This is a genomic window from Spirulina subsalsa PCC 9445 (genome assembly GCF_000314005.1).
GTDB lineage: Bacteria > Cyanobacteriota > Cyanobacteriia > Cyanobacteriales > Spirulinaceae > Spirulina_A > Spirulina_A subsalsa.
The window spans coordinates 4,780,325-4,837,995 of record NZ_JH980292.1; the positions used below are offsets into that span (position 1 = coordinate 4,780,325).

Below are 57,671 nucleotides of genomic sequence, written 5' to 3' on the forward strand. Positions count from 1 at the left end.
TGTTCACAAAGAAATTAAATAGGAGCGACTCCCTAGGATTTTACTATGGCTTACTATCGTAAACGTCTTTCCCCCATTAAACCCGGTGATCCCATTGATTACAAGGATGTTGAACTGCTGCGGAGATTTGTCACCGAACGCGGCAAAATCCTGCCTCGTCGGATCACTAATTTAACGGCAAAACAGCAACGGGATTTAACCGCATCTATCAAACGGGCGCGCTATATGGCTTTAATGCCTTATATTAATACTGAAGGCTAATCCTTGCCATGAATTGGAGGAAAAAAATTCTCTAAGCGTTTCGCTTCAGAGAATTTTCCGCGTGTCTTCCCCCGAAATTTGTTGTTTACTTTTCACTCACTATGACTCTGTTTAATGCAATTCTCGGCGCGATTAATAATCCCCAAACCATCGCCAGTGCAGCGCAGTTGGGGAGCATTGCCAGCACGGTGCAGCAACTGAGCGCCACGACGAAAACCAACCCGCAAGCCTTACAAGGTGCGATCGCCATTGTGGGGAAATATGTACGCTCTAGTTTACAGTCCGAGTGTAACAGCAAAGGGGAAGACGCAGCCCAAGCCATTGTTAACCAATACAGTGGCACTAAAGCGAATAATCAAGTGGTGCAACTGCTTTTAAGTCAGCCACAAACCCAGCAATTACTGCAAGAGGTGGAGCAAAAAACAGGCTTAAATAGTGCAACTGTACAAGCTCTGTTACCCACCCTAGTTCCCCTTGTTTTACAATTTTTGCAAAGCGGGACTTCTAACCAAAACCCTCAAAGTAGTAACCCCGTGTTGAAAGATTTTCTCGATTCTAATGGAGATGGTACGGTGGATCTCAGTGATGCGTTACAGTTGGCTGCTCGGTATCTAAAATAAAGGGTGGTGCGTCAGGATTACCAGCGTAATTATGCAATCTCCCGACGTCCTATAGTTAGGAATTGGCGATTTTGCGACTGTGTTGTATTATTCCTGTCAACAACTGATTAGCAATTGTATAAATTCCCTTCCATTTATCTCGGCGGATTTTGCGTAAATAAAACCAAGTCCCTCGGTAAAAATCGACCCAACGGCGTCCCGGATAGTCCTTTTGAATGCCACCGGGATCGAGTCGGATGTTGTCAAGATTATAGTTATTGCGGTTTAAAGGGTTGAGTTTAGTCAACCCTTCTTTCTTGGCAAATTCTTGATAGGTTAAGCCTTCGCGATTACATAACTTCGATTCCTCATAATCAATCCACTCACTCACCACCCAACTCGTACCCGCAAATAAAAACTCAGCTATATCTTTTGTCACCCTACAGTATTTTAAGCGAATCCCTACCGGAATCTCGCCCCAAGGACCATGAACCCATATAAAATCGGGGTCAAAAAATGTTTTAAAGGCTACAGGATTCCCCCCATTTATCGTGATTTTTGCCACTCTACCTACCACCCCACAACCAATAATCTTTACAGTTATCTTCATTGGTTCTTTCAATTCTTTTTCAAGATAATTTATCGAAAAATTAACTGTAAAATCAGGGATATCAATTAGCCGAATATAAAATGCTAAATCATCTAAAAATCTCCTAATTTCTGACGCACCTAATCCTCTATTGTGATCTAAATAAGAGGAGATCGGTTCTCCAAAATACAACTGATTAATACCTGTTGTTAAACAAAATTCTTGGCAGAGCTTATAAAATGTATAGGGTGAGATTAAGTTAGTTTGCGCCTGAACGATGATCGACTCTAAGATTTCCTGATGACAGTCCAAAATCTTCACCCTCCCCCTTAATGATTCCTAATTAAACACAAGGTAAGCTGTATTTATCAGTGAACTTCTGTTGATAAAATTTCACTGAATTATTTTATCAGCGAACAGAGAGTTGCTCCTATATATCTCCAGATAGAAGCTTAGGTGGATGGGACAGCAAACCTCAATCAACTCTCATAAGATATACTATCTTTACCTATCAAATAGCCTTATGTATAGCCAATCTACTTAGGGTCTGCTAAAAAGCCTAATACTTGCCCAGCAAGTTCTCCATTACTGGTCACAAAAACATTCCGACACCCCAGAACTTGAGTCATTGCTTCCTTAGCATCCGCCAAAGTAGCATTAATACCCACCCTGGCAAACGGCACATAATTCTACAACTTTACGCTCTAATGTTTCTAAAGGATCTGCTCCTCGTTTTAAACTTAGTTCTAGGTCGAGGAAGAGGGGAAGGGCAGCTAAGAGTTTGTCAGAGGAGAGGGATTGCACTTCTTTACGCAGGAAATAAATACGTTTAGGGTTGCTAATATCGGCGGCTGAAGCGATCGCCTTTTCATCTCGTTCTCCACTTTCCATCATCAATTTTACAATTAACCAGGTGCGAAACTGCCCGATTAAGGTGGCGACAATGCGCAAAGCGGGTTCATTGCGGTTGAGTAAATCACTCACTAACCCTAACGCTTGGGGGGTTTTGCCATCTCGAATGGCGGCGGCGAGTTGTAGACTATTTTGGGTATTAGCCACCACTAAACGGGCGATCGCACTTTCATCAAGGGGGCGAGGATTTCCTTCACTGTACAGACGGAGTTTTTCCAATTCCCCATAGAGGAAACGGGTATCATTCCCCACAGACTCCGCTAAGACTTGAACTGCTTTTGGGGTGAGTCGCAGACCTTTTTCCTGTACCTGTTGGCGCACTTTTTTCAGGATAGCATCAGTATTCCAAGGGGGAATGAGGGAAAATTCCCGGATGTCAGCGTGTTTTTGTAGGAGTTTAGTGGCCTTGTTGCGACCGTCGGGTTTTTTGCGGCAGGAAAACAACAAAGTAGAAGTCGGGGGAAGATTAGGCAGAGTGCGCTGAAGTTCTTGCAGTAAGCTATCCGAACATTGTTGAAAGAGGGTCGTTTCCTCCAACCAAACCAAACGCCCCCCCATGCCGAAAGGTGGTGTCATGGCTTGATTTAGGGCTTGGATGACCGGATCGGGACTCTCCCCCGGAATTTGATCCAAGTTGAACTGAATCCAGTTTGGATCAAGGACAGCCTTTTTTAAGGCCGCGATCGCCTCATTCATGGCAAAATCATCCTCACCCCAAAACAAATACACGCTCATGATTATGAAAAAAATTTACAAAACTTTTTAATTGCAACCGAAAAACCTACAATCAATTAGAACAAGTCGGAGGCGATTCAGATTGGACGAAACTTATCAAGCATACCTTAACCGCGTAGCCAAGTTGACGTTACCTGCCAGTTATCAAAGTCAACTCCAAACCATCCAGAAGTCTCCCAAATTCCAGGGGGGGCAGGCTATTCCCTTTCCGGGTTATACCATCAATAGTCCAGCTTGCCCTGAAGATCCGGTCAATCACGGGTTTTATGCTCAACTGAGACAAGATCAGGCGGAATTGGTCGCCAAATTGGGGGATTTAGTCATTCCAGTGCCTCCCGATAGTTTCCATTTGACCTTAGCGGATTTGATTTGGGATGGGGCTTATGAGGATGCGGTGTCCCAAGATAGAGAGTATGAACAAAAACTGTGCGATCGCATTGACCACAGTTTCCAACAATATCAAGACCATCTCACCGATACCACCCCCCTCACCTTTCAACTGGTCGGGGTCATCATGCGACCTCGGGCCATTGCCGTGGGACTGATCCCCCAAAACGAAACCTCCCACGAAAAACTTAGGGCTCTGCGACGTTCCCTTTATCAAAATGCCGAACTGATTGGGTTAGGCATTGAACAGCAATATCGCTTTACCGCCCATATTACCCTCTGTTACTTTAACGAGATTCCCCCCAGCCTTGATCGCGATCGCCTGTGTGAGATCCTCGTCAACTTTAACGACCGTTGGATTGGCACAGATCCCCAAGTGTTCGCCTTAGAACAAGCGGAATTACAACACTTTGAGGATATGACCCGTTATTCCCGTAAACCCCACTTCCCCACAGTTAAGCTTTGAGTTTACACCGCCCTATCTTGTGAGAACGTTTCGCCAAGATCACCCTAGAAATTGGCGAACATTCTTTTTCCACAACCGAATAGGTCAACATTGGAATAAATACTGCCATGACGAGTCCATCTTCACCCTCTTATGTACCTTCAGGACGGATTTACTTATTACTCGCCATTCTCATCTTTGGCATCGCCAATGCTGTCACCCGGAAATTAACAGAATTAGGGGCAGCCCATTTGATCGATGGTCGTAATCCCATCTCCTTCTGTAACGTCCTCTTTGCCGGGAATTTATGCGCCCTGATCTTGTTAGGAACTATCTATCAAAGACAATGGCGACCTCACACCTTCCAGCAGTTGAACCCGAAACAATGGCTAGCAATGATCGCAGTTGCAATTTTAGGGGCTGCGATCGCACCCACCTTAATTTTCACCGCCCTTTCCTTGACCAGCGTCAATAATGTGATCTTAATTGGTCGCGTAGAACCGCCCTTAATCTTAGCTTTATCCGTCTGGCTATTACGAGAACGGGTTAATGCTTGGGTTCTTGGAGGGGCTTGTCTTTCCTTCCTTGGTGTTGCTCTAACTATTCTCCTGCCAACTCCAGAACCCGATCAAGCCATGATGAATATGGGGCTTAGGATTGGACGAGGGGAATTCTTGACAGCCATTGCCGCCATTACCCTGGCCATTTCCACCATCATCAGCAAAGTCAGCCTGAAACAAATTCCCCTCGGCTTCTTCAGTAGCTTTAGAATGCTCATCGGCACCCTGATCTTTTTTAGTACAACAGTCCTTCTATATGGTCCAATACATTTTAGGGATCTAACCGTCCCTGTCTTGTGGCAGTGGATGCTCCTCTATGGGGCTGTGATTGTCGTCGGGGGGCAGCTTTGTTGGTTTAATGGTCTCAAACGTAGTACCGCCAGCGAAGTTTCCTTAGCCAGTTCCTTTAACCCAATTGCCGGAGTTCTAGCCGCCTACTTTATCTTGGGAGAAACCCCGACAATCGCTCAATATATTGGCGGGAGTGTGATTCTAGTCGGTATCATTTTGAATCAAATCGGAGTTCAGAAGCTCAACATCATCATCCCCCAACAACAACCTAGTGACAAAGAGATAACAGAAACCATTGGTTTTAAAGGCTTGTAGTCCAAAATACTAATAGAATTGATTCCCTAAAAGCTAGTCTCTTGACCCCAAAGCAAGATATTATAGCTAGGCGGTATGTTAAATTTTGATGACAGTCCCTTCAGAACTTGACCTTTTCACGCTTCCAGATTGGGCAGGAGCATTCTTCTGCGTAAAGTGAATGAAGAATAACGAAACATACATTAATCATCCTACCTTTGGTTTGCTCTTTCAAGTGTGTCCCATTGAACAAAATCAAGAGTTGTTCACAACTCTTTACGCCCAGCGTTTATTCTTCCTCGTCACCCAAAGTCCAGAAGGGCTAATTTTTGACCCCATTGGGCGTTCCGATGCCCGTTTAATTGTTGAAAATCGTCTCCGTAAGCTGCGGCGCTTAAACGCCAGTGAAGATTACACCGCGCTAAATTTAATTTATCAGCGCACCTTCCATTAGCGTCCCCCTTATCCTCATGTCTAGTGCGATCGCCCAAAACCTCGCCCGCTTGCATCAAACCGTACCCCCCTCGGTGCGTCTGATTGCCGTCAGCAAAACCTTTCCCCCTGCCGCCATTCGGGAAGCTTACGCCACCGGAATCCGAGATTTTGGCGAAAGTCGCATTCAAGAAGCCATCCCCAAACAAGAAGCCCTACAAGACCTCACCGATATTCAATGGCACTTTATCGGCCACTTACAAACCAATAAAGCCCGTAAAGCCCTCCAACATTTCCACTGGATTCACACCTGCGACAGTCTCAAACTCGCCCAACGCCTCAACCAAATCGCCCCCGAATTGCCCCAGTCTCCCCAGATTCTGCTACAGGTGAAAATTCGCCCCGACCCCGATAAGTACGGCTGGACACCTGCCCAACTGCAAACCGACCTCGAAGCTTTAGATCATCTTAACGCCTTAAAGATTCAAGGTTTGATGACAATTTTGCCTCTAGGCTTAACTGAAGCCGAGACATTAAAAGCATTTGAGGATTTACAGGATTTGCGCGAGAATATTGGTCAGCAAACTTGGGTTAATCTCAAGATGGAGGAATTATCTATGGGGATGTCTGGGGATTATCCCTTAGCCATCCAAGGGGGAGCCACCATGATTCGTTTAGGACGGATTATTTTTGGGACCCGCGAAGCATCTCAGACCGAGAATCGCCTATCCTCCACCCACTAACCGAAACGGGACAATTCGACAAGTCCCTGTAGACAAGATGGGATAAAATACATCGAACAAGAGGAAAATTATACCTCCAGCCCCCGTTTCTTCGATGGAGATTGAATTCCCGTTGATATGCCGATTTTCCCCATCCGGGGCATTGAGCGGTCAGCCAGTAAAACGGGGCTTGTCTCGTACCCGTACCGGGTAAATTGATGAAGCCTACCCCGAGTCTTGGCAGTGCGACAGATGCGGAACAGATTAACGAACTCAATCCAGTATTAGGGAGTCAATAGTGAATAACATCTTTACCAAGCTAAGAGATTTTGTTGGTCTCAACGAATCCGAGGAATACGAGTATTATGAAGAAGATATGGACGGGAATGATTACCAGAATCTCTATCAACAGGAAAACCCCCCTGCGGTAGTAGAAGAAGAACGTCAACGCCCTAGACGGACGACGAGAGAACGTCCAACCGTAACTACACCTGAAACCAGTATGGGACCCACAACAACAGCGAGGAGCAACGTGATTGGAATGCCGGGAGCGAATGGGATATCTGAAGTGGTGGTCATTGAGCCCCGCTCGTTTGAAGAAATGCCCCAAGTGATTCAAGCCTTACGGGAACGGAAATCCGTCGTTTTAAATCTAACCGTCATTGACCCCGACGAAGCACAACGGGCTGTAGACTTCGTAGCAGGCGGCACCTACGCCATCGACGGCCATCAAGAACGCATCGGCGAGAGTATTTTCCTCTTCACCCCCAGTTGTGTCCAAGTTAGCACCCAATCCGGTGGAGTCCATGAAGTCCCCAACTCTCCCCTAAGTTCTGTTCGTCCCACCTCTCCCGGAGCCTCCGCTTGGGGCATGGATCCCGGTCGTATGGTGCAATAGTTGAGAGCCTAAAAAGCAGAAAAAGGAGAGAGCTAAAATTCTCTCCTTTTTTATTTGAGTTTTTATTTTAGTCGAAATTTTCATCAAGTGATACAATAGTATTTGGGGTCTGCTGAATAACACCAGATGCTAGGCTCAACAAGGGAACAGGGAACTCTTAACAGGGAACAGATCATCTAAAACTGGCACGATTGCCTATTCCCGACTCCCGACTCCCGATTCCCCGACTCTCGGACTTATTCAGCAAGCCCTATTTGTCAAACGCTATGCCTTAAACTCATGGTAGCTACCCCCGTTTCCTATCAAATCACTTGGGAGAAACTGCCCGACGACTACGTTTTACCGGATGATCCCGTGGATAATATTCAACAGCCCGCCTTAGCCTTTGCCCTCACTGAGAGTTTAGCCCGAGCAGGTCGTCTTTGGGCCCAAACCCTCGCCACAACTAATTACGGGATCTGTGCCACAGTCAACGGCAAAATCGTAGTTAAGGCTCCAGATTGGTGTTATGTTGCTCATATTTCCGTCCCGGTGGAGGACGTTCTACGCAGTTATACGCCCCAGTTACAAGGAGAGCGCCCTACTGTGGTGATGGAGTTCCTCTCTGATAACGATGGTCATGAATATTCTAATAAACCCACCTATCCTCCCGGAAAGTGGTTCTTTTATGAGCAAATTCTCCAAGTCCCCTACTATGTGATTTTTAACCCCTACAGCGGACAAATCGAAGTCTATCGCCTTGAATCAGAACGCTACACCCTACAAACGGCGAATAGTGAGGGACGTTATTGGATTGAACCGATGGGCTTGTTTATCGGGGTTTGGCAAGGTACAAGGGAAAACTTTAATGCTTATTGGTTGCGCTGGTGGGATGAAAGGGGAGAGTTGCTGTTATGGGGTGCAGAACAAATTGAACAAGAACGAGAACGGGCCCAACAGGAACGAGAACGGGCTGAACGTTTAGCGGCACGCTTGAGGGCGTTGGGGGTGGATTTGGAGGAGGATTGAACGGGGGCAGGGGAGGCGGTAAAATTTTGATTCTGCCTGGGTTGGGTGGTGATTAACGGCTGGTTAACTGTCTCCCCACTCTCAGGTTTTGATAATTTATTCTTAATTATTATGGCGATTCGGTTTGGTTTAATTGGTGGGGGTGTGATGGGGGAGGCGCTGCTCTCTCGTTTGTTGGTGCAAAAGGTCTATGCTCCCCATGAGGTGCTTGTGAGTGAACCTTCTGGGGAACGGCGGGATTTTTTGGCGACGACTTATCAAGTGGCTGTGACGGGGAATAATTTAGAGACTTTGGGGGCGACTGAGGGGTTGTTATTGGCGGTGAAGCCCCAAGTTTTAGAGCAGGTGGTGGAGGATTTACCCGAACAGGCGCGTTGTGGGTGTTCGGCGCTGGTTTTGTCAATTTTGGCCGGGGTGCCGTTGGCAAGGTTGGAAGGGGCTTTTCCCCAGCAGGCGGTGATTCGGGTGATGCCGAATACTCCGGCTATGGTGGGGGCTGGGATGACGGCGATCGCACCCGGAAGCAAAACCCATCCAGAACACCTTGCCCTCGCCGAGCAAATCTTCTCCGTCGTTGGGCAAGTGGTACAAGTGCCAGAAACTCAAATGGATGCCGTAACCGGATTATCCGGTTCTGGCCCCGCTTTTGTCGCCCTGATGATTGAGGCTCTGAGCGATGGCGGGGTAGCGGCCGGACTGTCTAGAGCTATTGCCCAAAAACTGGCCTTACAGACCGTTCTAGGCACCGCTCAGTTAATGCAGGAGAAGGGGCTACACCCGGCGGTATTAAAAGATCAAGTCACCAGTCCAGCCGGAACCACGATTGCTGGGGTGGCTCTGTTAGAATCCAAAGGCTTTCGTTCCGCCGTCATCGAAGCCGTTAAAGCCGCCTATACTCGTTCCCAAGAACTAGGGGGTTCGTAGTTGCGCTTCAGCGCGAATTTTGAGGGCTAAAACCCAACAACGAGCCAATCTGAAGCCCATCCGTTCGTAGTTGCGCTTCAGCGCGAATTTTGAGGGCTAAAGCCCAACAACGAGCCAGTAATAAAACTACAATTCTACAAAAGAACGAACGCTGAAAATTTCACTGGCTCGTAAAGAAGAAACAGCAGATTTTGGGACAATAATTGTATTAATTGATTCCCCCAAAGCGTTGAATATTTCCAGAACATAACCCTCCTCTCCACCTTGAGGATGAGGAATAATATCAATAAAAATGGCGATGTCCCCCTTTTTTAAATGATGTTCTGGTATATCTTGATTCAGGGCAACTCTTTGATACAGTTCAATCATGTTTCTTTTCCTTTTTTGGCTTTAATGTGATAAATTGAAATTGACTATCTTTAGCTCGTTGTAGCCAAATCGTTGTAACATTAATTGTTCCAGTTTCTCCTTCTAATTTACCTTCGATTCGGTAGAATGTGCCATATTCATTTTGGGTATCCTCAATCGCTTCTTGTGTTTTTACCAATTGGAGAAGGGCATTTTTCAACGCTTCCGAGTTCTCTTGAGTAAATCCTGCTTTTTGGAGGAATTTTGATTTGTCATCCTGTTCTCGAAAAACTAGGAGATATTGGGTTAATTTAGCATCAGGAATAATAACATTTTCTGGAAGCTGCATTTCAAGGATTAAAGATTTAATGTGAGTAGATAGTGAATCAGGTTCGTAGTTGCGCTTCAGCGCGAATTTTGAGGGCTAAAGCCCAACAACCAACCCTTCTTAGGACGGGTCAAATTGACTCCGAATTAAACGCTGAACAGCACTCACCGTCCGGTTTAACTCAAAATTACGCTGCTCAGGATTTTTCAAATAGGCCGCCTGTTCCTGCTCAATCATTTCTACATCTTGCACCACTAAACCATCTAGTAGCTTTTGGGCTGACCCAAATAAACTATCTTTAACAAACTTCCTAAATTTAATGGGTAATTTATGCAGTCGCCAGAACGCATTTAACGAGGTGAAATGGATTAAATAAGCACGGGTGCGGGTTTCATTCACCGGACAGAATAAACAGTAAATCTTGAAATCTTGCCCTAGGGTAGAATACCAGTGAGGATATTGATACGTCACCGTTAAAGGTTCAGGATGAAGACGACGTAAAGCGGGAAAAAACAGTTGAGAAATTGACCAAATTTTATCAATTTTGTAGTAACTTTGGGCTTCATAAAGTGCGGTGACGGTGCCAGGTTCTTCCGTTAAATTTTCCAATTTTGCCGATGCCCAAGCTTGATAATTATCATGTAAATGTCCATGATACATATCCATCAAGTTTTCAATTAAAAAGGAAAAGTGACCCGGACAGTCAATGACTGAAACTGTGGCAATGTAGTTAAGATGATCCCATTCAGGAACGCCCATTAATTCAACTTGGGTGGCATCTTGATCACCGGGAAACAGCCAGATAAAACCATCTTGTTCTTGGACAGGATAGGTTTTAATTTTGCACTGGGGGAGTTTTTGATTAGCGGCTAAATAGGGAACTTCGACACAATGGCCTTGCCCGTCAAATTGCCAGCCATGATAGACACACTCTAGATGATCTCCGGCTACTTTTCCGGTGCTTAATTGAACTTGACGGTGAGGACATCGGTCTTCGAGGGCTTGTACTTGCCCTTGGGTATCCCGATAAAGAACGATTTTTTGTTTCCACAAGGTAACACCTAGGGGCCCGGTGGTGACTTCTGGGCTGCGGGCGACAACATACCAATGGTTAGGATTAATCGGACAAGTCCGAAGGTGTGGAGTGGTTGCACTCGCGGGGGAGACTGAAATCATATCGGGATAAAATCAGGGTACTCCGTCATTGTGCCATAGTCGTTGGGGGAAATGATTCACCCTTCGGTGGTGACTAGACCCAATTTGAGGGCTTTAACGATGGCTTGGGTGCGACTTTTTACGCCCAGTTTCTCGAAAATGCGGGTGAGATGAGCTTTTACGGTGGCGACGGTGATGTAAAGTTGTTGAGCGATTTTATCGTTGGAAACCCCTTCCACAAGTAGGTTTAGCACTTCTTGTTCTCGCTCGGAAAGGTGAATGCTGGGGGTTTGGGGTAAGGAGCGCCCTCCGTAAAAATGGAAGAGTCGGAAAAAGGAGGTGGCGACTTCGGGGCCGAGATAAATTTGTTGGTTGAGGATGGTTAAGAGGGCGGGTAAAAGTTGATCAGCGACTCGATCTTTTAGGACATATCCGGCGGCCCCGGTTTGCATGGCACGAAAGATGATCTGTTCTTCTCGATGACCGGATAAGACTAGCACTTTGCCTGTGTAGTGGTGATTGGCTAGGTCGCGTAAGGTGTTGATGCCGTCTTCTTGTCCGGGGGATAATTCCATGTCGAGGATGGTGATGGTGGGGTTTTGTTCAAGGGCGACATGAATGGCTTGTTGGGAGGTTCCGGCTTCTCCGACGACTAAAAACTGGGTTTTTCCAGAGTTATTATAAAAGTCTAAAAGGGTGCGTAGTCCTTGGCGAAAGGGCTGATTGTCGTCTACTAAGAGGAGGGAAATGGTTGGGGGTAGAGTGGGAGAATAATCGGCATGGGTTGGGGGAGGATTGAGTGTGGAAACCATCGATTTTAAAATCCTGAAATGTTAATTTTTTTGACTTAAGTTTAAAAAACTTAAGTTTTCTTAAAGTTAAGTTTCTTGACTTAGTGGGTTGAGCGATGGTGTAGGGGTAAAACAAAGGAAAATTGCGCCCCTCCGTCGGCTAAATTGCTTGCCCACAGTCGCCCTTGGTGATCGAGAATGATTTTCTGTGCGATCGCCAATCCTAAACCTTGTCCTCCAGCACGACGAGAATAAAAGGGCTGAAACACACGGTTGACCTCATCTGGACTAAGACCACAACCGCGATCTCGAATTTCAATTAAGACCTCATTTTGAAAAACCTGCCAGTTGCACGTGATAATTTCTTCAACGGGACTAAAATGAAGGGCATTGCTCAAGATATTATCAAAAACTTGTTTGATTTGCCACTGGTCAACGGGAATGATTACAGGTTGATCGGGGTAGTCTACCTCAATTTTTTTTTCTTCTAAAAGAAGATATAAACCTTGTAAACTATTGAGTAAAATGGTGCGTATATTATAAGGGGCAATTTGTAAATTAGCTTGTTGTCCACAATAGAGTAAATCGGTTAAGTGTTGGGTCAAATCTTGGACGGTATCCCGAATAACCATCGCTTGTTGACTCAAGCGAGACTCTTCAGTTAGTCCTAAGCGTAGGGTTTCGGCAGAAAGGGCAATTAATCCTAAAGGATTACGCAGTTGATGTTCTAGGCGCTGAATGACTTGTTCTAAAAGGTTAATTTTTGCTTTTTGTCTGGCTTCGGCTTGATAAAGGGCTAAGTAATAACTAATCAGTTTGCCCTGTTGTTGGAAGAGGGTAATTTGAGGAGGAGTTAAGGGGTTTTCTAATAACAACAGCAAGTATTCTAAATAGGGTTCTAAAGAGTTGAGGGGATAGACATAACCCCAGACTTCCTCACCGACTCCCTCAGTGGTGGGAATGGGGATAATATTCTCTGCAATTTGTCGCTTGGGCCAAGGATTTTCGGGACTATCGGGCAAGTCTAGGAATTCCTGAGTGAGGAGTTGCCGGGTGATGAATTCGCTTAACTCAGGATTGGGGGGGGTGGGATGGGTGACGGAAAGGCGATCGCCTGTTTGTGGGTCATGATAGACAAACAGACTACTAATAATGGGCAAGGAACGGGCTAATTGCTGCACCAAGAGGCAATAAACCCCTTGTAAATCAAAACTCGATGGGATAGACGTGAACTCATCTGGAGAAGCTGGACAATGGGGCGCAAAAGATGGCGATCGCCTCCCGGAACCTTGATTTGCATCAGAGGGATCCATGAATTCAAAGAGATTTTGTGTCATGTGCTACCAAGCTAAGTAATCATCCTAGAAGCATTTAGCTGAGAATGAATCGGCTTTCAGTATTTTTTTAGATTTTTGGCCAAATCATTTTTAGGCTACGGGCAGCATCATGACGTAAGTTAAAGATTCCGGATGTTTTTGACCAATGTTTCCACCCACCACAGCCCAGCAATAGAATGCCCCTGTTCATTCAAGGGGGGGCTATAACAAGCCATAACTCCTGTTTGGGGAATCACCCCTAAAACAAGGCCACTCACCCCAGATTTCAGGGGAATGCCCACTCGTTGAGCAAAATGGGGGGAGTCTTCATAAAGTCCACAGGTGAGCATAATCTCTAACACCTGCTCACAATCTTGAGGGGTTACAGTGGGGGGGGGTTGAAGTAACATCATCCCCAATTGACTGATATCTGCGATCGCACCAGAAAGACAACATACTTGTTGATAAGTGTCAAGAGCTAATTCTGGCTCTTGGAGATGCCCCGCTTGGGTTAGGATTTTGACTAACTTTAAATTGCGGAGATTGGGATGCGATCGCACCGAATCTAACACCCCCTCATCTAACCTTAACCCACAACCGGCCCCCTCATTTAACCACAAGCGAAAACGCTCGGTTCGTTCTGTGGCAGTATTTCCGGGCATCAAATCACATAAGGCGATCGCCCCACTATTCAACATCGGATTACGCGGAAACCCCCCATCCACCGCCAACTGTTCCCATGAATAGTAAGGTAGAGCCGATGGACTCATCCCCACCCGTCGCCCTAGAATTTCTTCCCCCACCTCCTGCAAAACATACAACAACACAAAAGGTTTAATGACACTCATCAACGGGAAACATAACGTTACATTACCAACCCGATAAACTTCCCCCCCCATTCCTTGAACACAGACAGCCCCCCCACCAGGATCTACCGCCGCCAACTGAGGAATATAAGTCGGTAAATTTCCATTCTGACTTAGTTTTAAGCCTTCATTGAGCCATTTTTGTAGTTGTTCAGTCGAGAGAAATAGAAAAGACAAGGGCTTTGAAAATTACAATCTTTGCAAAACGTTACTTATTATTCAGTTTACATTTCCCCATTCAGAAAAAATTGTTTTTTATAATACATAAATCCGTTTCTGTATATTTAACAACAAAACTTTAAACTAATTGAAAAACAGACTATGGACATCCCTCCTTTCGCATCTTGCCCTCTTATCCAAAGCTTTTGGCAGCGTCTCAAACCCGGAACATGGATTATATTAGAAGACCTAGCAAGTCCTTTTGCAGGAAATGAAGCCCTACTGCTCTGTCAAATATCTGAGCAAGAATGGTTAACTTGGGTACCCAATCATGGCGAATATCATTTAGTCTTTTGATGGAGATGTCTCCCAATGACATCGCCGGAATTCTGGAACTTGACCCTGCTGTTGTGCAACAAATCCTCAAATCTCCAGAGAATTAAGTCTAATCAACGATTCCTCTTGGGAAACAGTCTCTCCCCTTCTCATTATTCTCTCCCCCTCATGAAAACAGACACCATCTTCTACCGTATCTTCAAAGAACTGCCCAGCACCCTCTTTGACCTTCTAGGAGAATCCCCCACCCCCAATAATCCCTAACGTTTCGAGTCCATCGAAATCAAACAAACCGCCTTTCGCATTGATGGAGTCTTTCTCCCCCAAACCATCACCCCTCAAAGCCCCCTGTACTTCACCGAAGTCCAATTTCAAAAAGACCCCAACCTTTACGCCCGTTTATTTTCTGAACTCTTCCTTTATCTGCGCACCAATTACCCTCAAGCCCCGTGGCGTGCCGTTATCCTGTTTAGAAGTCCCAGCATAGAACCCACTCCAACAGAAAGATTGCCCTATGAACCTCTGCTCAATAGTCCTTGGGTGACTCGTCTTTACCTGAATAACTTGGGAGACGAGGAAACCCCACGGCTGAGTGTCAGAATTCTCCAGTTGCTGGTAGCCCAGAAAAAGCAAATCCGCCAACAAGTACAAAACTTAGTTAAACAAGTAGAACAGGAGATTACCAGTCAAGGGAATCGAGAACAAGTGTTAGATTTAATAGAAACGATTGTTTTATATAAATTGCCCCAGATTAGCCGTCAGGAGTTAGGAGAAATGTTTAGTGTAGAGAATTTGAAAAAGACTCGTTTTGCTCAGGAGATGAAACAAGAAGGTCGGGAAGAAGGTCGGGAAGAGATGAAACGACAACTCATTAACCGTTTAGCTGCCCGAGCCATGTCTCCCGATGACATCGCCGAAATTCTGGAACTTGACCCTGCTGTTGTGCAACAAATCCTCAAATCTCCAGAGAATTAAGTCTAATCAACGATTCCTCTCGGGAAACAGTCCCTCCCCTTCTCATTCTCTCCCCTGCCCCCCGTTCCCTGTTCCCTAGCCCAGTTATTCAGCAAGCCCGAACTAGCGGTTAAATTAAGCTCTCTTGTGAGATAAAACCCATTTCTCTGATAATGAAAACCTGTTCCCTATCTGAAAAATGCTGTGTCTGCTATTCCTTTCCTGAAGTGCCGGATTCTAGCCTATAGTTTCCTGAGTCTCACAACAGTCCTTTTAACCCGTTTACCCCTCAAGGCACAATCTAACGCTTCTGGGCTTAATCCTAGTTGGCAACGGATAGATTGTCCGTTTGTTGTCCCTCAAGGGGAAGCCGTTGATTGTGGGTGGTTAACGGTGCCGGAAAATCGACAAGTCCCTTCTAGTGCAGAGATTCAGGTTTTTTTTGCCCGGGTCTATAGCTATTCTAGCCGTCCGGCTCCGGATCCGGTGGTGATTTTAGGGGGAGGGCCCGGTCAGGGGATGAGTGATGGGATGAGTGCGGTCTGGCAGGGAATGCTAAGTTTAAGACGCGATCGCGATTTAATTATTATCGACCCGCGAGGTACAGGACAATCCCACCCTCCGTTAACGTGTGAGGAATTTAAACAGGATTATCCCCCAGAAGTGGAAGGGGGGAATGCCGCAGAATATCAATGGTTGGTGCAGCAAACCGTTGCTTGTCGCGATCGCCTTTTGCAGCAAAACATCGACTTGCAAGGATACACCACCACCCAAACCGCCTTAGATTTGCGGGATTTACGCCAAGCTCTAAATATTCCCCAATGGAATCTAATCGGAACCTCCTACGGAACCAAATTAGCCTTAGAAACCCTGCGTCAAGACCCCACAGGCATTAGAACCATTGTTTTTAACTCCATGATGACCCTTGGGGATGCTTGGAGTGTAGACACCCTGAGCTATACCCTACAGGCTTTTGAACAACTGCTGCGAGATTGTGAACGCCAACCCACTTGTCAAACGGCCTACCCCAATTTACGCCAAGCCTTCAGGGAATTACAAAAACGTTTGAACGAAACCCCCTTAACTCTCTCTTGGTATGACACCACCACCGGACAACTCCATCAAGAAAGCTTTACGTTTCAGGACATTGTTGATACCTTCATCTTTCACCTCAGCTTTATTGATACCTTAGAAAATCTTCCCTACTATATTCATCGCTTACATCAATTAATTAACGGCAAACGCAACCTGCGGGATGATGAAATTATGAGCATTTTTTCCTTCCCAGATTTTGGCATTAACGACGGGGTTTATTTCTCCGTCATGTGTCATGAAGTATATCCTTTATCAGCCTTTGATCAAACCCAAGCGTTCAGTCGTCAACATTCCCAATGGTTTAGACCGGAAGGGTTTTATATTCGCGAAAAACGTCAATGTCAAGCTTGGAATGTTCCTCCGGTTTCTCCTCAATTTACAGACCCGATCACTTCAGACATTCCCGTTCTCTTTCTTTCGGGCAATTATGATGTTTTAACCCCTCCGTTATGGACAGAAGAAATACGGCAAAATTTTCCTAATGCCAGCGTTATTCAAATTCCCTTTATGGGTCATGATGTCTTAAATAGTTCCCTTTGTGTCCAGTCTTTTGTTGCCGACTATATCAAAGATCCTCGCCACCGTTTAGAAACCCACTGTATTGTTCAACACGCTCCCCGTTTTGTCACGGAATAATCAACCCCCACTCACGGGAGGAATTAAAACCACCTCATCCCCATCTTGTAACACCGTTTCCGGGTCAACAAATTTGTAGTTAATGCCAAAACGGGTAACATTGCGCCATTGTTCTAACTCAGGATGTTCTGCCAACATCTGAGTTAAAATCCCATAAACAGGGGTATTTTCTGGGAAATCTTGCTCAATTTCTGATTGATTATTATAGGCTTCTTGATAGGCAGCAAATAGTTTAATTTTAACCCGAATCATGATTCACTATTTCCTAAATGTATTTCACTTTTCTATTCCCCACCCCAACGGATTTAATTTCCGGCTAAACGTTTGCCTTCCTCAGAAGTGCTGTAGCCTAAAAAGGCTTTGACCGCTTCACTGGGAGGGTTTTTATAGACATAAAACAGCGTCCGTTTATAGGGATAAGTGGCTGATTGGGGAGTAGTGCCGTCAATGGGTAAAACTTGGGCGGTTTGTTGGGTGGCAACTTGAGCATAGGTGGCATAACCAATGCCATTGTCACCGAGTTGACGAATTAATCCGGTGGTTTCGTCATTAATCAGGGTGGTAATATTGGGGGTTTTACCGAAAGATTGACCCTGCAAAACCATCTCTTTAAAGGCCTGATGGGTGCCGCTATGCTCGGGACGGTTAATGACTCGAATTTCGCTGTTTTGTCCCCCCACTTGGGACCAATTGGTGAGTTGTCCGGTGAAAATTTGCTGCACTTGTTGGGAGCTTAATCCAGTGCGCAGAGGGTTATTCACTCCAATAATAATGGCGATCGCATCTTCAGCCACCGGAACCGCCACCAAGTTCTGGGCTTGTTCTTGGGGGGTTAAAGGGCGGGACATGGCGGCGATGTCGATACTCCCCGCGAGAAGAGACGCTAGCCCCCGTTCGCTGCCCTTGGCCTGAACAGTGACAGACGTTCCCGCAAATTTTTCCTCAAAACCCTGTTTCAGGGCGACATTCACTTGAGCTAAACTGGTAGCCCCATCAAGGCGTAAAATGGTGCCACTGGGGACGGTGGTAGGTGCAGCAAAGGCCGGGGCTAGACTGGGGGATTGAGTGGGGTTAGAATCCCCCGCGAAGGGAGTATCTGAGGAACGGGTAAACCACCAGTACCCGCCCCCCACAATACCTGCGGTAATGACGAAAGAGAGAATCAGGGGGAGGGTTTCATTTTTGGTACTCATAAAACCTCATGGTAGGGGAACAAAATCATAACCAAATCCAGACCGAGAACCTGCCTCTACTTTAACCAATTGTACGGCTTGATTGCGATCGCCCGACGGTAAAAACCGAATATCCGCCGCCGCCCCAGAGGCTTGGAAATTGGCATTGCCCAGCGTTTGTTGTACCCCTTGGGGGGTGGGATTTTGTCGCAAGGCTCCAATCAAGGCAACCGTCGCATCGTAGGCCATCGCCGTGCGCCAGTTCACATCCGCCCGCCACAGTTGACGGGAACGAGTCACAAACCCCGCGTTCGGATCTGCGTCAATATGCCACGGCACAGCCAACACCATCCCCAGAGCATTATTTCCCCCTAACTGCAACAAACGGGGCGCATAGAGGCTATCTCCCGCCAATACAGGCAGATTGCGGCCATTTTCTTGGATCAGTTGCACCGCTTGATCCAACGTATTAAAGTTCGTGGCTAAAACCAACACCTGCGCCCCTTTACTGCGGGCATCTTGCAGGGCATTACGAGCATTAAAATTACTTGATACATCATATTCCCCGACTACATTTCCCCCACTGGAAAATAATTCTTTCGTGAACTCATTTTTGAGGGACTGACTGTAATCACTTTGACTATTAAAAAACACCGCCGCCTGTTGTTGGTTTAACTCACTGAGTTGATAACGCACCATTGCCTTAGCGGTAAAAGCATCACTGGGAACTGTGCGAAAAATATACTCACCCTTTTGGGCAAGAGTAACCGATGTGCTAGTGGGAGAGATCATCACCAGACCCGACTCCTGATAAATCCCCGCCGCCGCCTCGCTATTTTCGCTGCTGAAGTGACCCACCACCCCTAAAAGGCGTTCACGAGTAAAAGCTTGGGCGAGGTTACTTGCTCCTTGGGGGGTATTTTGATCATCACCAATGACCACCTTTAAGGGGGTGCCATTAATGCCGCCTTGGTCGTTGATTTCCTTTTGGGCTTGAGCGACTCCCCGGAGAATTTCCTGGGCGGCATCGAGGTTTCCGGTGATGGGAACCGCCACCCCAATGGTGGGAACATTTTGGTTGCCGATGCGGGCATTATTCAAATAAATCAGGGCTTCCGGGTCGTTAGGATTGTTTTGGAGATAGGCTTCCAAGCGACTCACAGCCGTTGAAAAATCATTTTGAGCGATCGCCTCCACCGCCGCCCGTTTCTCCGGTGCATCACGGGTCAAGAGTTTCCCCCCAGCACTGAGAGTCCCATCAGACCCCCGACCTCCCGTGAGGCTTGTATTTCCTCCCAAAAACCCCGCTTGATAGACCCACCATCCACCCCCTGCTAACAGCGCTCCGGTCACAACGAGGGAGATTAATAAGATTTTAGTTTCGTTTTTTTGAGTCATAATGGTTGCTCTTTATAAAATTAACTAGGGAATGGGGTTGAAATCTTGACCAAAGCCAGAACGAGTTCCGGGGACGACTTCCACCAATTGAACGGCTTGATTGCGATCGCCCGACGGCAAAAACCGAATCACCTCCGAAGCCCCCTCTGTCGTGAACCCCGAACGGCCTAAAGCTTCTTGTACCCCCGAGCGAGTAGGCGTTTCCCCTAATGCCGCCATCAAGGCAACAGTCGCATCATAGGCCATCGCCGTCCGCCAGTTCACCTCCGCCCGCCAGAGTTGCGCCGAAGTCCGAGTAAAAGGAGCATCGGGATGGGCTAAAATATGCCACGGCACCGCCACCACCATCCCCTGAGCATCCTGCGCCCCCACTTGTAGCAGTCGGGGATTATAGAGACTATCCCCCCCCAACAAAGGCAACTCTTGACGATTAAGTTGAACCACCCGTAACGCTTGGTCGAGCGTTGGGGTATTAGTCAGTAAAACCAGCACCTCGGCGCCCTGTTCTTTCGCCCCTCTCACCGCCTGACTGGGGTTAAAATCAGGGCGAGACACATCAAACTCCTGTAGAACACTGCCCCCACTGGTGAACAATTCCGTTGTAAACTGCCCCTTCAACGACAAACTATAATCACTCTGGCCGTTATAAAAAATCGCCGCCTGATTGAGATTTAAGGTCGTCAGTTGGTACTGAGCCAAGGCCTTAGCCGTAAACGCATCACTCGGGGCCGTGCGGAAGATATAATTCCCCGCTTGAGATAACGTAACAGAGGTGCTAGAGGGGGAAATCATCACTAAACCCTCCTGTTGATAAATCGCCGCCGCCGCTTGGCTCACATCACTACTAAAATGACCCACTACTCCTAAAATTTCCGGCCTTCTCACCAACGCATCAGCCACCCGTTGCGCCATCTCCGGGTTATTTTGATCATCGGCAATAATTACCTTGAGCGGTACCCCATTAATACCCCCCCGTTGGTTAATTTCCTGTTGCGCTTGAGCCACCCCCCGTAAAATTTCCTTCGCGGAATTCTCACTGCCTGTAATCGGCACAGCAACGGCGATAGGATAGGAACGACCTTGAGCAATGCGGGCATTATTGAGATAAATCAAGGCTTCCGGCTCATTGGGATTTTGTTGTAGAAAGGCTTCTAGAACTTGAACCGCTTGGCTATATTGACGATTAGCGATCAGTTCCACGGCCGACTGAAGCTCTACACTCCCGCCGAGTAATAATTGCTCCCCCCCACTCAACGCAACCATAGAACCAGAAGACCCAAGGGGTAACGTTCCGATGCCGTTGGGAGAAGCAAAGAAACCGCTCAAAACCCCCGACTCTCGCACCCACCAAACCCCCCCCACTAATACGGCACTGGTGAGCAGGAAGGCAATTAAAAGGGTTTTGGTTTCATTTTGTTTAGACATGATGCGCCGTGTTAGGGGTTCAGCCTCATTCTAAAAGATGTCTATTCCTTTTTGGTTTCTCCCGTTACAACACATTGGATAATAACTGATAAATCAGCCTAAAAATGGTGGTGATTAACACAATAACCGCCGCCATTAAAATCCCAAGCATCAACAGGGCAATCGGTACAGGCATCACGGCAAAAATTTCCGGGAAGCCAAAACCCTGCCAAGCAACCATCCCCCAAGTGATTAAGAAACTCAGCCCCCCTAAAATGGCCAGATCCCATTTTTCAATCAAGCGACGAATTTGGGCATAAATCAGCCCCCCCAAGGTGGCTCCCCATAGCCCCATACTAATGGCCGGATTGCCGAAAAACGTTAGCAGGGTGATATAAAGCAAGACCCCACTAAATCCGGTAAAGGCAGCACTGCCGAGAATTTCCAGAAGGGAAAAGGAGGACTTGGCAGGGGAGGGGGTGGGAGGGGGTGGGGGGGCAGGGGAAGGGGCCGGAGAACGGGTGGTAGGCGGCTGTACAACGTTGGGGGGAGGTGGGACAGGTTTGGGCGGGGGAGGGGCGGCTACAGGCTCTTGTAGGGCGTTTAGGACTTCTTGGGCGGATTGAAAGCGGGACTTAGGGCTAGCGAGTAACATCCGGTCGAGAACGTCGGCGAGGCGATCGCTCACTTGGGGGGCATGGGGTCGCCAATTCCAATCATTACTATAGGAATCATACAAGTCTTCGGGGGGTTTGCCTGTTAATAAGGTTAACGCCGTACAGGCCAGGGCATATAAATCCGTTGAGGGATAAACTTGCGCCCCCTGCATCTGTTCTGGGGGGGCAAAGCCCATAGAATAAATGCCTGTTGAGCGGCCTTGGGGTGTTGCTGCGCTGGCCGTCACCTGTTTCACCGCTCCAAAATCCAGTAAATAGAACTTACCCGCTTTACTGCGCATGATATTGGAGGGTTTAATATCCCGATGGATGGAATGGTGTTCATGGACAAACTTGAGAATGTGCAGAATGGCTTGCAGGATCTCGATGACTTCCGCTTCTGAATAGATGCTTTTCTGGGCTTGTTCTCGTTCTAGGTCTTCCCCGTCGATGTATTCTTGCACCAAATAGAAAAACTGTTCTTCCTTGTTTTGTCCTATACTCGGCACCATTAAGGGGAAAAAGGCGTAGGAGTCGGGAATTTGGGGATGAACGCCCAATTCTTCCAACACTTCGGCCTCCCGCTGAAATAAACCGAGGGCAATTTCTAATTGTTTGGGACTAGGATCTCCGGCGGGTTGGAATAACTTGACTACACATAACCGTAAACTGGTAGTGTAGCGATCGCGGGCGAGAAAGGCCGCCCCAAATCCCCCGCGCCCCAACAGACGGAAAGGAAGATAGCGCCCCCCTAAAATCAAGGGCATCCCACAGGTCATACAAAACTTTTGCTGGGTGGTTTTTAATGTGTTCTGATCATCAAGGTCTGGGAAAACATTGTTAGGTTTCGGGCAGCCGGGACGAGTACAGAGGATTTCCATAATATCTATGCAGAAGTGCCAGAGTGGGGACTTTTCAGCAAAATCACTACTGTCCCTCATCTTAGTCTATGGCAAGACTGGAAAGATGTTGTATTACCCAATCTTGACAAGTTAAGGGAACGGGGAACGGGGAATAGGGAGTCAGGAATCGGTGTAGGGGCGCAATGCTTGCGCCCTAGGGAGTCGGGAATCGGGAGTCCGGGAACTCTCCCCCCCTGTTCCCTGTTTCCTGTTCCCTGTTCCCTAAAATAAAAGAGTTTTGGCTATTCACTACCCACTATTCCCCTGCTCCCCTGCTCCCCTGCTCCCCGTTCCCTAGCCCAGTTAAAGGATTGTGCTACTGCAAACCCGGTTGTTCAACAAAAGACGAGTTGGGACTCTCAGGTTCTGCGACGGGACGAGAAGGGGTTAACTCCTCAATCGGTTCGGGGGAGATAAAGGTTGGGGTTGTGACCTCGGAGGGAGTAGGTTTAGGAGGATTCAGAATCCAGCCTCCGTTTTCTTCCTCGGGCTTTTGGGGTTTTTCCACCACGGGGGAGGTTAGAGAATCTTCTGTGATGATGGGGGGAGAGGGACGAGTGCTGGGGGTGCTTTGGCGTTCTTGTTCCACTTTGCGATCGCGGGCTTCCTTGGCAATCTGGAGAAAACGGGTTTTCCAATACTCATACTCACTGGGGTTAGTATTGGCGTGGGCGATCGCATCATCCCAACGACGTTCCGCTAAAGCCCGTCGTGCTGCCTCATAACGCCGTTCTAAAACCTGCCATTCCTGTTGCCATTGAGCCATCGTATTCTGGGCTTGACGGTAGGCCTCACTGCGACGAGAAATAGAACGCGCCAACTCAATCGCCCCCGATAAATCCCCATTTTGAAACCGTTCCTGCGCCCGACTTAAAATATCCCCTCCTGAGTCTGAAGCAGGTCTTTCTGGGGTAGGAGAAGCCACAGGAGGACTGGATGGCTCAGGAGAGGATTCCCGCGCCACAGGGGACGTAAAATCCTGATCACAGGTCACATATTGAGGCTGACTGGAAACCCACCCCTCCACCGGGTCATTAATTTGTACCCAATCATCCGCCTTGCGACCCGTGAGACTCAAGACCGTTCCCCGTTCCACCCCGCCGACGATTTGGCCATTGGGGCGATCGCGCACATTTAACCCATTCTCCACCAACACCGTACAAGTCGGCCGTCGTTCAAAAGACACCTCACGCCCCCCAAACCAATCCAACACCGGATTAGAACGCCGGGGTGCATTATTCGCCGTCCCCGATTGGGGCTGTAACCGATTGAGCGCAAAGGTTGCCCCAAACGCCACCGAAAACATCACCGCAAACACCGAACAAAACAGCAACAACAGAGGATTCGGCCCCTTTTTCCCCTTGGGAGTTGGAGTATATCCCCCTCGCGCCGTCTTAGGAGGAGACACCCGATGAACCGACATCTCCAACGGAGCCACAGCCAGCGTCGCCTGTTCCGACAACGGCGGCACCGTGGGAGGTGGAAGGGGAGCAAGAGCAGGCAATTGGGCGGTGGGAGCCGCCGTCACATGAAGATTAGAAACCACCGTCAGCACCTCAGCCGCCGACTGATAACGCTCCCGAAAATGATAGGCCACCAAACGCTCTAAAATCGCCCCCAAACCCGGACTACAACAATCCCGTTGCCAGACAATCTCCCCAGTTTGAGAATCATAATCAAACTGTTGAGGACTCACCCCCGTTAACGCCTGAATGGCAATCACCCCCACCGAATACAAATCACTGGCAAAACAAGGCTGGCCCCTGGCCTGTTCACTGGCCATATAGCCCGGCGTTCCTACAGAAACCGTATTCGCTGCCCCGTAAGGATTAAAAGCCACTTGAGAGCGAATCTGCTTCACCGCCCCAAAATCCACCAACACCAAACGCCTATCCCCATCCCGGCGCAAAATATTATCCGGTTTAACATCCCGGTGAATCACATTTTGACCATGAACAAAAGTCAACACCTCCAACAGTTCGCGCAACAGTTGGATCACTTTTCCCTCTTCCCAGCGTTGACCTTTCACCAACTCCTGAGTTAAAGGATGTCCTTCCACATAATCCTGAACTAAATAAAATTCTGCTTCTTGTTCAAAATAAGCCAATAATCGGGGAATTTGACTGTGCATCCCCAAACGTTCTAAAGTTTCTGCCTCTGTTGTGAAGAGTCGGCGCGCTGTGGTCAAAAATTGGGGATCTTGACTCACAGGATGTAACTGTTTCACCACACAAATGGGATGCCCGGGACGACGGGTATCGTGAGCGAGATAAGTTTGACCAAATCCACCCGCCGCTAGTGTTTGAATAATTTTATAACGCCCATCTAGTAGTTTTCCAATCATAAACCGATTGATTTAAGCTATTTTGACTTTATCTTGACATATCACCATCCGATTTTAAGGGGTATCGGTTAGGCAATTTACCCCTATTGCTTAATAAGTCCGAGAGTCGGGAGTCGGGAATCGGTGTAGGGGCGCAATGCTTGCGCCCTAGGGAATCGGGGGGAGGGGGAGAGAGGGAGACAAGGAATTAAGACTTATTAACTATTACCTCCCCCTTCCCGTTCCCTGTTCCCTAAAATAAAAGAGTTTTGGCTATTCACTAGCTACTATTCCCCTGCCCCCCTGCTCCCCTGCCCCCCTACTCCCAGCGACTAGCTCAAATTGTGGTCTTGTTCTTTTGCCCATTCCCTTCTACCCTAGACATTTCCCCTGAGTTTTAACCTTCACACCATGAAACCCAAATTCCGCACAACTCAAGACTGGGAACAAGCTCAACTGCTCATGCAGCCCATCTTAATCCGCGTGGTGGACAACCTCCGCAAGCAACTGGACAGCTTTCCGGGCAAAAGTCATTATGAAGAGGTCGAAACCCCCTATCCCGGCCATCAACTCTGTCTGACCCATGAGAATAAAATAGTACGAGTAAACCTATGGGAACTCTGCTTTCAGGTTTGTTTTATTCAGTACGAGGTTACTGATTCAACAGAAGAAAAGCTAGTGGAAATTGATACCCGTTTATTAGACGAAAACGGAGAGGTAGATTGGGAGATTTTGGATGATAAAGTGCAGCAGGTGATCGGCAATTTTTTTAGAAATTTGCTATGGTGATCTGCTGATGTAGCGATTTAACTACGCCGCCTGTGAGTTCTAAGCATTTGCCTGAAACCATTGCTCATGTCCGGATTACGGGGCAGTCTTGGCAACAAGGAAAAATTGAGGGGGAAGTGAGCGCCGCTTCCTATGAGTGGGAGTTTCAATGGCATTTTCGTCAGGGTATCTTAATCATTCAACCTTCTCTCGGACGGGCTTTAATTCTAGAACCCCTCAGTCGTTTTCTGGAGCGTTCAGATTATCAATTGGAGCCAGGGAGTGATTATGAGTTTACGGTGCGAGCCTTGTTTTGATAGCTGGGAATTCCCCATGCCCCAACCTTAACAAGTTGGGCTTGTGTGCATTTTGTCAAGTCCCAAGGGATAGGAGGTTGTAAAGAAGGGGGAACTCAGAGCAAGCCCTGAGTTAAACTAAAGGGAGAACCTTCCGGGGTCGTAACCCTACGGTTTGGTTGTTCTTGGCAGTCTATCCTTCCTTAGCGATTCACTGGGAATTCCCTATGTTTTTGTCCACAAATTTATTGATTGATCATCTTGTTACGCAACTGAACCGGGGTTATCATCGGACTTACGGGGGCTGGAAGTCGGAGTATTCTGAGATTATTTCTTGGGCGGCGGGAATGGCTTTAGAAAATATTGCCAATAGTGACGCGCTGTATCATAACGTGGAACATACTATTTTTGTCACGTTGGTGGGTCAAGAAATCTTACGGGGAAAGCATATTAAGGAGGGGGGGGCGACTCCGGAGGATTGGCTGCATTTTCATATTTCCCTGTTGTGCCATGATATTGGGTATGTGAAGGGAGTTTGTCGGCGCGATCGCCCTAAGTCCAATCTCTACGCGACTGGGGTAGACGAACAAATGATTGAACTGCCCCCGGGGGCGAGTGATGCGGCGTTAGCCCCCTATCATGTAGATCGGGGCAAATCTTTTGTCATGGAGCGTTTTCGCGGTCATAAGTTAATTGATGCGGAAATTCTCAAGGAAAATATTGAGTTAACTCGGTTTCCGGTGCCGGCGGATGAAGATCATAAAAATACGGAGAATTACCCCGGTTTAGTGCGGGCGGCGGATTTAATCGGCCAGTTAAGTGATCCTCGGTATTTACAAAAAATTCCGGCTTTGTTTTATGAGTTCGAGGAAATTGGGACAAACAAGTTTTTAGGCTATCAGTCGCCGGGGGATTTGCGGGCGAATTATCCTAGTTTTTATTGGAAAGCGGTTTATCCTTATATTCAAACGGGGTTAAAGTATCTGAATTTAACCCAAGCCGGAAAACAGGTGATTGCCAATCTATACGCGACGGTGTTCCAAGTTGAACATGAGGAAGATCCGAGAGTGGAGAGGGTTTTAGCCTCCTAAAAGTGTTTCGTTTTCTCGTTTTTATCCAGGTTGATCATGAGTTCTTCATCCCCCTTCTCGTTTGACTATTCCCGGTTGTTGGCTGAACTCCAAGAGGGGGTTTGGTCAATGAGTTATAAGGCTCGTCGATTTTTGTATTTTAATCCGGCACTAGAGAACATTTTTGGGGGGGCGATTTGCGATGAAAACCACTGTCCAACGGGCTGGTGGGAGGCTATATATCCTCCAGAGCGCGATCGCCTAATCCAAGCCCTCAATACCCTCAAACTGGGGGAAGTTAAGGAACTCCACTATCCCATTATTCGCCCCGATGGAGCCATGCGCTTCTTGCGGAATAAATTCTGGCGAGTCCGAGGAACCCCAGCCCGTTTTGAAGGGGTGATTACAGACGTAACCCCACAAACCCTAAACCAGCCATCAGACCCCCCAAATAGCCCACTAGAAGCCTTTTTTCTCACCATCCCGACCGGAATAGCTTTCCTAGATTTTGACCTGCGATTTCGCTTTATTAATGAATATTTAGCCCAATTAAACGGTAAGAGGTTAGCAGACCATTTAAACCGTACCCTAGCAGAAGTTTTACCCGAGCAGGTGGCCTTTTTAGCCCCTCTATGTGAACAGGTTATCAACACAGGAGAGGCGATTTTAGAACAAGAAGTGACGACGGTAGATCCCCATGATCCCACCCGAGAATCTACTTGGTCAGTGTCTCTATTTTTGGCGCAGGTGGAGAAGGGCGAAGCGTTGGGGGTGGGGGTGTTGGTCAATGATATTAGCCAACAAAAAGCCGCCTTTCGGGAACGGCAAGCGGCCACCCAAGCCCTATTATTAAGTGAGCAACAATTGCAAAAAGCGCAACGGATTGCCCATATTGGTAACTGGGAATTTGATGTCTTGACGGGGAAAATAAGTTGGTCTGAGGAGATGTTTCGCATCTATGGCTGGGATCCGGAGGGAGAAACACCGACTCTGGAACAGTTTACCCAGAACATTCATCCTGATGATCAACCCATTCATAATGAAATTGTCAGTCAAACGTTGGCCACTGGCGCTCCTTTTTGTATGGATTACCGAATTTATCAGGTCAATAGTGGAGAATTGCGCCATTTAGATGTACGAGGGGAAGCGATTAGGAATGAGCAAGGGGAGGTGATTCAACTTTTTGGCACTGTTTTAGATATTACTGAACGTCGTCAAGCGGAATTAGCATTACAACAACGGGAGGAGTTTTTACGCAGCATTTATGAAGGAATTTCTCAAGCTATTTTCATGCTTGATGTTCAACCGGATGGAGAGTTTTATTATGTGGGGTGGAATCCTTTTGCAGATCAGTTAATGAAGATTCCCTCTAGTTATGTTTTTGGCAAAAAACCTCGGGACTTGTTTGGTGAAGAGGTTGGCGCAATACTGACGGCTCATTACACAAGTTGTGTAAAAAGAGGGGAATCTATCACCTATGAAGAGTCTTTGACGGTGGAGGGAGAAAACATCTGGTTTTTGACAACCTTAAATCCTTTGCGCAATGAACAGGGGAAAATTTATCGTATTGTCGGAACGGCTCAAACTATTAATGAGCAGAAACTTACAGAAATGGCACTGAAAGAGTCTCAGGAACAACTGCAAGCTAGCGCAAAAACTCGGGATGCTCTACAACAGTTATTAGCCAGTCAAATTCGCCAATCTTTGGATTTACAAACGGTATTAGAAGCCACCGTAGCGGAAATTTATAATTTGTTACCTGTCAGTGCTTGTACGTTTGCTTGGTATCATCCCCCGGATGAAACAATGCCCGATGATCCAATCTTTGCTTTAGGGTATTGGGAGGTTATTACTGAGGCAAAAGTTCCGGAATCTTTATCCTATTTGGGACAATTTCCCTCGGCAGCAAATCCTATGATGTTGGAACAACTCAAACAGGGAAAAAGCTTCCAAATTGAGGATACCCAAACTGTAACAGATCCTACGATGAGGGCATTTTTTATAGAGAGGTCTGTTACTTCAGCTTTGTTTTTACCCATCCCAACTAATAACGGTTTAGGGGTGTTAAACTGTATGCGAAGTGTGGAGATAGAACCTTGGGATGAGGTGGCTTTACAGCTTTTGCAGATGGCAACGGATCAAATTGCTATTGCTATTAATCAATCGGAACTTTATCAAAAAGCCCAAAGTAAAACGCGGGAGTTAGAACAAACTCTGGAAGAATTACAAAAGGCACAAACAAATCTGGTGCAAGCAGAAAAAATGTCCTCGTTGGGTCAATTGGTGGCTGGAATTGCCCATGAGATTAATAATCCGATTAATTTTATCTATGGCAATTTAGAACCCGCCAGAACCTATGCTGAATCTTTACTGGGTTTAATTAAGCTTTATCAGGAAACCTATCCTGAGCCAACGCCAGAGATTGCGGAAGCTATCGAAGAGATGGATTTAGAGTTCATCACGGAAGATATTACAAAGTTGTTGGATTCTATGTGGCTGGGTTCAATTCGTATCCGGGATATTGTGCAGTCTTTGCGGACGTTTGCCCGATTAGATGAATCGGGCTTTAAGAGTGTCAATATACACGAAAATCTGGATAGTACCTTAATGGTGTTACGCAATGAACTGAAAACGGAACGCCATGAGATGCCCAACATTATGATCTCTCGTAACTATGAAGAACTGCCGTCTATTTATTGTGATATCGGTCAACTTAATCAGGTTTTCTTTAATTTAATTACCAATGGAATTGATGCCATTAAACAGAGGAATAGGCAGTGGGACAATGCCGCTATTTTAGAAGATCCGGGCTGTATTTTAATTAATACAACATTATTGAATAAGCACTGGATTAAAATTACAATCTCTGATAATGGTGTAGGAATTGATCCCAATAAAATATCTCAAATTTTTGATCCTTTCTATACAACGAAAGGAGTAGGGAATGGGACTGGATTGGGTCTTTCTGTGAGTTATCAGATTATCGTGAATAATCATCAAGGCCGATTATATTGTGAGTCTGAATTAGGTAAGGGAACAAAATTTATAATTGAGTTACCAATTCAAGGCAAGGGGTGAGTTTTGAAAGACTGTTAATTTTTAATCTATAAGACTATGAATAATGCTGCTGAACCTATTCACATTCTGATTATTGAGAAAAATCCTAGGGATCTTTGCTTATTGTTGGAGCAATTAAAGCCCTATGATTATCGAATTACAGTGACTAAAACTTCAGACAATAGTATAAATTTGGTAAAATCTTTACAGCCAGATTTAATTTTATTAGGGGTTCAGTTGGCTATCTGTGAAGATTATAAGATTTGTAAGAATATTCTTAAAGAGCTACAAAAATGTGATAAGCCGATTATTTTATTAGGGGCTTTATTCACGGAGGAACAAAGACGAAAGGTCTATGAAATGGGAGGATGTGATTATATTTTAAAGCCATTTTGTGGGGAAGAAGTCCGGCGACGGATTGATAGTCAAGTGGCGCAAAAACGCTTTAGCCAACAGATTAACCGACAACAGAAACAGTTAAAACAGGAAACGGCGACTCGGAAAGCGAGTGAGGAGCGATTGCGTTTGTTGGAGCGTGCGATCGCCAACTCAACCAATGGGATTACAATTGTGGATGCTCAAGACCGAGACTATCCCTTAGTGTATGTGAATTCCGGCTTTGAGCGGATTACGGGCTATAAGTCTGAGGAAGTGTTAGGCAAAAACTGCCGCTTTCTTCAGGGGGGAGATTGGCAACAAGCGGAACGAAAAAAACTGCGGGAGGCGATCGCCCAAGGAACATCCACCCAAGTCCTACTACGCAATTATCGCAAAGATGGGACATTATTTTGGAATGAATTAAGTATCTCCCCCATCCATGACGAAACGGGAAAAGTGACCCACTTTATTGGGGTACAAACCGATATTAGCGAACATATCGAGATGGAAGAGTGCCTCAAAACCTTACTTCAGACTCAGCGCGCTATGTTGAAAGCCATTCCTGATCTTTTAATCCGGATTAGACGGGATGGTACCCGTTTAAGCCTTTTCAATGAGGAGCAAGTGCATTTAATCCCCTCCCATCTTGATGATCCCATTGGTGGAAATATTGCCGATGCACTCCCTGCCGATTTAACCCAGACTCGCTTGCAGTACATTAACCAAGCTTTGGATACCGGAGAATTACAACTCTATCAACAAACGGTAGAACTCAACGGCAAAATCTACTATGAGGAATGTCGGGTGATGCCCTGTGGGGAGAATGAAACGTTAGTCATGGTGCGAGATATCACAGAACAGTTCAATACAGAACAGCGTCTGAAAGACCTCCTCCAGACCCATGAAGCCACCTTAGCCGCCATTCCTGACCTTTTACTCCATTTGAGGAGAGATGGCACCCGTTTAGCCGTATATAACCCCGATCATATTCGTTTAATCGATCCCGACTGCTACAAAACATTGGGGAACAGTGTCTGGGATATCCTGCCTCCGGATTTGGCAGAAAAACGTTTAGCAGCTACGGAGCAGGCGTTAATGACTGGGAAGTTACAAATTTATGAGCAAGAGTTAATCATTGACGGGGAAATAGTCTATGAAGAATGTCGGGTGGTGCCTTGTCGGGAGGACGATGTGTTAATTATTGTGCGGGATATCACGAAACAAAAGATGGCCTTACAGGAACGGGAACGAATCGCATTGGCTCTCCAAGAAAGTGAACGGAAAAAACAGGCGATTTTGAGTGCTATTCCTGACTTAATGTTTTGTCTTAATGATCAGGGCATCTATACCGATTTTGTCAATTCTCCTTACACCCAAAGTTTAAACCCCACAGAACAATGGGTGGGTAAATGCTTAGATGATTTGCCGGATCCTCCCGTTGCTCAACGTCAGTGGGAGGCTCTCCAAAAGGTATTACCTACGGGGAAGCGAGAGGTGTATGAGCAGCGTGTCTGGGTGCAGGGGAAATGGCAGGATGAAGAAGTGCAAATGGTCAAGTTAAATGACCATGAAGTTCTCTTAACGATTCGGGATATCACGGAACGGAAACGGGTGGCGGCTCGTTTACAGGAGAGTGAGGCGCGTTTTCGCAGTGCCTTTGATGATGCGGCTATTGGGATGGCTTTAGTGTCTACGGAGGGGCGTTTTATTCGAGTCAATCAAAGTTTTTGCCAGTTATTTGGCTACAGTAAAACTGAGCTTTTGCAAATGCACTGTAAGGATTTAACTCACCCGGATGATTTACCTAAAACTCAAGAAGCGTTAGAGCGTTTGTTGCAGAACCAGATGAGGGTTTATCAGGAAGAAAAGCGTTATCTCCATAAACAGGGACAGATTATTTGGGCGGTGTCTAATATTTCTTTAGTGCGGAATGATCGGGGAGAAGCACTCTATTTTACGGCTCAAATTCAAGATATTAGCGATCTCAAACAGGCTGAGTTAGAAGCGCAAGAACGAGAAACTCAATTGAGGATTTTGGGGGATAATCTGCCCAAAGGTTGTATTTATCGCATGGTTCGAGATCCTGACGGGAGATATTACTTTTCTTACATCACGGCGGGGATTGAACAATTGGTGGGAGTTACCCCGGAACAGGTGGTGGCGGATGGGTCGGTTTTATATAACTTAATTGTGGAAGAAGATCGCCCTCTGCATCAGCGACTGACTCAAGAATCTTTGGATAATTTGTCGGTTTTTGGGATGCAAATGCGCAAGTATGCCCCCGATGGGAGTATTCAGTGGTCGCAAATTCGCTCTACTCCTCGCCGTTTGGAGGATGGTCGGGTGGTTTGGGATGGCATTGAGGTAGATATTACAGATTTAAAACAAACGGAAGAACAACTCAGGGAAAGTGAGGAGCGTTTTCGTCGTGCTTTTGATGATGCGGGAACGGGAATGGCTTTAGTTTCTCCCGATGGTAGATGGTTGAAGGTGAATCGGACGTTGTGCGCAATGTTGGGTTACAGTGAGGCGGAGTTACTGGCGTTTACTGTGGAGGAGATCACCCATCCCGATGATTGGCTGGTGGACTGGAACTTGGCGACACAGGTATTAAATGGCGTGCTGCGCACCTATAACCTAGAAAAACGCTATTTGAGCAAGACAGGGGAGGTGATTTGGATTCTGTTAACGGTTTCTTTGGTGCGAGATCCAGAAGGGAATCCCCTGTATTTTGTCTCCCAAATTCAGGATATCCGGGATCGGAAACAAGCGGAGGACAAACTGCGGGAAAATGAGGAACGCTTACGTTCGATTGCCAGTAATATCCCCGGAATGCTCTATACCATCGTGGATTATGGCAATACCGCGAGGTTTGAATATGTCAGTGAGGGGGTGGAGGAACTCTGTCAAGTGCCTTTAGAGGCGGTCTATGAGGATGCTAATTTGTTGCTGAACCAAATGCACCCGGAGGATCAAGAGGGGTATCGTTGTGTGTCGGAACGCAGTATTCAGGAATTCTCCAGTTTTTCCCATGAATGGCGGCATATTTTGCCTTCTGGGGAAACGATTTGGTTAATGGGGAAATCCCGTCCGGTGCGACGGTCTGATGGGGCGATTGCTTGGAATGGGATTCTGTTAAATATTACGACCCTTAAGGAGATTCAGGGGGAATTGGAGAAGGCGAAGGAAGCGGCAGAGGCGGCAAACCGGGCGAAAAGTACGTTTTTGGCGAATATGAGTCATGAGTTGCGATCGCCCTTAAACGCCATTTTAGGCTTTGCTCAAGTCCTCGACGGGGCAGAAAACCTCACCCCACCCCAACAGGAAAACCTACACATTATCCGCCAAAGTGGGGAACACTTACTGAGTTTAATTAATGATATTCTCGACATTTCCAAAATTGAAGCGGGGCAAATAACCGTTCATGCCGAAGATTGTCACTTGTCCCGGATTGTGGATGAACTCTATAATCTGTTCCGGTTAAAAGCCCAACAAAAACAACTGCAATTCACCATCAGCCAAGGGGAAGGGGTGCCGGAGTGGATTTATGGCGATCGCATCAAACTTCGCCAAATCCTGATCAATCTTCTCAGTAACGCCCTCAAATTCACCCAAAAAGGCACCGTTCACCTCCACATTGAACAAACCCCCCTCCCCGCCGAAACCTTGCCCCCCCACAGCCCCGAATCCGGTCAATCTTTAATACAACTGGCCTTTACCATCCAAGATACAGGCATTGGCATCCGGTCGGAAGAAATCCCCCAACTCTTTAATCCCTTCGTGCAATCAGAATCCGGCCTTCAATCCCAACAAGGCACAGGTTTAGGATTAGCCATCAGTCAACGCTACGCCAAACTAATGGGCGGAGAAATCACCCTAGAATCCCAATGGAAACAAGGCTCTAAATTCACCTTAACTCTCCCCATTCTCACCTCCTTTACTCAAACCCCCGCCCCCGCATCCTCCCTCAAACAGATTATTGGTTTAGCCCCCAACCAACCCGAATATCGAATTTTAATCGTCGATGATCACCTCCCAAATCGTCAACTGATGCAGCAAATTTTAACCCCATTAGGCTTTATTGTCCGAGAAGCCCATAATGGACAAGAAGCTATTGAACAATGGCAACAATTTAACCCCCATTTGATTTGGATGGATTTACGAATGCCTATTTTAGATGGATACGAAGCAACCAAAAAAATTCGACAAATCGAAGCCGAAAATAAGATTAAAAATCCGGTTTATATTATTGCCTTAACCGCCAATGCTTTTGATGAACAGAAACAACAAGCCTTAGACCTAGGCTGCAATGATTTTATTCACAAACCCCTAGAAATTTCTAGTATATTAGAAACAACAGCCGAGTATTTAGGGCTTAATTATACTTATGCTGAAGAAGACACCGTAACCTCTATAAATCAAGACACAGAATTTTATATTAAACAATGCTCACATCTACCGGAAGATTGGAAAAATCGAATACTGGAGGCTATTTTCAGCTTAGACCTAAGCCAAATTCAGGAATTAACTCAGGAAATTAGTGAGCAAGAACCCGAACTTACTGCATTACTAAAAACCTACATTAATAACTACGATTACAATAGTATTTTAACCTTATTGGGAAATAGTGATGATTGACACACTCACCGAGCCGAACGGGAATTAGAACAACTGCGCAATCTCCTAAGAGAACGAGGCATTAACCCCGATAATGAACCCACCTAGCCAATTCACTTTTCCCCAGCTACATTAAAATAAATGTACTGTTGTTGGACTCGCCTATGAACCCTTCCTCCCTCAAAAGTCCCCTCATCTACCCCGAACCAGACGGAGCGCCTATGGCTGAAAGTGATCCCGCTCGTGATTATCTCATCTATGGGGTAGAAGCCCTGAAACACTACTTTAATCCCCGTTCCGATGTCTATATCTCCGGCAATCTGTGGTTATCCTATGAGCAAGGTGTCCCTGATGCCGTAGTTTGCCCAGATGTCTTTGTCGTGTTTGGAGTAGAAAATCGCCCCCGTCGTAGTTATCGAGTGTGGGAAGAAAACAACCGGATACCCGATTGGATCTTAGAAGTCACCTCTCGCAGCACCCACCGCACCGATGAACGAGACAAACCCCTGTTGTATGCTCAGATGGGAGTGAGGGAGTATTTCCAATATGACCCCAGTGGGGATTATTTAAACCCACCCCTACGAGGACGGCGTTTAGTCGAGGCAGAGTATGAGATTCTGACCCCAGAGGAGTTAGAAGGAGGAATGTTGAGTATTCCCTCACAGGTGTTAGGTTTAGAGTTGCGGGTATTAACCGATGGTCGTTTGCGGTTTTTCGACTCGGTATCAGGGGAGTATTTGCGGAGTCCAGAGGAGTCGGAACAGGAACGGATACAAGAACGAATCCGGGCTGAACAAGAACGAATCCGGGCTGAACGGGAACGAATCCGGGCTGAACGGGCCGAACGCGAATTAGAACAACTGCGCAATCTCCTCAGAGAACGAGGCATTAACCCCGATAACGAACCCACCTAGCCAATTCACTTTTCCCCAGCTACATTAAAATAAATGTACTGTTGTTGTCATCGCCTATGAACCCTTCCTCCCTCAAAAGTCCCCTCATCTACCCCGAACCAGACGGAGCGCCTATGGCTGAAAGTGATCCCGCTCGCGATTATCTCATCTATGGGGTAGAAGCCCTGAAACACTACTTTAATCCCCGTTCCGATGTCTATATCTCCGGCAATCTGTGGTTATCCTATGAGCAAGGTGTCCCTGATGCCGTAGTTTGCCCAGATGTCTTTGTCGTGTTTGGAGTAGAAAATCGCCCCCGTCGTAGTTATCGAGTGTGGGAAGAAAACAACCGGATACCCGATTGGATCTTAGAAGTCACCTCTCGCAGCACCCACCGCACCGATGAACGAGACAAACCCCTGTTGTATGCTCAGATGGGAGTGAGGGAGTATTTCCAATATGACCCCAGTGGGGATTATTTAAACCCACCCCTACGAGGACGGCGTTTAGTCGAGACAGAATATGAGATTCTAACCCCAGAGGAGTTAGAAGGAGGAATGTTGAGTATTCCCTCACAGGTGTTAGGTTTAGAGTTGCGGGTATTAACCGATGGTCGTTTGCGGTTTTTCGACTCGGTATCAGGGGAGTATTTGCGGAGTCCAGAGGAGTCGGAACAGGAACGGATACAAGAACGAATCCGGGCTGAACAAGAACGAATCCGGGCTGAACAGGAACGAATCCGGGCTGAACAGGAACGAATCCGGGCTGAACAGGAACGAATCCGGGCTGAACGGGAGCAGTTACGGGCTGAAGACGCCGAACGGGAATTAGAGCAACTCCGTAATCTCTTGCGAGAACGGGGAATTAACCCCGATGATTGACGAAAATAACAACGGGATGCCCGTAAGCCCTCGTCTTTCAAGCGAGGGTTAGACTGTACAAAAACAATCCCGTAATTGTCGCCAAGCTAGACGACGATATACCAAAAAGCATTGAAGAGTAAGCAGACAGCGACAAGGCTTCTTCTTGAAGTGATTTGTGAACTCACGAGTGTCAGGGATTAGCAGAAGATGCCCCCACCTCGCCCTAGGCAGGTGGGGAGAGCTTGATTAAGAATTGATAGTTGATAATTCGTTTCCCTACGGATCACGATAAAAGCGTTAAACCTCAGTTGGCTTAACCTCCGGTAAACTGGTTTCCAACTTCAAACAATTGCGACCATTCACTTGTAGGCGGTATTCCACCTTATCCATTAAACGGTTCATAATGAGCCAGCCATACCCCCCCTCCTGCTTATCATCAGGATTCGGTGGTAAATAAGTGGACAGGTCAAAACCATTGCCATGATCCCAAATTTCCAGGGCCACATCTCGCTCATCTAGCTCTAAGCGTAGTAATACCGGGAGATCCGGCTTGTCTCGATGGGCATGACGCACGACGTTGGAATAAGCCTCCACCAAGGCTAATCGTAAACGATTAGACTGGCGTGGCCACTCCACGGAGTCGCCGAGTTCAATTTGTAGACAGTCAAGCAACCAACGCTCAACTACGGCTAAAAACTTGAGATCACTTGGTACATTTAGCTCTGTTTTCATGCAGCTACAGAACCTCCAGAAATAGAATCGTTTGGTCGTCTTCTTGAACTTGATTGGTACATTCGCGAAAACGATTAAGTAAACTATCGAGATTAAATGTCTGAGGTTCTTGGAGAATTAACTGCCAAAGTCCCTCCTGACCCAGCATTGGATTGTGTGAACTATTCGAGTTCCCAGAATCAGTCCCCTGACTTGAGGGGGGAATTATAGTCGCTTCTGTAATTCCATCACTGGTGAGCAGAAAAATATCGCCTGAATTTAATGTCATTTCTCCCGCTTTTGCTTTCCAAATCGGTAAGATGCCCACTGGAACCCCCCGCACGGTCAGATACTCCGGTTGGACGGTTTCGTTGACCGTTACCTGATCTATCGTACTCTGGTGATGCCACAACATGGGGTAAATATGACCCGCGTTGGCGTAAACCAGATGGCGAGTTTCTGGGTTATAGCGGGCGAGAACCATGGTAATGAAGCAATTCGTACTGAATAAGTCCTCATTCATGGTCTGATTGAGATTCCGCATCACCACATCGGGTTCTGGTGAACCTTCTTGGGAGAGTTCCCGTCGCAAAATCGAGATGGCACTAGCCATAAAGAGGGCGGCGGGAACTCCTTTCCCGGATACATCTCCCACGGCAAGCCATACATCTCCTTGGGGGTGAACATAGACTTCAAAGAAATCCCCCCCAACTTCCCGGGCCGGATAGCAACTGGCCTGTACTTTGACATTTTTGGTTTCGCCCCAACTCTGACGGAGCAGGTTATGCTGAATTTGCCGGGCGACGGCCAGTTCAGCGCGCATTTTTTCGGCTTGTTCTTGCGTCCGTTGATAGAGTTTGGCTTGGGAGATGGCTAAGGCGGCTTGTTCGGCTACGGATTGGATGAGGCTAATATCTTCCTCGCTCCAAGGAATCAAGGCGTTTTGTTGGTTGAGATATAAAACGGCTAGAATCTGCTGTTGTACGGTGAGGGGAATGGCTAGGTGCAAGCCTCCCTCTCGATTAGCTCGCCCTTCAGTTTGGGTTTCTTGGGTGGCTAGAACGGTCTTGAGCAGGGTTTCTACTTCCGGGGAGAGGGGAGGAGGAGCAGCTTCTTCTGTGTCGTTTTCAGGAGGTGGGAGGGCTGGATAGAGAAAGCATTCACTCCCGAGTTGATTGTCTTCAACGGGTTTGAGAATGCCCTGATCGGCTTGAAATTTTTCCCCGATGGTCTTGACGATGGTTTTAAGCATATTCTGGTAGTCGAGGGACTCCCGAATGGTGCTGGTCACCACGTTGAGGATTTCTTCCCGCCGCAGAGCGCGACTGAGTTCGTTGGTTCGTTGTTTGAGAACTAAGTAGGTTTCTGAGGCTTGTTGAACGGTTTCTTTTAGTTTTTCGGGATTCCAGGGCTTGGTAATGTATTTGAAGACTTTCCCTGAGTTGATGGCATCTACTAGGTCTTCTACATCGGTGTATCCGGTTAACAGAATCCGAATGGTGTCTGGAAAGCGATCAACGGTTTTACTGAGGAATTCGGTTCCGTTCATGACGGGCATCCGTTGATCGGAGATGATCACGGCCATTTCGCCTTCTTGTTCTAGGGTGTCGAGGGCGCTTAAAGCTCCGTCAGCCCGAAATACATTAAAGTCCCGCCGAAAGGTACGGTAAAGCAGATCTAAGTTATCAGGTTCATCATCCACCACCATTAATTTTAGTTTTTTGGGGCTTACCTGACTCATTCACTCACTCCGGTTTGTGGTTTTAGACTCAACTGTTTGAGGACTCAACAAGAATCAAGGGGTGAACAAGAGAACATCCCGAATCGATGAATCCGGATTCATTTGATTGTTGTCTAAGCCAAGCCCCTGACAGACTATCTCGGAATCGGATACAACGGTTTCAAGTTGGATCAATGTTCGGTTCGAGTTTTAACGGGATTTTTAGGGGTTTTTATTGTCCGTTATGTCTATCAGTGGCTCTAGAGCAATGGGTTCAGTGGACTGACTGAGGATCTAGAGCGGTTGCTGAGACTCTCTTATTTTACCAAAAAGCTGGCGAGAGTTACGCTGGAATCGGAAAAGGTGGACTCTGAGAAGGTTTGAGGGGGGTATTAGCAAACTAGACCGGAACGAAGGGCGCGGACGGCGGCTTGGGTTCGGTCGTCGGCGCAGAGTTTGTTTAAGATGTTGCGCACATGGGTTTTTACGGTGCCAACGGTGATGTAAAGGTCTTGGGCGATGTCGGCGTTGCTGTAGCCGTTGACGATGAGTTGTAGAACTTCGAGTTCTCGTTCTGTTAGGCCGTAGTTGGGGGGATCGTTACTGGGGGGGGTGGTGCTGGCTTTGGCTTGACTGAGGACTATTTGCGCGATCGCCGGATCAATCCAAGCGTTCCCTTGATGAGTTGCCCGAATCGCCTCCATCAGCAGGTCAAATTTAATGTCTTTCATACAGTAAGAATCTGCCCCAGCCCCAAAAGCCGCCATGACGGCCTCTTCTTGGTCTTGTAGGGTCAAAATGAGGATTTTGGTGGCGGTTTTATCCACCGCTAAAGACTTGAAGCGACGAGTCAATTCAATCCCATCAATACCCGGCAGACCAATATCTACAATACCCACATCCGGCCGTTGAGTTTGCAGCAACTTCAAGCCATCTGTCCCGTTGGTTGCTTCTCCGACATATTCAATCCCACTCTCACGGAGAAAGGCGGTTTTCAGTCCGACCCGAGTTAAATCATGGTCTTCGACAAGGGCAACCCGAATACGACTCATTGGCAATTTTCTAAATTTCGCTTGGTGAACTGTTCCTCATTCTAACAGATTGGCGGAGTATCTCTGGGGAGAAGATTGATTTTTCCGGTTGTGGTAGGGGAATCCCACAAGCGGAAAGGAATAGTCGATTTGTTGAACCTCCCATCGCTGAAAGCGAGGGATTCCCATATAGACTCTTATCTAGACCGAAGTCCCCGACAGAACGCCATTACTGGGCTGTTTGACCACGGGCGCACCGACCGCAGTTAATCCACGCTGTTTTACTACTGACTCCATCACAGAGTTGATGGGCTAACTTGAAATAGTAATCCTTTCTTCTGTTGGCTACGGCTTCATGTAATAGAGCGATCCGATGCTGTAGTTTCTGCCATTTATTAGACCCTTTGTCTTTATTTTTAAGCCTTCTTTGTAGTAATTTAATCTTACGCCGTGCTTTATCTAAAAACTTCATGTTCCTCTTGAAGCGAGGAAAACCTAGTCCCTTGCTTTTCATGTCGTTAAACGCCCGCTCCAATTTCCGCAATGTTTGCTGCATCGCTTGGGCATTACCAGACTTCAGGAAATCGTTAGTCTTTTTAGCTTGGGTTAGATTGGCAGATTGAGTAGGGTAGTTAGGATATTCAAAGGGAGCAACAATATATTCAGAACGAATAGAGCAAGCGTTAACCTGACAACTACGACTGTTATACCAAAGCTTTCTTTGGGCCAAAGCATAGTTCCAAACAGATTGGCAGACAGTTAAATTTAATTCGATCTTCTCTGTCTGCTCTTTGGTTGGAATTATCTTATAGTTGTAAGTAAGGTTAAGCATTCAATTCTTGCTCATTGTTAGTAAGATTATAGCACAATTTTACAATTTGGGGTATGCTGTTGTAATATGTCGTAATTCATCCCGTCGATAAAATCGAGGGTCTTCTTCCGACGATCAAGATAATTGATAATTAAACGTTGAGCTTAGGCCTTCAATTTCTCGCTATGTTCGACTAAACTCTGGGCAAATTGATCAAAACGTTGAGCCAATTTCTCGTCTAATAGTTTGCCTTCGGGACTGAAGACTTGCCAAGCTTGACCGATGGCAATTTGTTCAGGAATCACCCAAGCATGAACCCAGCGCATGATCACCCGCACATCGTTTAAGGCGTTACTGTTCGCTTGTCCGCCTAAAACACTAATCACTCCGGTTACTTTCCCGGCTAAATGCTCAAAACTCATCAAATCTAAGACGTTTTTGAGGACACCACTCACGCTGCCATGATATTCCGGGGTGGCTAAAATTATCCCATCGGCTTCCTCAAAGGCTTGTCTTAAGCGGGTGACATCGGGATAGTCGGGATAGTCTTCTCCGCCATTACAAAAGGGGAGATTTAACTGGCGGATGTCTAAAAGGTTCATCTCGGCACCGAGTGCCTCAATTCGCTGTGCAGCTTGCTTTAAGGCTAAGGCACTATAGGAGTCTGGGCGTAAACTGCCACTAATACCAACAATTTTGACCATGTTTGTGTTTTCAGTGTTTGCTTATATAAAGTCGTAATGAGTACGCTTAAGTTAACACAAAAAGGGGGAAGGGGTCAAATCAAGGGCAGAACTCATTTTTTGCTGTTTGTATGACTGTTTACTTGTTAAATGATTAAGTTTTGTCACAACGCTCTAAAAATTGGGAATCGGGCGTTGTAGTTAATCTAAAAACGACAAGGGGAGGGTAGAGGTGATGAATAGGAATTGGAAAACCCGCTTTCTCGGTCAGTGTGCGCACCAAGGACAAGGTTCAGCCGGATTTACGCTGATTGAATTATTGGTGGTGGTGATTATTATTGGTATTTTGGCATCGATTGCTTATCCTTCGATGTTGGGACAGGCGAATAAGGCGAAACAGGCTGAGGCGAAAATGAATATTGGGGCGATTAATCGGGGGCAACAGATGTATTTTGTGGCGTCTGGGATTTATGCGAGTCGCTTAAGTGAATTGGGGATGGGGATTCAAGCGCAGACGGAGAATTATCGTTATGCGATCGCCTCTAAAGATGGGGGCGAAAGTGTCGCCAACTGGGCAGCCCCTAGAAAGCCCACATTACGGGCTTATATTGGTCTAGCAGGCACGGGTTTAATTGATGCGGACTGGGGGGAAGTTCTCACCATTACGACGGTTTGTGAGTCCAATAAACCTATCATTCCCACAGATGCGGAATTGCAAAATACAGCCCCTAATGGCGGTGGGGTCAATATTGGCTGCAATCAACCCCCGTTTAATAATTATCGTGGAGGGTTTAGTTCTTTGTAGGGAGTCGGGAACGGGGAATAGGGAATAGGGAGTAGGGAATAAGTCTGAATTCCTCGTCTCCCCTGCTCCTCTGCTCCCCTGCTCCCCTGCCCCCCTGCTCCCCCTCTCCCCTTCCCCCCGTTCCCCACTCGTTGATTCAGTGTGGGAGGATGTCATGGATGACTGTTTACGTTGACAATATGAACGAGCAACAAAGACTAACTCTTCCCGTAATGGGGTGTGGAACTTGGGCTTGGGGGAATCGTCTCCTCTGGGACTATGATCCGAGTATGGATGAAGAACTGCAACGGGTGTTTAACTTGTGTGTGAGTCGGGGTGTCACCTTGTTTGACACGGGGGACTCTTACGGCACAGGGAAACTCAAGGGACAGAGTGAGAAACTCCTCGGACGCTTTGCCCAAGCCTATCAAGGGGTGAATCAGGAGAAAATCCGTATTGCGACCAAATTGGCGGCCTATCCTTGGCGTTGGACACGGGGGGCAATGGTGGGCGCTGGGAAGGCTTCGGCGCAACGTTTGGGTCGTCCGGTGGATTTGGTGCAGATGCACTGGTCTACGGCCAATTATGCCCCGTGGCAGGAGTGGGCGTTATTGGACGGTTTGGGGGACTTGTACGAACAGGGAGTCGTGCAGGGGGTGGGATTGTCTAATTATGGTCCCAAACGCCTGGGCAAGGTGCATAAACGCTTTCAGGAGCGGGGTATTCCCATCACGAGTTTACAGGTGCAGTATTCTCTACTCTCAACTTATCCGGTGACGACGTTGGATTTAAAGGCGGTGTGTGATGAGTTGGGGATTCAATTGATTGCCTATAGTCCTTTGGGGTTGGGTTTGTTGACGGGGAAATATAAACTGGGGGGACAGTTGCCGTCGGGTTTACGGGGGTTTCTCTGTCGGCAATTATTACCGGGGATTCAACCCTTGTTAGATACATTAGGAGCGATCGCACAACAGCGAGAGAAAACGATGGCACAAGTCGCCCTCAATTGGTGCATCTGCCAAGGGACTATCCCCATTCCGGGGGCTAAAACCGTCCAACAAGCGGAGGAAAATTTAGGGGCGCTAGGATGGTTTTTAGATGGGGGGGAACAGGAGGAATTAAATCGCACGGTAGCCCGTTTAGATAAACAAATGGTGCAGAATATTTTCCAGACTCGGTGAACTCCCCCACTCTACTTAGGGGAGGGGGAGTTCCCGGCAATTTCATTGAAACAATATCCCATGAAAAAATTAATTGTCGCCACCAGTAACCCCGGCAAACTGCGGGAACTGCAAAAATACTTACAAGGGGAGGAGTGGGAATTAGCCCTGAAACCGGAGGAGTTAGACATTGAGGAAACCGGAACTACCTTTGCGGAGAATGCCGCGTTAAAGGCTTCCCAAGTTGCCCAGGCCTTGGGGGAATGGGCGATCGCGGATGATTCAGGATTAGCCGTAGATGCCCTTGATGGCGCGCCCGGGGTCTATTCTGCTCGTTATGGTCAAACGGACTCAGAACGGATAGAACGGCTGTTAAATGCCCTAGAAAATAACCCTCAGCGCAAGGCTCAATTTATTTGCGCGATCGCCCTTGCTCGTCCCAATGGTGCGATCGCCCTCACCGTCGAGGCCAGTTGTGCGGGGGAAATTGCCCTCACTGCGAGAGGAGAAAACGGCTTTGGCTATGATCCCATTTTCTATGTTCCCGCCCTCGGTCTAACTTTTGCCGAAATGTCCCCAGAGACAAAACAAAGTATTAGTCATCGTGGCAAGGCTATTCAGTTATTTTTGCAGAAACTGGGAGATTCAGGAATCAGGAATAGATAGGATCTGCTGAATATCCCTCTAAGCAGTGTTACTAGGACTTTTAGCCGTTTATACCCAATTAAATAGACTTGAGGGCAAAAACCTGAATTTCCCCCGTTCCCCGTTCCCCAAATCTTCCCCTACTAGGGAGACTTTAATCGGTATGATTGTCTATTAATGTTTACTGCTTCAGGGTGGCTAGGATGATTAAAATTAGACCTAGTATGGCCTCAATACTATACCGTAAACTGGGGGAATATCGGCGCTGGTGTAGAACCCGAAATTCCCCGTTAAATCCTCGGGATTGTAAGCCTAATACGGAGGCGCGATAGTTTTCTAAGGTGCGGTGTAACAGTTGAGTTATTAATAATCCTAAACTGCGTAAACTGGTGTTAAAAGAACGGTAGCCAAAGCGGGCATTTTGTGCTAAAAATAGCGCATTGGCTGTGTCCATTAAAAGAAAAATAAAGCGATACATTAACAGCAATAAGTCAAGGATTAAGGGAGGACATTTTAGGTTTTGTAAAAGGCGGAGAAGTTCAATCAGGGGGATGGTGAGGAGGATAAAGTATAAACAGGAGGTGAGGGCGATCGCACGACTGAGAATTTCCCCGGCCTGTTGGACTCCCTGTTGGCTGATGTAGAGGTAAAATCCCCCCAAAGCAAACCCTTGCCAGATGTCCTCCTGTATCTCCCCGATTTGGGAGAGAGACACCCCACTGAGGACTAAGGGGGGTAAACTCAACAGCGCGAATCCTAGGGGAAGACTTAATAATTTTCCGTAGAGGGGCAGGGGCATTCCCCCATAAACCACAATCCACACCCCCACCCAAAGGGTAATCAACCACTGGAGGGGGGGCGGTGCCATGTAGCCTAGGATAAAAAGGGCGATCGCAAACCCTAACTTATGTTCTGGGGGTAAACGTCGTAAACGGTTGGTATAGGCGAATTGCGCTAAATGCAAAGACATTAAAACAACCGACTCCAATCCTCAAACCAACGTTCAACGACAACCTTGGTTTGAGTAAAAAACTCAACCGCGTGTTTTCCCTGACCATGTAAATCCCCAAAAAAGCTCTCTTTCTGGCCACTAAAGGGGAAAAAGGCCATCGGTGCGGCGACTCCAATATTAATCCCAATATTCCCCGCTTCGGCTTCATAGCGAAATTGACGGGCGATCGCACCACTTTGGGTAAAAATACAAGCCATATTGCCCCATTGTCCGCGATTGACCCATTCTAGGGCGGTTTCCAAGCGATCTACTTGTACAATCCCTAACACCGGACCGAAAATCTCTGTTTGCGCTAAAGTGCTATCCGGTGGCAGATGATTTAAGAGAGTCGGCCGGATAAAATTCCCCTGTTCATACCCGGCAATGGTAGTCCCCCGACCATCAACTAAGGGAGTCGCCCCCTCTGAGATCCCCTGTTCTATCAATTGTTCAATTCTGGCTTGACTTTGGGGGGTAATGACTGGCCCCATCTGGACTTCTGGATTTAACCCATCCCCCACAATGCGCGTCTGGGCGACTTCTGTCATGGCCTCAATAAACCAGTCCCGCGCTTCCCCCACCGTCACCGCGAGAGAGGCCGCTAAACAGCGCTGTCCGGCACAACCAAAGGCACTATCGGCGGCAATTTTGGGCGTTAAGTTGGGGTCGGCATCGGGGAAAATAATAATCGGGTTTTTCGCCCCCCCTTGACACTGGACGCGCTTCCCGTGAGTGGCCGCTTTCCCATAGACATATTTAGCCACCGGAGACGATCCCACAAAACTAATCGCCCGGATGGTGGGGTGTTCTAAAATAGCATCGACTACGGTTTTGGCCCCATTGACCAAATTCACCACCCCGGCCGGAAGTCCTGTCTGGGCGATAAGTTCTAGAGTCCTCTGCATGGTGAGGGGGACTTTTTCCGAAGGTTTGATGACAACAGTATTGCCACAGGCGATCGCATAGGGTAAAAACCAAAAAGGGATCATCCCCGGAAAGTTAAACGGGGCAATAATCGCCGTCACTCCCAACGGTTGACGAATCATGATCTCATCAATCCCCCGGGCAATATCTTCGGAATTGTATCCTTGCATTAACAACGGAATCCCACAGGCCACCTCCACATTTTCAATCGCCCGTTGCCACTCTCCCCGGGATTCTGCCAAGGTTTTGCCACATTCTAGGGTAATTAAACGGCATAACTCATCGAGATGGGTTTCTAGCAGGATTTTCAGCTTAAATAAATACTGAATGCGTTCCGTGGCTGGCACTCGTCGCCAAGTAACAAAGGCACTCGCGGCCGCTTCTGTCGCCCGGTGAACATCTCCCACGGTGCCGAGGGGAACATAATTCAATAACTCTGTCGTCGCAGGATTCCGAACCTCTAGGATGTCGTTACTCTCGGAGGGGTACCACTGACCATTGATGTAGTTTAGGAGGGGAGTCGCTGTAGCCATGATGCTTGTTCACATTAGAGGCAAGATGATCCTAGCTTAGGGCATTCTGCCGCGCTACGTCCCCCAAGTAGTATGTCACAATGAGAAAAGCTAGAGAATTATCCAAATTCTATTATGTTTCGTATTCGCTCCTTGCTGTTGCCCTTCATTCTTGCTCTTGTTACCTTCTGGATTGCGATCGCCTGCAATAGTCTCCCAGGCAGCGGAGAGATGGTGATTCGAGTAGGATCTAAGAATGTTGCCGAACAGTGGATTTTAGGAGAAATGTATGCTTTAGCGTTAGAAGATCATGGTTTCACCGTAGAACGCAAATTAAATTTACCTGGCACCACCGCCGCTCACAATAGTTTAACCCGAGGGGAAGTGGATTTATACCCAGAATATACAGGGACAGCTTTATTAAGTGTGTTGAAATTGCCCGGAAATAGCGATCGCCAAGTAGTCTATGAAACGGTGAAAGAAAGTTATCAAGAGCAGTTTAATTTAATCTGGTTAGCGCCCTCCCCTATGAGCAATACCCAGGCACTCGTTATGACTCCCCAAAAGTCTCAAGAGTATAGGATAAACACCCTTTCTGATGTGGTCGCCCAAGCGGAGCGTTTAGTTATGGTGGGGCCGCCTGAATTTCAAGAAAAGGAGGACGGTTTACCGGGTATTGAGGAAGTCTATGGTCCTTTTACTCTCAAAAATTATATTGCGGTTTCCCCTGAATTTCGCTACAGTACCTTAATGTCAGGGGAAGCGCATATTGCGGTGGGGTCTAGTACCGATGGCGAAATTAGTGCCTTTAAGTTGGTGATGTTACAGGATGATAAGAACTTTTTCCCCCCCTATCAAGTCGCTCCAGTGGTGCGGGCAAATGTGTTAAAAAAACACCCAGAAGTTGCAGATATTTTGGATAATATTACCACCCAAATTACTGATTCTATTATGCAGGATCTGAATTATGAAGTGACAGGAAAGCAACAAGATCCCGCCATGGTTGCCCATGATTTTTTACAAAAAATTCAGGTTTTGGGGAAAAATTAGGGGAGGAGTGACTGGTAATTTGTCCTCGTGATTGGGCGCGGCTCAGTAACACTTTGTTGGAGGCTTTGTCTCCAATAAATTCCCTCTTTATTACAGGAGATGGGAATTTTTTGGGGATGGGTCAGGTTGGTAGCAATTTGTTGTTTTATCTAACTTGTTTAGTCTGAAGTTTCCATTCAACTTAGTCCCCCATTAAAGAGGAACAATTTGCTGTTAACTTCATTTGTCGTAAACATTTGTTTCCATTCAACTTAGTCCCCCATTAAAGAGGAACTTAGTGGAAACTCAAAAGGCTTTCTTAGCTACTTTAGTTTCCATTCAACTTAGTCCCCCATTAAAGAGGAACTATACTTCGACAATTACGACGACGCTGTTGAATTCTGGTTTCCATTCAACTTAGTCCCCCATTAAAGAGGAACCAAACATATTTCGGCCTAAAAATAGATGTTGGAGAGTTTCCATTCAACTTAGTCCCCCATTAAAGAGGAACGCATACTCACTGAGTATGTTGACCATATCGAATATAAGTTTCCATTCAACTTAGTCCCCCATTAAAGAGGAACCGCTCGGATCGTGTCGAAAACAATCTTGTGTGGTAGTTTCCATTCAACTTAGTCCCCCATTAAAGAGGAACTTTTGGGAAGTTATGCAAAACAACTTCTCCAGAACAGTTTCCATTCAACTTAGTCCCCCATTAAAGAGGAACACAGAGAGCTAAGTCCTCAAACCAAATCCGAGAAAAAAGTTTCCATTCAACTTAGTCCCCCATTAAAGAGGAACGATAGCCGGAAAATCCTAGAGAATCTAATCTTGATGTTTCCATTCAACTTAGTCCCCCATTAAAGAGGAACATATTGTACACAACATTAATAACTCTGATTGTTCTGTTTCCATTCAACTTAGTCCCCCATTAAAGAGGAACCCCCCCATTTTAACCCCTTGCCCCGCCTAATGTCTAGACCCCATTTCCGAGGCTCCCCTAAAATCACCCCTCTGTAACCCGTTGAATTTCCCATCAACACACCTCAAACCCTTACAGGACAAGAAACCGAGGCTCCCGACGAAAAATCAACGTTTCAGCCATTTTCCGGGAGCCTCGGAAAAGTTTGCTGAATCTTGACAAATTAACTCCTCTATGGTAAGGAATGCGCAATAAAACGGAATGGTAGGGGGAGCGGGGGAGATGTCTATTCCCTATTCCCTATTCCCTATTCCCTAGCCCCACGAGTAGAGTTATTCAGCAAGCCCTAATTTATAACAAGATTCTGCTTTCCGGGAATGACTTCCCCGAGAACAAAAGCAGAAAGATCATGAGATTGAAAATAGGCGATCGCAGATTCCACTTCACCCGGCGGCACAATGACCACAAAACCCACCCCCATATTGAAAGTTTCAAACATTGCCGCTTCAGCAACATCCCCCATTTGAGCTAACCATTCAAACAGAGGAGGAATCAACCAAGCTTTTCGATTAACTTTCACCCCTTGATTCTCCTGCACACAACGGGGGAGATTTTCCGGCAAGCCTCCCCCAGTAATATGAGCCATGCCGTGAATCTCCAGCCCAGACTTTAAAGCACTGAGGATGGGCTTCACATAGATACGAGTGGGAGTGAGGAAGATTTCCCCTAAACTAGCACCCCCCAAAGCCGGGGGACAATCAGACCAGCTTAACCCCTTGGTGTCAATGATTTTGCGCACCAAAGAAAAGCCATTACTGTGGACTCCGTGACTCGGAAGTGCGATCGCAATATCCCCCAACTCAACCAGAGAACCATCTAAAATCCGCTCCCGTTCCACAATCCCCACACAAAACCCCGCTAAATCATACTCCCCCACCGGATAAAACCCCGGCATTTCCGCCGTTTCTCCCCCCAAAATCGCGCAGCCACTTTGACGACAACCTTCCGCAATGCCAGCCACCACCTCCGCCAACTGCTCCGGATTCAACTTCCCCGTCGCCAAATAATCCAAAAAAAACAAAGGTTCAGCCCCCAGAGTGAGAATATCATTCACACACATCGCCACCAAATCAATCCCCACCGTGTGATGAACATTCACCGCTTGGGCAATTTTCAGCTTCGTTCCCACCCCATCGGTTCCCGACACCAAAACCGGATTCTGATACCCCGTTGGCAAGGCAAAACACCCCGCAAACCCCCCCAACTTTCCCAAAACCTCCGGCCGTTGGGTACTCTCCACCGATTGACGAATACGCTGGACAAAAGAGCGTCCCGCCTCCACATCAACCCCTGCTGCTCGATAATCCATAATCCTCTTTTACCTTACTAATGATTCTTCTCGCCTGTTCATCTTGCGATTTAACGCCAACTTTCCCGCCATTGATTTAAAAAATATCAAATCTGAAAGAAAAGCTTTAGTTTTTTAAATATAACTCAAAAGCTATTAAGCCGTTCAACCCTTGACCTGACTAGGAGTTTACCCCACCCATGACCCAAGCTAGGCGGGGTGAGGACTCACGATCCCCCCTCCCTTACGGATGTTCATTACAAAACTTCATGCTAATCTGTGTCAGTTCTCGCACATAGAAATACCTTTCATCAGTCAACAGGTTGTTGCTTGTCTTTCCCCCCTCGCCCAGTGTCGCGTCGGTCAGGACAACACAGCAGCGTAAACGTTAGCACAGCCCCCGTCAGAGCGTCCAACTTTACCCCCTGTGAGTCAACAGCCTAGTCCCTGAAAAAGCCTATGAATCACAAACTCTGGTCTAGCCTAACTGCCACCGTCCTCAGCACCGCGCTTAGTACGGCTGTCACCTATAACGCCAATGCCTCCGAGCCAGTCATCCCCACCGGGATTGAAGGCACAGAAGCCGCCTTGGAAGAATTGTATGGGGATTCTGTCTACCTCGCTCAGACAGAGGAGGAGATTGCTGCTAGTGATCCCCAAACCTCGGGTAACAGAGGCAGCTTGACCACAATTTTCCCCCATGCGGTAGGAGAATACCAAGGCGCAACCTTGTATGTACGTCGTATTCCTCTTCTGACCTTCGTGGGAACCGACTCGGCCAACATTGCCGCCAAGAGTTTAACTCCCAGTTTCTTGACTCCTGAACAAATCCGTCAAGGTCAAGGAGTACAGGTTAATCAATCCAATGATGACCCCGTTTGGCGCGCTACAGTGGTCGCAGACCGCATTAACCAAATGTCTCAGGAAGAAGCCTCTTCTATTACTTTAGCGTGGAATGCCGAACAGGAAGCCTATATTATCAAAGCAGGTGAGACAGAATTAGTCCGAGTAGACCCTAAAACCCAGTTACCCGATAGTACCAATAACTGGGATCAAGACGCACTACAAGCGGCGAATCGCTTGCGTCGTCTGTTAGGGGGAGCAGAGCCTTTAAGTGCGGGAGACGTGCAGATGCGTCCCACTCGTGCCGCTCGTTCCGTCCGTCCCTCTCAACGGGTCGCGGTAGGGCGAATTAATGGACAATATCAGGGGATGGCTTCTTGGTACGGCCCAGGATTCCATGGTCGCCGGAGTGCAAGCGGGGAGCGTTTTAATCAAAACGCTTTAACGGCTGCTCACCGGACGTTACCCTTTGGAACACAAGTTCGGGTGACAAACTTAAATAATGGTCGCTCTGTGGTCGTCCGCATCAATGACCGGGGGCCCTTTATTCGCGGTCGAATTATTGATTTATCTCGGGGTGCAGCGAGTGCTATTGGAATGTTAGGGAGCGGTGTTGCTCCGGTTCAAGTGGAAGTGATTGAGTGAACGACCGCACCCACAAGGGGATAGGGAATTTCTGGCCGATTTTTGAACCAAAAGATTTGTTGCGAAATTCCCCTTCCTCGTTTTAGCCCGGAAGGGATGGGAACAGGCAATCTTGACAAGTTCAGATTGCCTGTTCCCCGTTTCCTCGCCCAGTTATTCAGCAGACCCTAAATAGGGTCTGCTGAATAACACCAGATGCTAGGCTCAACAAGGGAACAGGGAACGGGGAACAGGGAACAGGGAATAGGGGGAGCAGGGGAGAATTGATAATTATTCCCTATCACCTATTCTCTATTCCCGACTCCCGACTCCCGATTCCCGACTCCCGACTCCCGATTCCCGACTCCCGACTCCCGACTCCCGACTCCCGATTCCCCAACTCTCGGACTTATTCAGCAAGCCCTAAATAAGCCCGCATCATGGCTTGAGTGCCTTGTTCCTGCGCCAACTCATCCAAAGCTTCTACTCGTTTAAACAAATCCTCCGCCAAGGCCACCCCCGGTAACTCCTGCCGCGCTGTTTCGGCAATCTCCCGCACTAGACGCAAATCCTTGAGGATATGTTTAATCATAAAGCCCGGTGCAAAGTCCCCGGTCGCCACCTTTAGCCCCAAATTGGACAGCGCCCAAGATCCAGCCGCCCCGGTGCCACAAACTTCTACAACAATTTGGGGGTCAAGGCCTTGTTTTTGGGCCAATAACATCGCCTCACAAATCCCGACCAAATTCAAGGCGCAGAGGATTTGATTACACATTTTAACCGCTTGTCCACTGCCAACCGGACCACAAAGGCGGATATTTTGACCCATTGCCTCAAAATAGGGCAAAGCGGCCTGAAAATCTGACTCACTGCCCCCCACCATAATGGTTAAGGTGCCGTTTTTTGCTCCCACATCTCCCCCAGAAATGGGGGCATCAAGAAAGCGTAGATTGTGGTGGGCTAGGGCGTGAGCAATGGTTTTTGCCCCTTGACTGCCAATGGTACTAAAATCCACCAGCAAGGTCTGGGGGGCGGCATAATGGGCGGCTCCCGATGCTCCTAATAATACGGCTTCTACATCAGGAACATCCCCCACACAGGAGAAGACCACATCGGCTTCTCTGACGGCCGCTTCAATCGTCGGTACAATTTGAACGCCTGCGCTGGCGGCAATCTCTACCCCGGATTTTTGGGGGGTACGATTCCATCCTTGCACGGTGTAGCCTTGACGGGCTAAATTAGCGGCCATATAGCCTCCCATGACCCCTAATCCTAGAAATGCTACGGTTTGACTCATGATCTTTTCTCAATACCATCCAATCTTGACTATAACGACATCAAAGAGTTTAGGATTATCCCTAGAAATGAATGGGGACAAACTGGAAATCCCCGCGCCTTGAGGCCGGGGAGGATGTCAGTGTAACCCGATCTCCTGCACAAAGGACTCTAAACCCCGTCGGGGAGTCCACTGTACCGCCCCGACTTCTCCGGTGAGGTAAACGGGAATCTGGAGTTGTTCGAGTTGGGCGCGCATTTGCGGGTCTACGAACCTCTGAGATAAAATAACGGCCTTGGGTTTGACCTGCGCTAAAATCCTTGAGGAAAGTTGGCGTTGGTGCAGCCTTCCGTAGGAGGCTCCCCAAATCAACACATCACTTTCGGGGAGTTGCTCTACCTCATCGGTTGCCCCCATCATCAACAACCAACGCAGAGAACCTACTTGAAACTGTAACCCAGTGGGGTCAAGGGATAACACCTCTAAGGTCAGGGAGTCGAGTTTTAACTGTTGTCCGGTTTGGAGGGGGGTAAAGCGACCTAATTTAAGTTGCTCTAAGAGGGTTTCCTTGTCCGGTGAGCTATGAAAAAGGTGGCGCACCTTTAAACTATCGGAAATCTCTGTCCAGCCGGATTCTAGGGCATTCTCAAAGGGGAGGGCAAGGGCAAGGTTGATGTGATTGAGGCCTTGTTCTCGGAAAAAGGGCAGGATGGCATAGTTGGCGGTGTTGTTATTGCCACCGTGGAGGAGGGTGACTTTATCCTGTTGTTGAATGACTACCACAGGTTGAGGGGCAGCAGCTAAAACACTGACTTGTAGGAGGGTGGCGTGATTGTACCAGAGGGGCAAGACGAGGAGAGCGAAGGCACTCCCCCCGACCATCCCCCACCTGCGCCGCCCAAGGGAAGAACACCAGATAAACACCCAGGCCCCATAACACAGTAGCAGTTGCCAGAGGGCGATTTTCCCAATGTTCCAAGTGCTGAGGGGTAAATTTAACACCCCTTGGACTAGCTGAATCAGGAAGGCGAGGAAGGGGCTTAAAAGCCAAGCGGTGGCACTGCCTAAGAGGGGGAAAATTAAACTCAAAGCACCGCTAATCATGCCGCCCAAACTGATTAAGGAAATCAGGGGGGTGGTGGTGAGGTTGACCAATAAACTGTATAGGGGGAGGGTTTTAAACTGGTAGATTAAGAGGGGAAATGTCCAAAGGGAGGCGGCAATGGGAACAGCGAGGAGGGTGGCTATTTTGAGGGGGAGAATGTCTAAACGGCGGGTAATGGCGGGTGTTGTGACCAGTAGCCCTAGGGTGGCTAAAAAACTGAGTTGAAAGCCTAAGTCCCAAATCCAAAGGGGATTAAAGATTAATAGTCCGGTGGCGGTTACGAGTAATAAGCCTAGGGGTTTAACTTGGCGATCGCTCACTAACCCCAATAATACCCCCAAACCCATCACCACCGCCCGCATAGCCGACGGTTGCAGCCCCGTTAACCCCAGATAAAACAACAACACCCCACCCCCTACATAAAACCGCATTTTCGCCCCCCAAGACCGGGTAAACACCAAGACTAACCCTAATAAAAGGGAAACATGAAACCCCGAGGCCGCTAAGGTATGGGCTAATCCTACGGGTAAAAAACTATCTCGCACGGCTGGGGATAAATCCACCGCCCGACGACCCAGTACCATTGAACTCAGCAACGACCCCGACTCACTGCCTAACCAACGGACTTGGGAACGGATGATGCGCTGTCGCAGTTGCCACCACCCCCAAGGCTGTTCCCCCGGTTCAGCCGCTAGACGGCCTGTAAACCCGGTAAAGATGCCTTGACGGGCTAAATAGGCTTGAAAATCAAAACCCCCCGGATTTTGGGCGGGGGGCGGTGCATAGATGCGTCCGGTGAGGGTGACAGTTTGTTGGGGGACTAAACCTGTTCCCTCTAATAGGGGCAAGGTGGCATAGACTTTTCCCCGTAAGTCGGGATATCCTGCCACCTCTTGGACTTGAAGGTTAAAGCGAATGCGGTTGTTGCGATTGGGCTGGGGTGGATTGATAATCTGACCTGTGAGTTCAATCCCGTTGGGAGGATTGTCCAGTAGGGTGCTGATATCTTGGGGGGAAGGCTGGGGGGTGCGCAGTTGGAGATAAAAAACGGCGATCGCACCTATCCCCCCCGCCAGTAACCAAGCCCCCCAAGATGGGCCAGAACGCCAAACACGGGGCAAGAGGAACGCCCCCACTCCCCCCAACAGCAACCAAATCAGGGCTAGGCTTCCCCAGAGTAGGCTAAGCTGAGAACTGGTGAGCAACAGAGGGCGCAAGAAGCCTGTAGAAACTAACCCCAGCCCATAGGCAAAACAGATAATCGCCCAACTCTGTTGATTCATGATCCTTCTCCGAGAAACCCCATCCCCTTATGGGTGGGGTTATTGACGACCCGCGTGAACTACCCCGCCCACAAGGGGACGGGGCTTCCCAACTCAACAGCAACCGCCTCTACGGATGACTTACGCCCCCGCTTTGGTCTTACATTGCCTCCTTGGGCAGTATCGCTGGTTCCCAACGATAATATTCGTAAGCCTTCATCTCGAATATTGATAGCTGCATTTACGTCTCTGTCCTGTTGGGTTTGGCAATTGGGGCATTCCCAACTACGAACATCAAGAGGCAGACTATCAATCTGATTGAGGCATACATGACAAGTCTTACTGGACGGGAAAAACCGACCAATTTCTAGATAGGTTTTCCCGTCTTTTTCAGCCTTGTACTTTAACTGTCTGGTGAATTCTGACCATCCACAATCTGAAATCGCTTTGGCTAGATTGTGGTTTTTCACCATGTTTTTGACTGCCAGGTCTTCCACAACGATGACTTGGTTTTCGTTCACTAATTTGCGGGAGAGTTTGTGCTGGAAGTCTTTGCGAGTGTTAGCAATCCGCTCATGCACTCGCGCTACGATACGTTTTGCTTTAGCCCGACGCTTTGAACCCTTCTGTTTACGAGATAACTTTTGCTGCTTGCGTTTGAGGTTTTTCTCTCTCTTCTTGAGCGGTTTGGGATTATCAAATTTAGAACCATCAGACGTAATGGCAAAATGGGCTAACCCTAGGTCAATCCCAACCGCTTTACCTTGGCTGCTTATTTCAGGTTTAGGTAGTCCATCGTCAAAAAGCAAAGAGGCGGAGTATTTGCCCGTCCTACTCATGCTGACGGTAACGGTCTTCAGCTTACCATCAAAAACACGATGAAATTTTGCTTTGACATCACCGATTTTAGGCAATTTAATCGCTTTATCCAACAACTTGACGTGCTGCGGATACTGGATTGATTGCTTACCATGCTTGCTCTTGAAGTTGGGATATTGAGCTCTTCCCTCAAAGAAGCTGATAAACGCCCGAGAAAGATTCAGGGATACAGACTGGAGAACTTGGGAATAACATTGGGCCAACCAAGGAAACTCCTTTTTGAGTGCTGGTAAGCGGTCGTTATACCCCTGTCTTGACAGTCCCTTCCCGGTTGCTTTGTAGGTTTCATTGTTCAGGTTTAGAGCGTAGTTCCACCACCACCTAGCACAGCCAAACGCCTTCGATAAGGCTACTTGCTGCTCAGTGGTTGGATAGATTCTGACCTTAACAACATTTCTCATTTTCCAAGTTTAACACAAAAAGGATTAATGGCAAGACCGATAGATTATTGTCAATCTGCGCGGCATTGAACCGCTTGATTGACTGGCCTTTCATCCCCACCCACGAGGGGATGGGGAGTTCCCGGCAATCTTTTTAAATTGATAAACCCAACTTTAACCCTAAAAAGGCATGAACTAACAAAATCAGTAAGGCGAAACTGCCTAAATAGGCGTGAGTGGTGCGTAAAACGGCTTTATTGCCCCCGAATTTCGTGGCAGAAATAAAACCATTAAAGCCTAATAATCCCACGGCCAGCGTCCCCGTCCAAAAGTGGGCGCTGGCGAAAATGGGCTGTCCTTGCATGACCAAAGACAACACCCCTCCCGTATAGCCCAAACTAATAAATAGGAATAACCAGGGGGCAATTTTGCGGTGATTTTTGCGGTTTTCCACTGCCACACCGGAATCCGTCGCCAGTCGTCCTTGCCAGCCCGCCCAAGCGGCAAAACTGCCCATGACAAACACCACAATCCCCATCATTAAAGGGTGTCCCCAGTGAACAATCGGTTCAGGGGTGCCAAAGTTGCGAAACCAAGCGGCAATCGGTTCAAGGTAAGGACGGATCAGGGTTTCCATTGCTTTTAATATTTTCTTTATATTTTGCGACAGTCTTTATTGTACCGTACCTCGGAAACATAGCATTATCTCTTCTGTCAGATCAGGTTCAGACCCTAATTCTCTAAAAAATACCCGTATTTTTACTGACAAAATATCAGAATCTTTATAAAACAAATCAACCATTTAAAGATTAGTTAAAGATTGCCAATTGGACTGGAAAAATAACTGATACCTGTTACATAATGGGGTCATAAGCTAAAAAGTAATGAATCTTCTAAGACCTGCATCTTACTGAACTGCTACATTAAAACTTACGGAAACAACCCCCATGAAATCCACAATAAAATCCACAATTATTGCAGCATTTACAGCCGTCACAACTACCCTAGCCGTTGCTGGTTCTGCTGCTGCATTCACTATTCAACGAGCAGATGACCACTTTCAAGGGCTGATTAACTCCGGTGTTTTTAATGACTATATCCACACCGAATATCAAGCCCTAGACCCCTCATTTGTTTCTAGTCGTCAGCTAGATTTGAGTAAACTAACATTAGATTTCAGCCATGAAGTGAAA

Annotated in this window: 51 protein-coding genes, 1 pseudogene and 1 CRISPR repeat array (2 of these 53 running past the window's edge); of the genes and pseudogenes, 26 read left to right on the forward strand and 26 right to left on the reverse strand. The window is 47.4% G+C overall.

The features are described from left to right. The 3 genes from rpmG to SPI9445_RS0121815 all read left to right on the forward strand — a co-directional run. A protein-coding gene (gene rpmG / locus SPI9445_RS28945) for a 50S ribosomal protein L33 (protein WP_071525322.1) crosses the window boundary here: on the forward strand, positions 1–22 show its final stretch. Its footprint begins 173 nt before the window's first position; the window shows 22 of its 195 coding nt (coding positions 174–195); its start codon lies beyond the left edge, outside the window; its stop codon occupies positions 20–22. A 23-nt stretch (positions 23–45) separates the two neighbouring features. Continuing rightward, a complete protein-coding gene (gene rpsR / locus SPI9445_RS0121810; protein ID WP_017306917.1) occupies positions 46–261 on the forward strand; it encodes a 30S ribosomal protein S18 in 216 nt (71 codons plus the stop codon). 101 nt (positions 262–362) lie between these two features. Then, positions 363–881: a hypothetical protein gene (locus tag SPI9445_RS0121815; RefSeq protein WP_017306918.1), complete on the forward strand. Its 519-nt coding sequence runs from the start codon at positions 363–365 to the stop codon at positions 879–881. Between the two features lie 55 nt (positions 882–936). Here SPI9445_RS0121815 and SPI9445_RS0121820 read toward each other — a convergent pair whose 3' ends face one another. Beyond that, on the reverse strand, positions 937–1,770 hold the full coding sequence (locus tag SPI9445_RS0121820; RefSeq protein WP_017306919.1) for a hypothetical protein: 834 nt from the start codon (positions 1,768–1,770) through the stop codon (positions 937–939). A gap of 336 nt (positions 1,771–2,106) precedes the next feature. Then, the gene (holA, locus tag SPI9445_RS0121825) at positions 2,107–3,096 is read right to left on the reverse strand and encodes a DNA polymerase III subunit delta (RefSeq protein WP_017306920.1); all 990 of its coding nucleotides are present in this window, start codon (positions 3,094–3,096) and stop codon (positions 2,107–2,109) included. Between the two features lie 82 nt (positions 3,097–3,178). Between holA and SPI9445_RS0121830 the strand changes: the two genes are divergently transcribed. The 7 genes from SPI9445_RS0121830 (at position 3,179) to proC (ending at position 9,057) form a co-directional block, all read left to right on the forward strand. Beyond that, positions 3,179–3,949, forward strand: a complete 771-nt coding sequence (locus tag SPI9445_RS0121830) for a 2'-5' RNA ligase family protein (protein WP_017306921.1) — start codon at positions 3,179–3,181, stop codon at positions 3,947–3,949. 107 nt (positions 3,950–4,056) lie between these two features. Further along, positions 4,057–5,094, forward strand: coding sequence for a DMT family transporter (locus tag SPI9445_RS0121835; protein WP_017306922.1), 1,038 nt, complete (start codon positions 4,057–4,059; stop codon positions 5,092–5,094). A gap of 160 nt (positions 5,095–5,254) precedes the next feature. Continuing rightward, positions 5,255–5,527: a transcriptional coactivator PipX gene (gene pipX / locus SPI9445_RS0121840; protein ID WP_017306923.1), complete on the forward strand. Its 273-nt coding sequence runs from the start codon at positions 5,255–5,257 to the stop codon at positions 5,525–5,527. A 16-nt stretch (positions 5,528–5,543) separates the two neighbouring features. Continuing rightward, positions 5,544–6,248 carry a YggS family pyridoxal phosphate-dependent enzyme gene (locus SPI9445_RS26570; protein ID WP_017306924.1) on the forward strand — a complete coding sequence of 235 codons (705 nt, stop codon included), beginning with the start codon at positions 5,544–5,546 and terminating at the stop codon, positions 6,246–6,248. A gap of 277 nt (positions 6,249–6,525) precedes the next feature. Beyond that, positions 6,526–7,125, forward strand: a complete 600-nt coding sequence (locus SPI9445_RS0121850) for a cell division protein SepF (RefSeq protein ID WP_026080005.1) — start codon at positions 6,526–6,528, stop codon at positions 7,123–7,125. Between the two features lie 279 nt (positions 7,126–7,404). After that, on the forward strand, positions 7,405–8,133 hold the full coding sequence (locus SPI9445_RS0121855) for a Uma2 family endonuclease (protein ID WP_017306926.1): 729 nt from the start codon (positions 7,405–7,407) through the stop codon (positions 8,131–8,133). A 111-nt stretch (positions 8,134–8,244) separates the two neighbouring features. After that, on the forward strand, positions 8,245–9,057 hold the full coding sequence (gene proC / locus SPI9445_RS0121860) for a pyrroline-5-carboxylate reductase (RefSeq protein ID WP_026080006.1): 813 nt from the start codon (positions 8,245–8,247) through the stop codon (positions 9,055–9,057). A 126-nt stretch (positions 9,058–9,183) separates the two neighbouring features. On the opposite strand, the gene SPI9445_RS0121865 is transcribed toward proC, so the two are convergent. The 6 genes from SPI9445_RS0121865 to SPI9445_RS0121890 form a co-directional block, all read right to left on the reverse strand. Beyond that, the gene (locus tag SPI9445_RS0121865; RefSeq protein ID WP_017306928.1) at positions 9,184–9,426 is read right to left on the reverse strand and encodes a DUF4926 domain-containing protein; all 243 of its coding nucleotides are present in this window, start codon (positions 9,424–9,426) and stop codon (positions 9,184–9,186) included. After that, positions 9,419–9,754 (reverse strand): DUF6883 domain-containing protein, encoded by a 336-nt coding sequence (locus SPI9445_RS0121870; protein WP_017306929.1) that lies wholly within the window; start codon positions 9,752–9,754, stop codon positions 9,419–9,421. The genes SPI9445_RS0121865 and SPI9445_RS0121870 overlap by 8 nt, the downstream gene beginning before the upstream one ends. A 99-nt stretch (positions 9,755–9,853) precedes the next feature. Beyond that, positions 9,854–10,909: an aromatic ring-hydroxylating dioxygenase subunit alpha gene (locus tag SPI9445_RS0121875; RefSeq protein WP_017306930.1), complete on the reverse strand. Its 1,056-nt coding sequence runs from the start codon at positions 10,907–10,909 to the stop codon at positions 9,854–9,856. A gap of 56 nt (positions 10,910–10,965) precedes the next feature. Beyond that, a complete protein-coding gene (locus SPI9445_RS0121880; protein ID WP_017306931.1) occupies positions 10,966–11,700 on the reverse strand; it encodes a LuxR C-terminal-related transcriptional regulator in 735 nt (244 codons plus the stop codon). 80 nt (positions 11,701–11,780) lie between these two features. Beyond that, positions 11,781–12,992, reverse strand: coding sequence for a sensor histidine kinase (locus SPI9445_RS26575; protein WP_164674576.1), 1,212 nt, complete (start codon positions 12,990–12,992; stop codon positions 11,781–11,783). A 143-nt stretch (positions 12,993–13,135) separates the two neighbouring features. Then, positions 13,136–14,038 (reverse strand): glutaminase, encoded by a 903-nt coding sequence (locus tag SPI9445_RS0121890; protein ID WP_017306933.1) that lies wholly within the window; start codon positions 14,036–14,038, stop codon positions 13,136–13,138. 144 nt (positions 14,039–14,182) lie between these two features. Here SPI9445_RS0121890 and SPI9445_RS0121895 point away from each other — a divergent pair, with 144 nt between their 5' ends. From SPI9445_RS0121895 to SPI9445_RS0121910, 3 genes and pseudogenes are all read left to right on the forward strand, one after another. Continuing rightward, on the forward strand, positions 14,183–14,377 hold the full coding sequence (locus SPI9445_RS0121895; protein ID WP_017306934.1) for a hypothetical protein: 195 nt from the start codon (positions 14,183–14,185) through the stop codon (positions 14,375–14,377). Positions 14,378–14,524: 147 nt separating this feature from the next. Beyond that, positions 14,525–15,331: pseudogene (locus SPI9445_RS27150) on the forward strand (Rpn family recombination-promoting nuclease/putative transposase). Between the two features lie 183 nt (positions 15,332–15,514). Continuing rightward, positions 15,515–17,041: an alpha/beta fold hydrolase gene (locus tag SPI9445_RS0121910; protein WP_017306937.1), complete on the forward strand. Its 1,527-nt coding sequence runs from the start codon at positions 15,515–15,517 to the stop codon at positions 17,039–17,041. Here the strand turns inward: SPI9445_RS0121910 and SPI9445_RS0121915 are convergent, their stop codons facing one another. The 6 genes from SPI9445_RS0121915 to SPI9445_RS26585 all read right to left on the reverse strand — a co-directional run bounded on the left by SPI9445_RS0121915 (position 17,042) and on the right by SPI9445_RS26585 (position 24,917). Beyond that, a complete protein-coding gene (locus SPI9445_RS0121915) occupies positions 17,042–17,293 on the reverse strand; it encodes a MoaD/ThiS family protein (protein WP_017306938.1) in 252 nt (83 codons plus the stop codon). It abuts the gene before it with no gap. Positions 17,294–17,346: 53 nt separating this feature from the next. Next, positions 17,347–18,234 carry a phosphate ABC transporter substrate-binding protein gene (locus tag SPI9445_RS0121920; protein ID WP_017306939.1) on the reverse strand — a complete coding sequence of 296 codons (888 nt, stop codon included), beginning with the start codon at positions 18,232–18,234 and terminating at the stop codon, positions 17,347–17,349. Positions 18,235–18,240: 6 nt separating this feature from the next. Next, the gene (locus SPI9445_RS0121925) at positions 18,241–19,611 is read right to left on the reverse strand and encodes an ABC transporter substrate-binding protein (protein WP_017306940.1); all 1,371 of its coding nucleotides are present in this window, start codon (positions 19,609–19,611) and stop codon (positions 18,241–18,243) included. A 24-nt stretch (positions 19,612–19,635) separates the two neighbouring features. Beyond that, positions 19,636–21,036 carry an ABC transporter substrate-binding protein gene (locus SPI9445_RS0121930; RefSeq protein ID WP_017306941.1) on the reverse strand — a complete coding sequence of 467 codons (1,401 nt, stop codon included), beginning with the start codon at positions 21,034–21,036 and terminating at the stop codon, positions 19,636–19,638. Positions 21,037–21,100: 64 nt separating this feature from the next. After that, entirely contained in the window at positions 21,101–22,552 is a 1,452-nt protein-coding gene (locus tag SPI9445_RS0121935; protein WP_017306942.1) for a serine/threonine-protein kinase, read from the reverse strand. A 337-nt stretch (positions 22,553–22,889) separates the two neighbouring features. Further along, positions 22,890–24,917, reverse strand: coding sequence for a serine/threonine protein kinase (locus tag SPI9445_RS26585; protein ID WP_017306943.1), 2,028 nt, complete (start codon positions 24,915–24,917; stop codon positions 22,890–22,892). Positions 24,918–25,307: 390 nt separating this feature from the next. Between SPI9445_RS26585 and SPI9445_RS0121945 the strand changes: the two genes are divergently transcribed. The 7 genes from SPI9445_RS0121945 (at position 25,308) to SPI9445_RS26600 (ending at position 36,856) form a co-directional block, all read left to right on the forward strand. Then, a complete protein-coding gene (locus SPI9445_RS0121945; RefSeq protein ID WP_017306944.1) occupies positions 25,308–25,685 on the forward strand; it encodes a hypothetical protein in 378 nt (125 codons plus the stop codon). Positions 25,686–25,717: 32 nt separating this feature from the next. Then, positions 25,718–25,981 (forward strand): DUF3146 family protein, encoded by a 264-nt coding sequence (locus tag SPI9445_RS0121950; protein WP_026080007.1) that lies wholly within the window; start codon positions 25,718–25,720, stop codon positions 25,979–25,981. A 206-nt stretch (positions 25,982–26,187) separates the two neighbouring features. After that, a complete protein-coding gene (locus SPI9445_RS0121955; RefSeq protein ID WP_017306946.1) occupies positions 26,188–27,051 on the forward strand; it encodes an Npun_R2479 family HD domain-containing metalloprotein in 864 nt (287 codons plus the stop codon). Between the two features lie 36 nt (positions 27,052–27,087). Then, positions 27,088–30,108 carry a PAS domain-containing protein gene (locus tag SPI9445_RS26590; protein WP_017306947.1) on the forward strand — a complete coding sequence of 1,007 codons (3,021 nt, stop codon included), beginning with the start codon at positions 27,088–27,090 and terminating at the stop codon, positions 30,106–30,108. Between the two features lie 36 nt (positions 30,109–30,144). After that, on the forward strand, positions 30,145–35,103 hold the full coding sequence (locus SPI9445_RS27910; RefSeq protein WP_017306948.1) for a PAS domain S-box protein: 4,959 nt from the start codon (positions 30,145–30,147) through the stop codon (positions 35,101–35,103). A 143-nt stretch (positions 35,104–35,246) separates the two neighbouring features. Then, positions 35,247–35,996, forward strand: a complete 750-nt coding sequence (locus SPI9445_RS0121970; protein WP_017306949.1) for a Uma2 family endonuclease — start codon at positions 35,247–35,249, stop codon at positions 35,994–35,996. Between the two features lie 113 nt (positions 35,997–36,109). Further along, positions 36,110–36,856, forward strand: a complete 747-nt coding sequence (locus SPI9445_RS26600; RefSeq protein ID WP_237747998.1) for a Uma2 family endonuclease — start codon at positions 36,110–36,112, stop codon at positions 36,854–36,856. A gap of 279 nt (positions 36,857–37,135) precedes the next feature. Here the strand turns inward: SPI9445_RS26600 and SPI9445_RS0121980 are convergent, their stop codons facing one another. The 5 genes from SPI9445_RS0121980 to SPI9445_RS0122000 all read right to left on the reverse strand — a co-directional run bounded on the left by SPI9445_RS0121980 (position 37,136) and on the right by SPI9445_RS0122000 (position 41,815). After that, positions 37,136–37,570, reverse strand: a complete 435-nt coding sequence (locus SPI9445_RS0121980) for an ATP-binding protein (RefSeq protein ID WP_017306951.1) — start codon at positions 37,568–37,570, stop codon at positions 37,136–37,138. A gap of 4 nt (positions 37,571–37,574) precedes the next feature. Continuing rightward, the gene (locus SPI9445_RS0121985; RefSeq protein ID WP_017306952.1) at positions 37,575–39,290 is read right to left on the reverse strand and encodes a SpoIIE family protein phosphatase; all 1,716 of its coding nucleotides are present in this window, start codon (positions 39,288–39,290) and stop codon (positions 37,575–37,577) included. Positions 39,291–39,661: 371 nt separating this feature from the next. Next, the gene (locus SPI9445_RS0121990) at positions 39,662–40,321 is read right to left on the reverse strand and encodes a response regulator (RefSeq protein WP_017306953.1); all 660 of its coding nucleotides are present in this window, start codon (positions 40,319–40,321) and stop codon (positions 39,662–39,664) included. A 208-nt stretch (positions 40,322–40,529) separates the two neighbouring features. Beyond that, positions 40,530–41,132, reverse strand: a complete 603-nt coding sequence (locus tag SPI9445_RS26605) for a helix-turn-helix domain-containing protein (RefSeq protein ID WP_017306954.1) — start codon at positions 41,130–41,132, stop codon at positions 40,530–40,532. A gap of 143 nt (positions 41,133–41,275) precedes the next feature. After that, positions 41,276–41,815, reverse strand: coding sequence for an NADPH-dependent FMN reductase (locus tag SPI9445_RS0122000; protein WP_017306955.1), 540 nt, complete (start codon positions 41,813–41,815; stop codon positions 41,276–41,278). Positions 41,816–42,029: 214 nt separating this feature from the next. Between SPI9445_RS0122000 and SPI9445_RS26610 the strand changes: the two genes are divergently transcribed. The 3 genes from SPI9445_RS26610 to rdgB all read left to right on the forward strand — a co-directional run bounded on the left by SPI9445_RS26610 (position 42,030) and on the right by rdgB (position 44,404). Further along, positions 42,030–42,599, forward strand: coding sequence for a type IV pilin-like G/H family protein (locus SPI9445_RS26610; protein WP_017306956.1), 570 nt, complete (start codon positions 42,030–42,032; stop codon positions 42,597–42,599). Between the two features lie 179 nt (positions 42,600–42,778). Then, positions 42,779–43,759: an aldo/keto reductase gene (locus tag SPI9445_RS0122010; RefSeq protein WP_026080008.1), complete on the forward strand. Its 981-nt coding sequence runs from the start codon at positions 42,779–42,781 to the stop codon at positions 43,757–43,759. 60 nt (positions 43,760–43,819) lie between these two features. After that, positions 43,820–44,404, forward strand: a complete 585-nt coding sequence (gene rdgB / locus SPI9445_RS0122015; RefSeq protein ID WP_017306958.1) for an RdgB/HAM1 family non-canonical purine NTP pyrophosphatase — start codon at positions 43,820–43,822, stop codon at positions 44,402–44,404. A gap of 160 nt (positions 44,405–44,564) precedes the next feature. Here rdgB and cbiQ read toward each other — a convergent pair whose 3' ends face one another. Both cbiQ and SPI9445_RS0122025 read right to left on the reverse strand, forming a co-directional pair. After that, positions 44,565–45,353, reverse strand: a complete 789-nt coding sequence (gene cbiQ, locus SPI9445_RS0122020) for a cobalt ECF transporter T component CbiQ (protein WP_017306959.1) — start codon at positions 45,351–45,353, stop codon at positions 44,565–44,567. Next, complete coding sequence (locus SPI9445_RS0122025; protein ID WP_017306960.1) at positions 45,353–46,831, reverse strand: CoA-acylating methylmalonate-semialdehyde dehydrogenase; 1,479 nt, start codon at positions 46,829–46,831, stop codon at positions 45,353–45,355. Before SPI9445_RS0122025 ends, cbiQ begins: the two co-directional genes overlap by 1 nt. A gap of 114 nt (positions 46,832–46,945) precedes the next feature. Here SPI9445_RS0122025 and SPI9445_RS0122030 point away from each other — a divergent pair, with 114 nt between their 5' ends. Beyond that, the gene (locus SPI9445_RS0122030) at positions 46,946–47,860 is read left to right on the forward strand and encodes a glycine betaine ABC transporter substrate-binding protein (RefSeq protein ID WP_017306961.1); all 915 of its coding nucleotides are present in this window, start codon (positions 46,946–46,948) and stop codon (positions 47,858–47,860) included. A 168-nt stretch (positions 47,861–48,028) separates the two neighbouring features. Beyond that, positions 48,029–48,782: a CRISPR direct-repeat array (repeat unit 36 nt; unit sequence GTTTCCATTCAACTTAGTCCCCCATTAAAGAGGAAC). A gap of 325 nt (positions 48,783–49,107) precedes the next feature. Here the strand turns inward: SPI9445_RS0122030 and purM are convergent. Beyond that, complete coding sequence (purM, locus tag SPI9445_RS0122040; protein ID WP_017306962.1) at positions 49,108–50,130, reverse strand: phosphoribosylformylglycinamidine cyclo-ligase; 1,023 nt, start codon at positions 50,128–50,130, stop codon at positions 49,108–49,110. A gap of 438 nt (positions 50,131–50,568) precedes the next feature. On the opposite strand from purM, the gene SPI9445_RS0122045 reads away from it, so the two are divergent. Then, positions 50,569–51,597, forward strand: coding sequence for a septal ring lytic transglycosylase RlpA family protein (locus SPI9445_RS0122045; RefSeq protein WP_017306963.1), 1,029 nt, complete (start codon positions 50,569–50,571; stop codon positions 51,595–51,597). 388 nt (positions 51,598–51,985) lie between these two features. Here the strand turns inward: SPI9445_RS0122045 and SPI9445_RS0122050 are convergent, their stop codons facing one another. The 4 genes from SPI9445_RS0122050 to SPI9445_RS0122065 form a co-directional block, all read right to left on the reverse strand. After that, on the reverse strand, positions 51,986–52,873 hold the full coding sequence (locus tag SPI9445_RS0122050) for an NAD(P)-dependent oxidoreductase (protein WP_017306964.1): 888 nt from the start codon (positions 52,871–52,873) through the stop codon (positions 51,986–51,988). Positions 52,874–52,990: 117 nt separating this feature from the next. Next, positions 52,991–55,240: a ComEC/Rec2 family competence protein gene (locus SPI9445_RS0122055; RefSeq protein WP_017306965.1), complete on the reverse strand. Its 2,250-nt coding sequence runs from the start codon at positions 55,238–55,240 to the stop codon at positions 52,991–52,993. A gap of 59 nt (positions 55,241–55,299) precedes the next feature. Next, entirely contained in the window at positions 55,300–56,499 is a 1,200-nt protein-coding gene (locus SPI9445_RS0122060; protein WP_017306966.1) for an RNA-guided endonuclease InsQ/TnpB family protein, read from the reverse strand. A 133-nt stretch (positions 56,500–56,632) separates the two neighbouring features. Then, a complete protein-coding gene (locus tag SPI9445_RS0122065) occupies positions 56,633–57,115 on the reverse strand; it encodes a DUF4079 domain-containing protein (protein WP_017306967.1) in 483 nt (160 codons plus the stop codon). Between the two features lie 310 nt (positions 57,116–57,425). Here SPI9445_RS0122065 and SPI9445_RS0122070 point away from each other — a divergent pair, with 310 nt between their 5' ends. Beyond that, positions 57,426–57,671, forward strand: partial view of a DUF4114 domain-containing protein gene (locus tag SPI9445_RS0122070; RefSeq protein WP_017306968.1) — the 5' end (the start) only. Its footprint extends 540 nt past the window's final position; only the first 246 of its 786 coding nucleotides appear in the window; the start codon lies at positions 57,426–57,428; the stop codon falls past the right edge of the window.

Excerpts from the sequence above, each read along its gene's own strand:
- SPI9445_RS0121970 (WP_017306949.1), top strand. The coding sequence starts at position 35,247 with ATGAACCCTTCCTCCCTCAAAAGTCCCCTCATCTACCCCGAACCAGAC.
- SPI9445_RS0122000 (WP_017306955.1), bottom strand. The coding sequence starts at position 41,815 with ATGGTCAAAATTGTTGGTATTAGTGGCAGTTTACGCCCAGACTCCTAT.
- SPI9445_RS26610 (WP_017306956.1), top strand. The coding sequence starts at position 42,030 with ATGAATAGGAATTGGAAAACCCGCTTTCTCGGTCAGTGTGCGCACCAA.
- SPI9445_RS0121875 (WP_017306930.1), bottom strand. The coding sequence starts at position 10,909 with ATGATTTCAGTCTCCCCCGCGAGTGCAACCACTCCACACCTTCGGACT.
- cbiQ (WP_017306959.1), bottom strand. The coding sequence starts at position 45,353 with ATGTCTTTGCATTTAGCGCAATTCGCCTATACCAACCGTTTACGACGT.
- proC (WP_026080006.1), top strand. The coding sequence starts at position 8,245 with ATGGCGATTCGGTTTGGTTTAATTGGTGGGGGTGTGATGGGGGAGGCG.
- pipX (WP_017306923.1), top strand. The coding sequence starts at position 5,255 with ATGAAGAATAACGAAACATACATTAATCATCCTACCTTTGGTTTGCTC.
- SPI9445_RS0121980 (WP_017306951.1), bottom strand. The coding sequence starts at position 37,570 with ATGAAAACAGAGCTAAATGTACCAAGTGATCTCAAGTTTTTAGCCGTA.
- rdgB (WP_017306958.1), top strand. The coding sequence starts at position 43,820 with ATGAAAAAATTAATTGTCGCCACCAGTAACCCCGGCAAACTGCGGGAA.
- SPI9445_RS0122010 (WP_026080008.1), top strand. The coding sequence starts at position 42,779 with ATGAACGAGCAACAAAGACTAACTCTTCCCGTAATGGGGTGTGGAACT.
- SPI9445_RS0121990 (WP_017306953.1), bottom strand. The coding sequence starts at position 40,321 with ATGAGTCGTATTCGGGTTGCCCTTGTCGAAGACCATGATTTAACTCGG.
- SPI9445_RS0121880 (WP_017306931.1), bottom strand. The coding sequence starts at position 11,700 with ATGGTTTCCACACTCAATCCTCCCCCAACCCATGCCGATTATTCTCCC.
- SPI9445_RS26605 (WP_017306954.1), bottom strand. The coding sequence starts at position 41,132 with ATGCTTAACCTTACTTACAACTATAAGATAATTCCAACCAAAGAGCAG.
- SPI9445_RS0122060 (WP_017306966.1), bottom strand. The coding sequence starts at position 56,499 with ATGAGAAATGTTGTTAAGGTCAGAATCTATCCAACCACTGAGCAGCAA.
- SPI9445_RS0121945 (WP_017306944.1), top strand. The coding sequence starts at position 25,308 with ATGAAACCCAAATTCCGCACAACTCAAGACTGGGAACAAGCTCAACTG.
- SPI9445_RS0122055 (WP_017306965.1), bottom strand. The coding sequence starts at position 55,240 with ATGAATCAACAGAGTTGGGCGATTATCTGTTTTGCCTATGGGCTGGGG.
- purM (WP_017306962.1), bottom strand. The coding sequence starts at position 50,130 with ATGGATTATCGAGCAGCAGGGGTTGATGTGGAGGCGGGACGCTCTTTT.
- SPI9445_RS0121895 (WP_017306934.1), top strand. The coding sequence starts at position 14,183 with ATGGACATCCCTCCTTTCGCATCTTGCCCTCTTATCCAAAGCTTTTGG.
- SPI9445_RS0121930 (WP_017306941.1), bottom strand. The coding sequence starts at position 21,036 with ATGTCTAAACAAAATGAAACCAAAACCCTTTTAATTGCCTTCCTGCTC.
- SPI9445_RS26585 (WP_017306943.1), bottom strand. The coding sequence starts at position 24,917 with ATGATTGGAAAACTACTAGATGGGCGTTATAAAATTATTCAAACACTA.
- SPI9445_RS0121920 (WP_017306939.1), bottom strand. The coding sequence starts at position 18,234 with ATGAGTACCAAAAATGAAACCCTCCCCCTGATTCTCTCTTTCGTCATT.
- SPI9445_RS0122025 (WP_017306960.1), bottom strand. The coding sequence starts at position 46,831 with ATGGCTACAGCGACTCCCCTCCTAAACTACATCAATGGTCAGTGGTAC.
- SPI9445_RS0121835 (WP_017306922.1), top strand. The coding sequence starts at position 4,057 with ATGACGAGTCCATCTTCACCCTCTTATGTACCTTCAGGACGGATTTAC.
- rpsR (WP_017306917.1), top strand. The coding sequence starts at position 46 with ATGGCTTACTATCGTAAACGTCTTTCCCCCATTAAACCCGGTGATCCC.
- SPI9445_RS0122030 (WP_017306961.1), top strand. The coding sequence starts at position 46,946 with ATGTTTCGTATTCGCTCCTTGCTGTTGCCCTTCATTCTTGCTCTTGTT.
- SPI9445_RS27910 (WP_017306948.1), top strand. The coding sequence starts at position 30,145 with ATGAATAATGCTGCTGAACCTATTCACATTCTGATTATTGAGAAAAAT.
- SPI9445_RS26590 (WP_017306947.1), top strand. The coding sequence starts at position 27,088 with ATGAGTTCTTCATCCCCCTTCTCGTTTGACTATTCCCGGTTGTTGGCT.
- SPI9445_RS0121985 (WP_017306952.1), bottom strand. The coding sequence starts at position 39,290 with ATGAGTCAGGTAAGCCCCAAAAAACTAAAATTAATGGTGGTGGATGAT.
- SPI9445_RS26600 (WP_237747998.1), top strand. The coding sequence starts at position 36,110 with ATGGCTGAAAGTGATCCCGCTCGCGATTATCTCATCTATGGGGTAGAA.
- SPI9445_RS0122045 (WP_017306963.1), top strand. The coding sequence starts at position 50,569 with ATGAATCACAAACTCTGGTCTAGCCTAACTGCCACCGTCCTCAGCACC.
- SPI9445_RS0122050 (WP_017306964.1), bottom strand. The coding sequence starts at position 52,873 with ATGAGTCAAACCGTAGCATTTCTAGGATTAGGGGTCATGGGAGGCTAT.
- SPI9445_RS26575 (WP_164674576.1), bottom strand. The coding sequence starts at position 12,992 with ATGGATCCCTCTGATGCAAATCAAGGTTCCGGGAGGCGATCGCCATCT.
- SPI9445_RS0121955 (WP_017306946.1), top strand. The coding sequence starts at position 26,188 with ATGTTTTTGTCCACAAATTTATTGATTGATCATCTTGTTACGCAACTG.
- holA (WP_017306920.1), bottom strand. The coding sequence starts at position 3,096 with ATGAGCGTGTATTTGTTTTGGGGTGAGGATGATTTTGCCATGAATGAG.
- SPI9445_RS0121870 (WP_017306929.1), bottom strand. The coding sequence starts at position 9,754 with ATGCAGCTTCCAGAAAATGTTATTATTCCTGATGCTAAATTAACCCAA.
- SPI9445_RS0121925 (WP_017306940.1), bottom strand. The coding sequence starts at position 19,611 with ATGACTCAAAAAAACGAAACTAAAATCTTATTAATCTCCCTCGTTGTG.
- SPI9445_RS0122065 (WP_017306967.1), bottom strand. The coding sequence starts at position 57,115 with ATGGAAACCCTGATCCGTCCTTACCTTGAACCGATTGCCGCTTGGTTT.
- SPI9445_RS0121855 (WP_017306926.1), top strand. The coding sequence starts at position 7,405 with ATGGTAGCTACCCCCGTTTCCTATCAAATCACTTGGGAGAAACTGCCC.
- SPI9445_RS0121865 (WP_017306928.1), bottom strand. The coding sequence starts at position 9,426 with ATGATTGAACTGTATCAAAGAGTTGCCCTGAATCAAGATATACCAGAA.
- SPI9445_RS0121815 (WP_017306918.1), top strand. The coding sequence starts at position 363 with ATGACTCTGTTTAATGCAATTCTCGGCGCGATTAATAATCCCCAAACC.
- SPI9445_RS26570 (WP_017306924.1), top strand. The coding sequence starts at position 5,544 with ATGTCTAGTGCGATCGCCCAAAACCTCGCCCGCTTGCATCAAACCGTA.
- SPI9445_RS0121935 (WP_017306942.1), bottom strand. The coding sequence starts at position 22,552 with ATGGAAATCCTCTGTACTCGTCCCGGCTGCCCGAAACCTAACAATGTT.
- SPI9445_RS0121915 (WP_017306938.1), bottom strand. The coding sequence starts at position 17,293 with ATGATTCGGGTTAAAATTAAACTATTTGCTGCCTATCAAGAAGCCTAT.